Source organism: Streptomyces sp. 11x1 (genome assembly GCF_032598905.1).
Lineage (GTDB): Bacteria > Actinomycetota > Actinomycetes > Streptomycetales > Streptomycetaceae > Streptomyces.
The window spans coordinates 4,823,496-4,879,210 of record NZ_CP122458.1 but is presented as its reverse complement, the minus strand read 5'-3'; the positions used below and the strand labels follow the sequence as shown (position 1 = coordinate 4,879,210).

Genomic DNA, 55,715 nt, shown 5'->3' with positions numbered 1-55,715 from the left:
TCCTTGACGGACCGGGCGTACGCAGAAGGGGAGCCGTGGCGAGACGTACCGCGCATCCGCGCAGGTCGCTGTTGGCCGCGCACCCGGCCCGTACGGTCGTGCTGGCCTTCGCCGCCGCGATCGCCCTCGGGACCGGGCTGCTCGCGCTGCCGCTCGCCGCCGAGGACGGTACGGCCACCGGGCTGGTGACCGCGCTGTTCACGTCCACCTCGGCCGTCTGCGTGACGGGTCTGGCCGTGGTGGACACCGGCACGTACTGGAGCGGCTTCGGCGAGGGCGTGATCCTCGCGCTGATCCAGATCGGCGGCTTCGGCATCATGACCATGGCCTCCCTGCTCGCGCTGCTGGTCTCCGGGAAGCTGCGGCTGCGACTGCAGCTCACCGCGCAGGCGGAGACCAAGAGCCTGGACATCGGTGACGTGCGGCGGGTGCTGCTCGGCGTCGCGGGCACGACGCTGATCGTGGAACTCGCGGTCGGCGCGGTCCTCTCCCTGCGCTTCCGCTTCGGCTACGGCGACTCCATCGGCGAGGCCGTGTACCTGGGCTACTTCCACGCCGTGTCGGCCTTCAACAACGCCGGCTTCGGCCTGCACGCCGACAGCCTGACCCGCTATGCCCAGGACCCGTGGGTCACCCTGCCGATCGCCGTCGCCGTGATCCTCGGCGGGCTCGGCTTCCCCGTCCTCCTGGAACTGCTCCGCCACCGCAACCGCCACCGCACCACCGGACGCCGCAACTGGACCCTGCACACCAGGCTGACGCTCGTCACCACCGTCGTGCTGCTCGCCGTCGGCACCCTGCTCACCTGTCTGCTGGAGTGGACCAACCCGGCCACTCTCGGATCGCACGACTGGCCCGCGAAGCTGCTGAACGGGTTCTTCCACTCCGCGATGACCCGCACCGCCGGCTTCAACTCCCTCGACATCGGGGCCATGCACGCCTCCACACTCCTGATGACCTGCATGCTGATGTTCGTCGGCGGTGGCAGCGCGGGTACCGCGGGCGGCATCAAGGTCACCACGTTCGCGGTCCTGGCCGTCGCGATCATCGCCGAGGTGCGAGGCGAACCCAACTCCACGGTCCTGGGCCGCAGACTCGCCCCGCACAGCCTGCGCCAGGCGCTGACCGTGGTGCTGCTCGGCGTCGGCCTGGTCATGGCCGCCACGCTGGCCCTCCTCAGCATGACCTCGCTGCCCCTGGACGGAGTGCTGTTCGAGGTCGTCTCCGCCTTCGCCACGGTCGGCCTGTCCACCGGCATCACCGCCGACTTCCCCGACGCCGGACAGCTGATCCTCGTCCTGCTGATGTTCATCGGCCGCCTCGGCCCGGTCACCCTGGTCTCGGCGCTGGCCCTGCGCGAACGCGTCCGCCGCTACGAACTGCCCGAGGAGCGACCCGTCATTGGTTAACTACCTGCACTCCCTGCGCCGACGCCGCCGCAAGCGCCTGGCCCACCAGACCATCCAGCACGCCGGGGACCAGCGGGTCGCGGTCATCGGCCTCGGCCGTTTCGGCAGCTCGCTGGCGAACGAGCTGATGCACCGCGGCTGGGACGTCCTCGGCATCGACACCGACACCCGGCTCGTGCAGAAGTACAGCGACGGACTGACGCACTCGGCGGTCGCCGACTGCACCGATCCCGAGGTGCTCCGCCAGCTCGGCGTACACGACTTCACCAGCGCCGTCGTCGGCATCGGCACCGACATCGAGGCGTCCATCCTGGTCAGCTCCAACCTGCTGGAGGCCGAGGTGCCCAACATCTGGGCCAAGGCCATCAGCCGCCAGCACGGCCAGATCCTCGAACGACTCGGCGTCCACCACGTCGTCCTGCCCGAGCACGAGATGGGCGAACGCGTCGCCCACCTGGTCACCGGCCGGATGCTGGACTTCATCGAGTTCGACGACGACTACGCCCTGGTGAAGACCGTCGCCCCGGACATCGCCACCGGCGTCCCCCTCGGCCAGAGCCACGTCCGCAGCCGGTACGGCGTCACGGTCGTCGGCATCAAGCGCCCCGGTGAGGACTTCACGTACGCCACCGCCGACACGGTCGTCCAGAAGGGCGACGTCATCGTGGTCACCGGCAAGACCCACGCGGTGGAGACCTTCGCCGAGCTGAGCTGAACCGAGCTGAACCGAGCCGAGCCGAGCCGAGCTGAACCGAGCTGTGCCATCCGTCTTCTGTCACGCGCCGTCCCCGTACGCGGAAGCCAGGGCCCGCGCCACCAACGCGACGACCTCGTCGGGAGACTCGTCCAGCAGTAGGTGACCCGAGTCGTCCAAGACGTGCAACCGGGCGCCGAGGTGCCGCTGGGCGGCCGACCCGAGGCGCTGCGGTGGCAGGAAGACGTCATGGCGACCCGTGGCCACGACGCACGGCACCGACCGGCGTCGCGCCAGCAGCTCGGGCGGCAGCGGGGGAGGGGCGAGACTGCTGCGGCAGCTGCGGGCGACCAGCGTCATCCACTCCGTGAGCTCGTCCGGCACCCGCTCGTCGAAGGCCGTCATCCGACGCAGCAGTCGGGCGCTCCTCGGCAGAGTCGGCCGGGCGAGCCAGGGCACGGTGGCCGCCACCACGCCCATCGGGACCCGCAGCCGCACCAGCCCGGCACTGGAGAGCAGCAACCGCCCGGCGATGCGCGGGGAGTCGGAGGCGAGTACGACGGCGCCGCCCAGCGAATGCCCGACGAGCAGGGCCGGCCCCGGCACCGCCTGTTCCAATGCCTCGGTGAGCCAACGCCCGTACCACGCGGACCGTCCCCGGCGCGGGCGGACGTCCGCGCTCAGGCCGGGCTGGCCGGGCACGTCGAGCACGACGGTCGGCCAGCGGGCCGCGAGCGCCCCGGTCAGGTGGCGGCACACGGCACCGTTGGTGTTGGTCCCCGGCACCAGCACCACCGTCGACGAAGATGCCACCGGCTCCGCGCCGACGAGGAGCACGCTGGTGACCCCCGCCTCCGTCCTGATCTCACTGCGCCGGTGCGGCACGTCCCAGCTGCCGAGCCGTTGGAGACACCAGTCCCGTACACGTCGCCGGTCCGCCGGCCCGCGGTAGATGGAGGGCACGGTCGGCAGGGTAGACCTGAGCAACGGCCCCGGGACACCGCTGGACCCTGCGATCTTCAGCGCACGGTGCCGTCGGTCTGGATGACGACGGCGCGGTCTGGCTCGCCGCCCGTTCGCACCGGGGTCCCCCAATAGCCAGTCGAACCGGTGCTGGGCCAGTGCCGACTCACCGAGGATCCGCTCGCACAGGCCGACGACGTACGCCTCGTCACTGTCGTCTCTCGTTCCCATGGCCGCGCATCATGTCAGCCTCCGCCGACGAGAAACCCCGGTCGGACCGCGCGGATTCCGCCGGGTCTGTGTGGACACGGACCGCTCAAGCCGGTTGCGGTCCGCCCCACCTGGAGGGCCTCCAGGCGAGGTGGCCGATGTTCACCGCGGTGACCGTGGCGCCGTCGAGTCCGCCCTCGGCTTCTCCTCAGAAAAGCCTCAGAGTTCCACCAAGCCGCGATGCGGAGGCGGGCGCGACGATCGAGCGGTCCCGGTCCGTCCGGCCCTGGGGGCGAGTGGGAGCGACACGCGTCGGCAGGCCCGGTGCCGGCATCAGACCGTTGTCACTCCGCTCAGTGCCTCCGGCTGTACCGATCGGCGCAGCAGACAGGGATACCGAGATACGGAGTCGTCATGATCTTCAGGAGCAAGTACCCGGATGTCGCCGTCGTCGATCGTCCCCTCCACGAGTGGGTGCTCGGTGAAGCCTCGGGGCGCGGAACCCGGCCGGCCATGGTGGACGTGTCCAGTGGACGAACGGTGACGTACGGCGAACTGGCCGCGCTGGTCCGCGGGCTCGCGGCGGGCCTCGCCGTCGAGGGAATCGCCAAGGGGGACGTGGTCGCGCTGCACTCGCCGAACACCGTCCTGTTCCCCGTGGTCCTCTACGCGGTCACCGCCGCGGGCGGGACGGTGACCACACTGTCGCCGCTGGCCACGGCCGCCGAGATCGCCAAGCAGCTGATCGACGCCGAAGCGCGGCTGATGGTGAGCGTGTCGCCGCTGGTCGAGACGGCGCGGGCCGCGGTCGAGCTGGTCCGGCGGCAGACGGGCCGGGACATGGAGATCCTGGTCTGTGACAGTGCGGACGGTCATCGATCGGTGCTCGCGTTGCTGAACGACGGACCCGTGCCGCCGTTCTCGACCGATCCGGCCGTGGACGTCGCCGTGCTGCCCTATTCGAGTGGCACCACGGGCGTACCCAAGGGCGTGATGCTGACCCACCGTAACCTGTGCACCAATCTCGAACAGTTGAACGGGCTGCATCGGGTCGACGAGAACGACCGTGTCATCGCGATTCTGCCGTTCTTCCACATCTTCGGTCTGACCGCGCTGGTCAACAACGCGCTGCGCCGTGGCGCGACCGTGTACGTCCACGCCCGGTTCGATCTCGACGCGTTCCTGACCAGCCTGGAGCGCGACCGCATCACCCACGCCTACGTCGCCCCGCCGGTGATGCTCGCGCTGGCCAAGCACCCCGCGGTCGGGAAACTGGACCTGTCGCACCTGCGGCGCGTCATCTGCGCGGCGGCGCCGCTCGACGCGGGACTGCAGGCGGCGGTGGCCGACCGGCTGGGCATGGAGGTCGGGCAGGCGTACGGCATGACCGAGCTGTCCCCCGCCTCGCACATCCATGCCGACGGCAACCGGGACGAGCCCGTCGCGTGCGTGGGTCATCTGCTCCCGTCGACGCAGGCACGTCTGGTCGATCCCGACACCGGTCAGGACGTGGCGGAGGGCGAGCCGGGCGAGGTGTGGGTCCGAGGGCCGCAGGTCATGAAGGGCTACTTCGGACGGCCGGAGGACACCGACGCGACCGTCGACGCCGACGGCTGGCTGCACACCGGTGACATCGGCCGGGTCGACGAGGACGGGAACTGGTTCATCGTCGACCGGGTCAAGGAACTCATCAAGTACAAGGGCTACCAGGTGGCGCCGGCCGAGCTCGAAGCCATCCTGGTGCGGCACCCCGGCATAGCCGACGCGGCCGTGATCGGAGTCGACGATGAGGAGGGCAACGAGATACCGAAGGCGTTCGTGGTGCCCATGACCGGGGTGCCGATATCCGCCACCGAGGTGATGGCCCACGTCGCGGGCCAGGTCGCCCCGTACAAGAGGATCCGCCGGGTCGAGTTCATCGAGGCCGTACCGAAGGCGGCCTCCGGGAAGATCCTGCGGCGCCGACTGCGGGAACGGGAACGGGCACGTTCCTGAGCGGCGTCCGAACTCGCGGGCCCGGCGCTCGGGGGGCAGGGGTAGGCCCCCAACTCCCGAAGAATGAAGAGGCGTTGTAAAGTTTTCGTGTGGACGGCGCGGTGTATCGGTTCGGGCAGTACGCGTTGGACGCGGACCGCCGCCGACTCAGTCATGACGGACAGCGGGTCGACGTCGAGCCCCGGGCACTGGACCTTCTGTGCCACCTGGTCGAGCACCGTGGTCGCGTCGTGTCCGAAGACGAGCTGCGCGACATGATGGGGCGCGGCCACGCGGTCAGCGAGGCCGCACTCGCCGCCTTGCTGCGCACGGCCCGTCTCGCGATCGGTGACAGTGACACACGACAGCAGCTGATTCGCACCATGCGTCCGCACGGCTATCGGTTCGTGGCGCACACCACGGTGGCTTCCACCGCTCCGGCCGCCCCGCCCCCGGCCCCCGGGGGCGGGGCGGCCGCGGACCGCGAGGTCATCCGTTTCTGCCGGTCCGCCGACGGCACCCGCATCGCCTACGCGCTCACCGGCGAGGGGCCGCCCTTGGTGAAGACCGCCAACTGGCTGACCCACCTCGACCTCGACCGGACCTCCCCGATGTGGGCCCACTGGTTCGACGGTCTCACCCGCGGCCGGCAGCTCGTCCGCTACGACGAGCGGGGCTGCGGCCTCTCCTCATGGGACATGGGCAGCTTCACGCTCGACGACCTGGTCGCCGACCTCGATGCCGTGGCCGATGCCGTCGGCCTCGACCGCTTCCCTCTGCTCGGGGTGTCACAGGGCGGTGCGGTGGCGGTCGCCTACGCCGCGCTTCGCCCCGAGCGGGTCAGTCACCTGATCCTCACCTCGGCCTATGCCCGGGGGCAGTTGATCCGTGCGGGCAGTCACGCCGAGCGCGATGCCGCCGAGGTCGACCTCGACATCGCCCGCGCCGGATGGCGTTCGCAGGACAGCAGCAGCAGCTTCCTGCGCTACTTCGCTTCCCAGTTCCTCGCCGACGCCACTCCCGCGGAGTGGGACGCGTTCGCCGCGTACCAGCGTCAGACGACCTCGCCCGCCAACGGCCTGCGCTTCCTGGAGGAGTTCACCCGCATCGACGTCTCGGGCGTCGCTCACGAGGTGACCTGCCCCACGCTGATCATCCACTCCCGCGACGACGCGCGTGTCCCTGTCGCGCAGGCCCTGGAACTGGCCACGCTCATCCCCGACAGTCGGCTGGTTCTGCTCGAAGGCCGCAACCACCTGTTCACAGGCGACGACCCGGCCTGGCCCACCTTCCTCACCCACCTCTACAACTTCCTCTCCGAGTAGCCCGCCCGGCAGACGGAACGACTGCGACGACGTGAGGGCGCTGCGGGGCGCGGTGCACAGCCGTGGTGGCCGCGCAAACACACCGGCGCCGCCACAGCCGGTTCGGCTTGACCGTGGCAGCACCGGGAGGACATGGAGGACATGAGCGACGGGCGAGGGCCCACGGGCACAGCCTCGGCCGGTGGGCCCGTGACGGACGGCAGGAGTAGATGCTCCTCGTGTGTCCGGTTTCCCCCGTGATGTTCTGACCGGACGTCCGTGAAGTCGTCGGCCGACTTCACGCACGTCGATGGTCTCGGCGGGCCGACCCGCCGACCCGCCGACCCGCCGACCCGACTCCCCGCCGGCCTGCGGAAACGGTGTACGACTAGCCGATGACGATGTCGCAGTCGGCCGTCCCGCGGGCGGCGATGGTGGCGAAGTCCGCCTGGACGAAGGGGTCGTACGCCGCCGCGGTGAGGGTGCGGGTCGACTTGCGGGGCACCCACTTCGTGCCCGTCGAGTGCCTGACGTCCGACGCGTCCCACGACAGGTCACAGACCCAGTGGACGTTGCGGCCCGCGGGCCGCGGGTTGGTCGCGTTCGCGTCGATCCTCCAGTTGCCGTCCGCGTTGACGGTGAACGTGATGTTCCCCCGCACGTCGTGGCTGCTGTCGCTCGTCTTGAACTGGACGGACATGCCGTCCGCCGCGACGTGCTTGGTGGTGGCGTTGGCGTGTGCGGGAACCGTTCCCAGCAGCAGGGAGCCCAGCCCGGCCCCGGTCGCGATCAGCAGCGCCAGCCCCCGGCGAGTCCGGGCCTGACCGGACGTCCTGGTGTTGTCGAGTCGCATCTTCGTGTCCTTCTCTCGCGTTGTCCTGTGTCTGAGGTGAGTGCCGGCCTGGGGGAGATGCCTTCACAACTTCCCCTCCGCCCGGCACAGTTCAAGCATCGGGGCCGTCGGCCGCCAAGACTTGGTGGACGTCTGAGGCTCGTCTGAGGGCGTGCTGAGGAGGGGCTGAGGGTGTGGCGCTCAGTCGGTGAGCCGGGTTGATGGGGAGCGGGTGCGCACCAGGTCCGGCGGACCGGATGCAGACGGCGGCGTGCGAGGCCGGCGAGATGCGGCCGGCGAGATGAGGCCCACGGGCTGGTCGGCACATGGTGCCGCAGCCGCCCGTAGGCTGCCGACAGCCTGCCCGGGGAATCGAGCCGGGCACCTCCGGGGGGCGGCCCACGTACGGCGTGGGCAGACTCGGAAGACGCCGTCATCGGGGAAGAACGCGGCCGCCGGCTTCTCCGCCCAGCGCGCCGAGGCCGCCAGGACCGACTTCGCCGGCCCGAGTCGCTGACGACCTGGCCACGGCCGTCCCGGGTCCGGACAGCTGCCCGCCGATCCCTCGGCCCGCAGAGGGCCGGGCCGCCCCCCCCAAGCCCCGCGACTCCTCAGCTCTCGGCTGCTGAGGAGTGGTGGCTCACTCGGTCAGGAAGGCGCCGACGTGCGACAGGAACTCGTCCCAGGCCGGTTCGTACTCGGTGAGCAGGTGACTGCGGCTCTTGAGCAGGACCAGCCGGCTGTCGGGAATGAGCGCGGCCAGTTCATTGGCCTGGGAGACCGGCACCCGCTCGTCGTCGCGGGAATGGAGGATCAGCGTCGGACAGGCCACCCTGTGGGCGATGTCGGACACGTCGATCCGGGCGAACTCCTCAAGGAAACGCACCCCGTTGGACGGCGAGGTCGTCCGCCGCTGAAAAGCGCTGAACTCGTCCCAGTCCTCCGGTGTGCCATCGGGCAGGAACTGGGAGGCGAAGACCCGCAGGAATCTGGGGTCCTGATGGATCCATCCCACCCGGGCCACATCCAGGTCGAGGGCCGCCTCGGCACCTTCGGTCTCGCTTCGGGCCCGGACCTGCCGCCCCCGGGCGTAGGCCCCGGCGAGGATCAGCCGGCTGACCCGCTCCGGATGGCGCACGGCATAGGCCACCGCCACCGCACCGCCCTGCGACACCCCGAGCAGAGGGAACCTGTCGAGCCCCACGGCCTCGACCACGGTCTCCAGATCGTCGACCCAGTCCTCGAACGTGAAGCGCGGCACCACCCAGTCGGAGAGGCCGCACCCGCGCTCGTCGTAGCGGATCAGCCGGTGGTTGCGGGCGAGCCCGCGCAGCCAGTGCGACCACACCGGAGTCGTCCACTCCAGGTCGAGATGGGACATCCAGTTGGCCGCCTTGAGCAGGGGCGGTCCCGAGCCGACGGCGGCATAGGCGATGCGCGTGCCGTCACCGGCCCTGCAGAACCGGATGGTCTGACGGTCGGCACCGCTCGGCCCGTCGGCTGTCGTCCCGACTGTTTCGGTTCCCTGGTCGGTACGCGCGGACGTGGCGTCACCGACGGCTGTCACCGGCGCCACGAACTGACAGCCCCGCCGGTGCACGGTACGGATCAGCTGCTGACGGCTGCCGGTGTCGCCCACGGCCAGACGCGCGGTCCGCAGCGCCGTGGTGAGGGCGGCCTCGCTGACGAAGCGGTCACCCCACACCTCGTCGAGCAACTCGCTCTTCGGAACCACCCGGTCCCGGTGCAGGACCAAGTGGCACAGCAGGTCCAGGGCCCGAGGCTCGACGTGGACCGGCTCGCCGGCCCGACGGAGCTGCCGCCGGGAGAGGTCCAGCTCGAACTCTCCGAAGCGATACTTGTCCCCCTTCACCTTTGCAGCGTACAACTCCTTTCTGTGGGCGTACACATGAGCGATATTCGGGTGTGTCCATCACGGTGGTCGCACAGGTCGCACAGGTCGCACAGGTCGCGTCGGCAGTCGGCCGGATCGGGAAAGCCCCGCGAGGGCGCCTGGCGCGACCGCCGATGCCGCAGCCGTAAGCGTTCTGTCATCTGCTCCAGGGCCGGAGACGGTCGATCGTCGCGTTGAATGAGGTGGCGGGGCGAGGGACTCTCTGAAGGAGGTACGTGATGGGGCGGGTACGGGCCGTACTGGTCAGGCCGTGGATGGCCGGAGTCCTGGTGGTCGCTGTCGCGGCCGTCGGTTTCGGGGCGTACTGGTTCCAGCCGTGGAAACTGTGGCAGGACCAGACGGTGACGGAGGCGCTGCCCGGGGCCGTGGAGCCCTCCGCGGTGTCCTCTCTGGGGTCTGAGGCGAAGCGACCTGAAGCGACCTCGCCGACCGATTCCCCGACGCCCTCGGCGTCGGCGTCCGCCAGGCCGGAGACGTTGGCCAGTGGCGAGCTGATCAGCCACGAGCACACCACTTCCGGCGTGGTGAAGCTCGTACTGCTGGCCGACGGCTCGCACGTCGTGCGGCTGGAGAACCTCGACACCAGCAACGGGCCCGACCTTCGTGTCTGGCTCACGGACGCGCCGGTGAAGGAGGGACGTGCGGGCTGGCATGTCTTCGATGACGGGGAGTACGTCAGCCTCGGCAAGCTGAAGGGCAACAAGGGCAGTCAGAACTACCCGCTGCCCGAGGGCGTCGACCCGGCCCGGTTCGGCAGTGTCAGCATCTGGTGCGACCGGTTCGACGTCTCCTTCGGTGCAGCCGAGCTCGCCCCGGTGTGACGGGCCGTGGGGCGGAGAGACTCCGGAAGGGCCGGCGGTATGGGGTCCATAAGACGTCAGAGGGCCGGGCTGGTCATGGCCCCCGCGGCGGGCGAGGCGGGGAAGGGCGCAGTGCCTGGAGTGTTGTCGGAGGGCTGAGGCCGCAAGCCCGCTCGTCATCAGGATCGTCGGGGCGCTCATGGGCGCGGTTTCGACTTGGTCATTCGTGGGCGTCCTGACGTCATCGCTTCGTTCCCGCTCGGGTAGAGGCTCGGATGGTGGGCGAGGCGTGCCGCGACAGTCCGCGTCACGCCTCGCTTTCGGTTTGGGCTATGTGGACACCGAGCGTGCAGCCGAGCGTCGCCACGAGGGAGAAGCGGCGCCGGGTGGCGGGCCAGGCGACGGCGAACTGGGCGAGGACGAGCAGCGCGGCCGGCCGCCACGGGGTGACTCCGTCGGCCACGGCGTAGTGCCCCGACACCGCCGGCACGCTGCCGACCACGGCGAACGCCGCGGCTCGCACGCGGGTCCCTGCCCGGTCCGTCCGATGCGGAGCAAGGTGCTCACCCGGCGGCGGTACGGCGTCGGCCGCCACGCTCGTGCCTCCTTCCCCGGCGATCGGCCTGGGCCGTATGCGACCAGTACGGTGCTGTCGGTTCTGGTGTTCACCTCCGGGGCCTGCCGGCGCCGGCGGCAGGCTGAGGTTCTGCCTCATTCATCCGGGCGACGGGGTCGTGATGTCGGTGGTGGTGGCCCACCCGGTGGGGGCCTGCTCTGACTGCTGAGAGATGGAGTCGCCCGGTTCGTCGTGCGAGCTTCCAGGTGCCGTCAGGTGGGAGAAGAGGCCGAGTACCACGGTGATCGCGGCGACCGTGCCGAGGACACGGCCCGCTCGGCGTCGCCTCGCCCGGCCGTCCAGGTCGCGCCAGGGCGGGCCGGGCCACGGGTCGGCCGGTTGCCAGAGTTCACCCACCGCCTTGGCCTCGTACCGCGAGACCGATCCGCTCTGAACGCAGGGCGGTTCTGCCGTCCTCCCCGCCCCCTCGCGCGGATCGGGGAAACGACGGGGCTGCGCGAGCGCCGTTCGTTCCCGGGCGGAGGGCTCCCTGGGAGCGGTCCGCCGTACCGCGCGTTCGCTGTCGGTGAGGAATCGATGCCACACCTCGTCGTGGACGGGTGGAGTGCGATTTCCCTCGTCAGGCCGGCGGCGGATCCGCTGGCGGGGGCGTCCGGCTGCCGACGCCCTGATCCCGCATTCGGTTTCTGCCGTCGTCACTCCTGGTGCCGGGTGGCAGCCGGCTGCCGGACGGGCCCCGCTCGATCATTGCACAGTACAAAATGAGATCGCCACCGTGGTTCTTACGAGACCCTGACGTGGATGCCGAACCCCTTCAGCCACTCCTGCCCCGTCGGCAACTCTGGATTCGCCCGCCACCGTTCCGGGGTGGCGGACGGGTAGAAGGAGCACAGGGATGAGCAGGCACACCAGGCGCAGGTCCTCGTTACAGGTTCGACTGACGGTCGCCGGGGCCGGTGTCCTCGCGACCGTCGCGGCGGTGGCCACGGTGACCGTCGCGTCGGCGGGGGAGACCGGGCGCCGGTACACGGGTTCACCGGCGGCCGGTGCCGACCACGCGGTGTTCGTGCAGGGCAACGAACTCAGCGGCAACACCATTCACGCCTTCAAGCGCGGCGACGACGGCAAGCTGACCGCGGCCGGCCGTTACGCCACTGGGGGCAAGGGCGGCGACCAGGTCGACGCGCCCACCGACTCGCTCGCCTCCCAGGGCTCGCTCGTCTACGACGACGCCTCCGGCCTGCTGCTGGCGGTCAACGCGGGCAGCGGCACGGTGACCTCGTTCCGCGTTCAGGGGCAGAAGCTGACGGATCGTCGCGTGGTGGACTCGGGCGGCGACTTCCCGGCCTCCGTCGCGGTGTACGGATCGGTGGCCTATGTCATGAACGCCGGCGGGGAGGGCAGTGTCCAGGGCTTCCGGATCACCGCCAAGGGGCTCAAGCCGCTGCGTGGCTCGCAGCGCTCCCTGGGGCTGGACAACGACACGGTGCCGCTGTTCAGCAGCTCGCCCGGGCAGGTCGCGTTCACCCCCGGCGGCCGTGAACTCGTCGTCACCACCAAGTCCGCGAACACCATCGAGGTCTTCCCGATGCGGCGCGACGGACGCCCGGCCGAGCGGGCTGTCGTCAACCGGTCAGCCGGGGAGGTGCCGTTCGCGATCACCTTCGACAGGTCCGGGCGGATGCTGGTGGCCGAGGCCGCGAAGTCGACGGTCAGTGCGTACAAGGTGCGCTCCGACGGACGCCTCGAGCTGGTGCAGAAGCCGCTGCCGAACGGCCAGGACACGCTGTGCTGGCTGGAGCGTGCGGGCGACTTCTTCTACGGGGGCAACACGGGCAACTCCACCGTCACCGGATACCGCACCGGCCCTGACGGACGCCTCGCCCTCACCAATGACGTCGGCATCGCCACGCCTCCCTCGGCCAAGTCCCAGGGTGTCATCGATCTGGCGGTGACCGAGGACGAGAGGTTCCTGTACGTGCAGAACGCCGTCTCCGGCACGGTCGACGGCTTCCGCGTCGGCCGGAACGGCTCGCTCACCAAGGTCACCACCGCCACCGGACTGCCCGCCTTCGCCGAGTCCGGCATGGAGGGCATCGCCGCGGTGTAAGGAAAGCGGCCACCGCGGCGGGCGGCGCCCCCCGGAGCGACTCCGGGGGGCGCCACCGGCCGTCCGCCGCGCGGTGGTCGACGGCCGGGCCCGCCCTGCCGTCGGCGGCGTGCGGTGGCTTCCCGCCTCGGGGGACAGCACCCCCGGCGGTACCCGACCGAGGCGTCGAGACGTGCGAACGGGATGGTGCGTCCGGCCGCGAGGAATGCGGCCTCGTTGCCGTCGGAGGGCAGCCCCATGAACGCGCACGCGCGGCGGGCCGTCCGCGGATGCGGCCGGGAGCAGCCCGCCAGGATCTCCGTCCCCGGCCTCCGCTGGGAGGAATCGCGGTGCCGGCGTGATGGCGGTTGCCGAACTGGATGACCGCCGACGTCCCGCCTTGAGGGCCACGGTGGAAAGCGGCACCGGCACGGGGAACAAGCCGCCGCAGAGCGCCACCTTGCTGTCGTGGATGCCGGGTGGGGTCATGGCGGTGGTGACTGTCGTGGACATCGTGGTCGGGCCCGGGGGCGGACTGTTGCCGTTGGTGTCGCGGGGGCCTGCTTGCGCCGGGCTCGTCGGAGGCTGGCGCCGCACCGCGCTGACGGGTGTGGTGGCGCTCGTGCTGTGCGTGGGGCTCGGAATCTACGACGGGTTGTTCGACTGCTGGTACGGGACGACGGCACCGCCGACTTCCCCGAACCGCCCTCCCCTGCGCTTCCCCCGGGCCTGGGCGCGCACGGTGACGCCGGACCGCAGCCCTACCGGGTGGGGTTCGCACCGGGCGAGCAGTTGCTGCTGTACACCGACGGTGTCATCGAGGCGCGGGACGAGGACGGGCACTTCCATCCGCTCGCCCAACGGGCCGCTCTGCTCAAGGACCCTGACGCGCATGCCGCGCTCGACGCGCTGCGCCGCGATGTGCAGGGCCATGCCGAGGGACCGCCCCACGACGACGCCGCGATGCTGCTGCTCCGCTGTCGCGGCTACGGGAGGGACCGGGGAAGGCGGGCGCCGAGATGAACCATGGAAGGGTCATGGGAGTGGAAAATCTGTTCCTATGTGCAGAGTGGACGGTGCTCGCGGCGAGGTAGAAAGGCCGCATGGTGCAACGTGAGGCCCCGGCCGGGGGCATGGACGATGTCGACGTGGTGACCCGTGCGGTGCTCACGGCGTCGAGACTCTTGGTCGTCTCCGCCCGGTCGCTCGCCGAGGTGGAGGAGAGGGCGACGCTGCCCCAGTTCCGCATGCTCGTGGTGCTGTCCACGCACGGGGCCACCAAGCTGGTCACCCTCGCCGACCTTCTTCAGGTCGCGCCGTCCACGGCCATGCGCATGGTCGACCGGCTCATCGCGGCCGGGCTCGCCGACCGGCAGACCAATCCCAGCAACCGCCGTGAGACCGTGCTCCAGCTCACGGACGAGGGACGGCGCACCGTCGAGGACGTCACCGGTCGCCGTAGGACGGAGATCGCCGGGATCGCAGAGCGCCTGACGCCGGACCAGCGGTCGGCCCTCGTGGACGCGCTCACCGCCTTCAACGAGGCGGGCGACGAACCGCTCGCCCCGGCGGCGGACGACACCGAGCCGTACCCTCTGGGCTGGGTCGACCCGGTACTGCCCAGGGGCGCCTGAGCGCACCCGCGGTCTGCTCGGCCACGGTTCGGGCGGCGGGCCCGACGGGTCGGTTCCGGCCCTCGGCCGGGTGTGACCGGACTGTTCTTCCCCTCTGGCTCTTTTGCATAATGCAAGAGAGTTGTGGGGGTGTCGTGACGCCCTGGACCGTCATACCGGTGCCGCGGCTCGTGGACATCGCGCGACGACCGGGGAGGAGCAGCGGATGTGTCGGCCGCGGCTCGACGGTAGCGCTGGTGCGTCGGCCCATGTGAGGGCCTTCGTGTGGGGACCCGCGGAGTTCGTCGGCCTGCCGCCGCGGTGGCTGGTCGTCGAGGGGATCCTGGTCGGTGCCTTGGCGACGACCGCCATCATCGGAGTCGGGACCGCGGGGGTCTGGGCCGGGCATCCCGCCTTGGCGGCCGGGGAGGGCGGACTGGTGATCGCCGCCGCGCTCGCTCTCTACCTTCTGATCACCGGGGCGGGCCGCGCGCTCGTCGGCATCGCCGCCACGCTCGGCCTGTGCCTGGCGCTGCTCATGCCCCAGGCCGCCGCCTGGCTGGTGCTGACCCAGCGGGGTGAGGTACGGCCGGTGGTGGTGACCCTGGTCGAAGGCGGGCCAGGGACCGGCATCGAGGACGGTCGGTATCTGTGCTCTGTGACGAGCCGGGCCGGAGTGCCCCTCTCGGCACGGATCTGGCGCGGGTGCGGAGGGTCGACCCGGCCGGGGGACGTCCTGACGGTCGTGTACGACCCGAAGGGGGCGGTGCTGCCGCGGGGTGTGGCGCCGGGTGCGGACCGCGGCCCGCTGTTGGGGGTGGCGGCATTGGCGGTCGCGCTTGTCACCGGGTGCACGCTTGCCGTCGTGCGGTCCTTCCGGCTGATCCCGCCCTCTTGAAGGGTCTCTCTTCGTCGAACGCGAGCTCCTTCGGCCGGGCGTCGCCGGGCCCCGTCGCCCGCCTGTTCGGTCGCCAGGCGCGGGGCCGAGTCGACCCGGCACGGTGGGCGCCGGTGTCACTTCTCCCCGGTGGACGGCGACGCAGACGGGCTGGGGGGAGCGGTCGGTGCGGCGGTGTTGACGTCCAGGTCCGGGCGCGGGGTCAGGACGACCATGGGAGCGCCCGGCTGGGGCACGGGCGGGGTGGCCTGGTCCTTGGGCAGCTTCGGGGGGTTGGTCTGCTGGTAGTTGACGTTCTCGTGATTGACCAGACCGGTCTTCTCCAGCACGGTGATGTGGTCGAGCACGGTGTCGTTGGCGAGATCGGCGAGCTGGCGCACCAGGGTGTTGCGGGTACTGGCGCGGATCTTGGCGATGGCCGGGAAGATCTGGCCGTGCGTGACGCGCATGATCTGCACGGCGGTCGAGTCGAACTCCTTGCCGGTGGCCGCGTCCACGGTGGCCACGAACTGCTGCTGTTGCGGACTCGCCTGGTTGTTGAGCGTGATGCCCAGCTCCGGGGCGATCCTGCGGCACATCTCGTCGAGACCGGCGTGCCCGACGACCAGATGCTCGCCTGCCTCCTTCATCTCCGGGGTCGTACCGCGCTCCATGGCCATCTCGCCCAGCGGATACTCCCAGAGCCCCGCCGAGCGCACCTTGATCACGAAGTCACGGTCGGCCTCCGTCAACGGACCGAACGGCGTGCTGGCGATGATGCGCTCGGTCGAGGTGGCCGTCTTCTCGACACCCAGCATGGCGGGGTAGGCGAGTGCGACGACGGTCATCAGGAGGCCTCCGCTCATGAAGATGGCTCCTGGGGTACGTGGGATGCGCATGGTTCCTCCTGGCATGCGGACGCGGGACCCCCGGTCGGGGCGCGAGCGCGAGGGATCCGCCGGGGAGCGAATCTCGGTCGCCAGGAGGTACGGACGAGAGCGCCGGATGGATCATTGCGCAGAGCAAAATTGCATCAGGTGGTGTGATGCGTGTCACGCCGACGGGGTGATCGTTCGCGGGTCTTGCCGCGCGGTACATGCGGAACGGGGGAGCGGACTTCGCCGTCACTGAACCGGGCCTGCCGGACGCGCCGTTCACCCTGGACACCCTCACCACCGTCGCCCCGTATGCGCTCGCCATGGCGCTGGTCGGCCTTTTGGAGTCACTGATGACGGCCAAGCTGGTCGACGAGATCACCGACACCCGCGCCTCGAAGACCCGCGAGTCCCGTCGATCAGGGCGTCGCCGACATCGTCACCGGGTTCTTCGGCGGCATGGGCGGCTGCGCCATGATCGGCCAGACGATGATCAACGTACGGGTCTCCGGCGCCCGCACCCGGCTGTCCACGCTTCTCGCCGACGCGTTCCTGATGGTGCTGTGCATCGTCTTCGGTCCGGTCGTCTCCGACATCCCGATGGCCGTCCGGAACCCGAAGAGGCGTTCCAGGGTGGGCTTCGCCCGTCGCGTCTGGCCTCGATGACGCCCAGGCGTTGGGTCGGGACGGGGTTCTGGCACGGTGACGTCCGAGGGTGGTCAGGGGCGCGGATGGGTCTCGTACATGCGCATCGCGACGACGAGGCCGGAGACGGCGGTCAGGGCGGCGACGGCCCAGATGGCGGTGGTGAGGCCGTAGGCGTCGGCGAGGATTCCGGCGAGGAGGGCGCCGATGGCGAAGCCGCCGTCGCGCCATAGGCGGTAGACGCCGACTGCGCGGGCGCGCCAGGCGGGGTGGGCGACGTCGCCGATGACGGCGAGGAGGGTCGGGTAGACCAGCGCGGTGCCGATGCCGAGCAGGATCTGGGCGGTGGCCCAGACGGAGAAGGTTGTTCCGGCGGCGACGAGGGCGATGGCGGCGGCCTGGAGCAGCATGCCCGCGGTGATGAGGTGTTTGCGGCCGACGTGGTCGGACCACCAGCCGGTGAGCATCTGGCCCGCGCCCCATACGGCGGGGTAGACGGCGGCGAGGACGCCGATCTGGGCGATGGACAGGCCGTGCGTAGCGAAGAGCAGGGGGAAGATGCCCCAGGCGAGGGCGTCGTTGAGGTTGTTGACCATGCCGGCCTGACTGGCGGCCGACAGCGCCTTGTCGCTCAGGCTGGTGAGGCGGGCGATCTGGCCGGTGGTCAACTCGGCATCGGAGCCTGATTGTCGGGGGTGCTGGGCGGCCTCGGCGCGGGCGTGGTCGCGGGTCTCGCGGACGGCGAGGGTGGACAGGCCCAGGGCCAGGACGACATAGGCGGCGCCGAGGAGGAACGGCTCGGGGCGCAGCCCGGCGTGTTCGGCGATGGCGCCGGTGGCCATGGCGGTGGCGGCGACCGCGACGTATCCGGCTGCCTCGTTGAAGCCCATGGCCAGGCCGCGGCGTTCCGGGCCGACCAGGTCGATCTTCATGATGACGGTGGTGGACCAGGTCAGGCCCTGGTTCATGCCGAGCAGGACGTTGGCGGCGATGATCCAGCCCCAGGTCGGGCCCCAGGCGAGCATGGCCGGCACGGGCAGGGCGATCAGCCAGCCGGCGATCAGGACCGGCTTGCGGCCGTAGCGGTCGGAGAAGGTGCCGGCGAAGAAGTTGGTGATGGCCTTGGTGGCGCCGAAGGCCAGGATGTAGGTGAGCGCGGCGGTGTAGGCGGACAGGTGGAAGACGTCGTCGGCGAGCAGCGGCAGTACGGTGCGTTCCTGGCCGAGCATGCCGCCGACCAGGGCGTTGACCGCGACGAGCAGGGTGAACTGGGCGAGGTTGGCGCGCAGTCCGAGTCGTATGCCGTCGGCGGGGCCGGATGGGGGTCCGCCCTGGTCGAGCGGAGTCGAGGACTTGGGGGAGGTCACGCACCTTCCTCCAGGGGGCGGCCGGTGGCCTTGGCCCAGTCGCCCGGTCCGCCGTCCAGGACGGCGAGGTCGTCGTGTCCGGCACGCGCGAGGAGGCTGGCGGCGGTCATGGCGCGCTCGCCGTGCCCGCAGGCGACCACGGCGCCGGTCGGTGCTTCGTCGGTACGGGCGGTCAGTTCACCGAGTTCGATGCCGACAGCGCCGGGGATGTGTCCGGCGATGTGCTCGGCCCGCTGCCGGATGTCCAGGACCGGACGGCCTGCGATGTGGTCGGCGGTGAGCAGGTCGATGGTCTGCTGCTCTCCGTCGTCCGCCTGCCAGGCGGCCCACTCCAGGTGTCCGGCCAGCCGCTCGTATCCGATCTTCAGGGCCTGCCAGGTGAGTTCGGCCAGGTCCTGGCCCGGTGCGGTGACGAAGACGAGCGGGGCGTCCTCGGGCAGCAGCCAGCCCAGCCAGGGGGCGAACTGGTCGCGCAGCGGGATGGAGATCGCGCCGGGGATGTGGCCGTGGGCGAAGTCCGTGACGGGCCGTACGTCGATGATCTGGGCGCCCTGGCCCAGCACCTGGCGTGTCTCGGCCGCTGAGAGCGCGGCGAGCGTGGGGGACGTGCCGAGGACCGCGGGGCCGCGCCGGTTGATCTCGCCCAGGCGGTCGAAGTAGGCGGGGTAGGAGCCGAGGCTGCCGACCAGCTGCTGTACGAAGGTGTCCTCGTCCGGCGCGGCGAGCAGGGCGTTGGCATGCTTCTGGGCGCCGATGGTGGTGGTGCGTTCGGCGCCGGGCGGAGCGGAGCAGAAGGAGCCGGCGCCGTGCGTGGGCCACACAGCGGTCGTGTCCGGCAGCTGGGTCAGGCGCCGCAGAGAGTGGTACTGGGCTCGGGCGAGTTCGTCCGCGCGGTCGGCGCCGAGCAGGTCGGTGCGGGCGGCGGAGCCGACGATGAGGGAGCCGCCGGTGAAGACGCCCAGCTCATGGGTGCCGTCCAGGAGGAGGAAGGACAGGTGCTCGTCGGTGTGGCCGGGGGTGGCCAGGGCCCGCAGTGTCAGGCCGCCCAGGTCTGTCTCGTCGCCGTCGGTGAGCGCGGTGTGGGGGAAGGCGCGGTGTCCGGCGGCGGAGGCCAGGACGGTCGCGCCGTCGTCGGCGGCGAGCTGGAGGGCGCCGGTGAGGAAGTCGGCGTGCAGGTGGGTGTCGGCGGCGTAGGCGACGCTCAGCCCGTGCCGTGCGGCGGCGGTGCGCAGGGCGCGCAGATCACGGCTCGCGTCCACCGCCAGGGCGCGTCGGTCGCCGAGGTCGACGAGATAGGCGCTGTTGCCCAGCTCTTCGTCGACCAGCGGTATCAGGTGATCGTCGGCGAAGCCCATCGCGTCCTCCTGGTGTCACGGTGGGCGGCGGGTGGTCAGGGCGCCCGGCCACAGATACAATATTCCATGGATTTATGGAGGATGTCATGGGAGACCCCGCGCGCAAGTCGGCGCTGTACGACGCCTTCGCCCACACCGGCAAGGCGCTGAGCAGCGGGAAGCGACTGGAACTGCTCGACCTGCTGGCCCAGGGCGAGCGCACCGTCGACGCCCTCGCCAAGGCGGCCGGGCTGAACCTGACCACCGCCTCCGCGCATCTGCAGACCCTCAAGCAGGCGGGGCTGGTGTCCACCCGCCGCGACGGCGTACGCATCCACTACCGGCTGGCCGGCGACGACGTCTCCGCCCTGTACGCCCTGCTGCGCCGGGTCGCCCAGACCCACCAGGCAGGCGTCGAGGCCGCCCGCATCGCCTACCTCGGCGACGACCAGCCGGAGGAAGTCGGGCGCGAGGAGTTGCTGGCCCGTGCGCAGGCGGGCGAGGTCGTCGTCCTGGACGTGCGTCCGGCCGAGGAGTACGCCGCCGGGCACATCCCCGGTGCCCTCTCCATCCCGGTCGAGGAACTCGCCGACCGCATCGCCGAGTTGCCCGTCGGTACCGAGGTCGTCGCCTACTGCCGCGGCGAGTACTGCGTCATGGCCCACGACGCCGTGCGGCTGCTCAACACCCGCGGGCGGCGAGCTGTGCGGCTGTCCGACGGCATGCTGGAGTGGCGCCTCGCCGAGATGCCGGTAGCCATCGGCGAAGCCGCGTGATCCCCGCGCGTCTGAGGCCGCGGAGCGAGTCGGGCCATCTGCGCGCCCCGGCCCTTGACACTCACTGACCAACACGCCCGGGTCGTCCGCACGCTCCTCGCAGCGGCGGCCTGCTTCCCCGTCCCCGCCGCCCTAGCGAAAGAGCCCCCTTGACGAGCACCGACTCCGCCGCGAACGAGATATCCCCGCGCTCCCAGGCGCAGCGACGCGTCCTGACCGTCCTGTTCACCGCCCAGGTCCTCAGTGGCGCCGGCCTCGCCGCCGGCATCACCGTCGGCGCGCTGCTGGCCCAGGACATGCTCGGCTCCACCGGCCTGGCCGGCCTGCCCAGTGCCTTGTTCACCGCGGGTTCCGCCCTCGCCGCCGTCGCCGTCGGCCGCATGTCCCAGGCCCGGGGCCGCCGCTCCGGCCTCGCCGCCGGATACCTCGTCGGAGCGATCGGCGGTGCTGGTGTCGTCGCCGCAGCCGTCGCTGACAACGCCGTCCTGCTCTTCCTCGCGCTGTTCGTCTACGGCGCCGGCAGCGCCACCAACCTCCAAGCGCGCTATGCAGGCGCCGATCTCGCCGCCCCCGACCGCCGAGGACGCGCGGTCTCCACCGTCCTGGTCGCCACGACCCTGGGCGGCGTCGTCGGCCCCAACCTCACCTCACTCACCGGCGACCTCGCCCACGCCCTCGGCATCCCCCGCCTGGCCGGGCCGTTCCTCCTGGCCACCGTCGCCTACGTGGCCGCCGCCCTCGTCCTGGCGATCTGGCTGCGCCCCGACCCCCTGATCCTCGCCCGGACCCTCGACACCGAGCAGTCCCTCGGCAACGGCACCACCAGTACGGAGGAGACGGCTTCGGCCCAGGGCCGCAGCGCCGGTGTCGTCCTGGGCGCGCTGATCATGGTCCTCACTCAGCTCGTCATGGTCGCGATCATGACGATGACGCCCGTCCACATGCACGACCACGGCCACACCACCACTGCCTCGGGCCTCGTCATCGCCGTCCACGTGGCCGCGATGTTCCTGCCCTCGCCCCTGACCGGACGGCTGGCCGACCGCTACGGCCGCATCAAGGTCGCCGTCGCCTCCGGCATCACCCTTCTGGCCGCGGGTATCCTCGCCGCCACCGCACCCACCGACTCCGTCGCCCCGCTCGCCGTTGCCCTCGCCCTGCTCGGCCTGGGCTGGAACCTCGGCCTCGTGGCCGGCACCGCGATCATCACCGACACCGTGCCCCTGGCCACCCGCGCCAAGACCCAGGGCATGGTCGACGTCTCCATCGCCATCGCAGGCGCCACCGGCGGCCTGGCCTCCGGGCTCGTCGTGGCCGCCTCCGGCTACCCCGTCCTCGCCCTCACCGGCGGAATCCTCGCCCTCGCCGTCCTGCCCGCCATCGCCGCCACCGCGAGCCGCCGATGACCAACCCCACCGCCTCCGCGGTTGACATCACGGTCGACGGCACCGGCCTGCTCCGCGTCACCCTCCTGCTGAAGCTGCGTGCCTATGCCGCCGACGCCGAGCCCGGCTCGGTCGTCCACGTCATTGCCACCGACCCGGCCGCCCCGCTCGACCTGTCGGCCTGGTGGCACATGACCGGCCACACCTACCTCGGACCCGTCCCCGACCCAGACCGGGATGTGTACGCGCTCCGCCTGACCGCCGATGCTCTGCCCACCCGGCCCGACGCGCCGTGGCACCCGGGCGGCCGGCAGGACGGGACCAAAGGCTGAGCGCGGCGACGACGTCCGGCACACTCACCCCATCGCTCGCAATCGCTTCGTCGGTCAGTGTCCTGCTTCGGCGTGGTCGCCGTGGTCGCTGAGCTGTGCTTCGAACCAGTCGTGCAGGGCATCGACCAGGGTGGGCTCGTCGGTGGTGTAGGTGAGGGTGGCGCCGTCGGGCCGTTCCCGGTAGCGCACCTCGACGCGCTCGTAGCCGTCTTCCAGTTCCGCCAGGCCCGGCATGCTGTCGCCGTGGATCTGGGAGGGGTCGCCGAAGTCTCCCTGGCCGAACGCTTCGGCCTCCTGCTGGAGGTGAGTGCGGATGAGGTTGACCTGCTCGGTGTCGTCGGGTCGGTCGGCGACGACGTCCTGGACGCCGCCCGTCTCGCTGGGGGTGAAGTGGTGAGTGGTCGCTTCGAGGTCGAAGGGCATCACGGTCCGGCCGCGTTCGGCGACCGCCTCCTGCCGATCGGTCCGCCGATCGCCGCTCTCCTGCTGTGGGTCGCCGACCAGCAGGAGAGCGGCCAGCGCCGCGCCGACACCCCCTGCGGCGATGCCCGCCGTCAAGAGTCGGCGCTTGCCGTTATTCATCCAGTGCCTCCGTCAGGACTCCGAGGGCATGCAGTACGCCTGCTCGCTCGTCGGGCGGGATCGCATCGAGCAGCCGGGCGAACTTCTCCCGCCGCGCGTCGGCGAGGTGGTACGCGGCCGTCTGTCCGGAGGGTGTGAGGCGCAGGGTGACGCCGCGGCCGTCGTCGGGGGCGGGAGCGCGTTCCACCCAACCGCGGACGGTCAGCTGCCCGACGAGCCGGCTGACGGTGCTCTTCTGCAGGCGCAGCCGGCGGGCCAGTTCCACCTGCCGCAGTTCGCCCTCCTGCGCAAGCTCGCCGAGGGCGTGAGCCTCGGAGACCGGGATCGCCTGACCGCACGGAGTGCTTTCGGGCTGGTGCAGCCCGAAAGCACGGACGAAACCCCGCAGTGCGTCCTGCAACAGAGCGGGATCCGCTGCTCCACCATCTTCCGGCATGGTTCGACGCTACAACCAGATGGTTCGACGATGCAACCATCTCTCCGAGGTGTGCCTGACTGGCCGATGATGTGACGGTGCCCAAGGACGCCTGTCGGGCGAGGAATGGGCCGCGAGCCGCTGCCGGCCGGGGTGCGACAGCTGTGCCTGAGGTCGCGAGGGTGCCGGACCTGGTCGCGCCGGTTCCGAGGCGGACGCCCGAGTGGGGACGAGTTTGGGACGGTGTCGATTTCCGCCGTCGCCGGTTCCGTGTCGGCCGATCCGGACTCGCGGCTGCTTCCCGGAATCGTTTCTCGTGCTGCTCGTGCCCGGATGGCCCGTCGGCGCGTGGTGAAGCCCCACGGCTCCCTTCGATGGCGGCCTGCCCACCGGCGCCCCAGCCCGCCGCCGCAAGGTCGCCGTCGGTGACCTGCCCGTCGTCCGCCCCGGGGGCGTCGTGCCTGTGGATGTCCGCGTGGAAAGCGCCGCCGTCCTCGACGAGTCGGTGCTTCCAGGTCGAGCGGGCCCAGCGCGAAGGGGTGCGCAGTGGTGTGGTCGACGAGGGCGGCGCCTTCGAACTGCGTGCCACCGTCACCGAGCAGGACAGCACCTACGCCGGAATCGTCCGCCCCGGCAGGCCGGGGCCGAGTCCGCACCGATCGTGCGGTCGGCCGACCGCTACGCGGCCTCGTTCCTCCCTCTGTCCCTGGTGGTGGCCGGGCGGGCTCGGTCGGCTCATGAACCGAACCCGCTGCTGGAGCGGCCCGGTTCGCGGCATCTGAGCCGCTTTTGAGAGGCGTGCCCAGCCGGTGCGGAGGATCATGGGAAGGGGCGGGGCAGCCCCAGCGAACCGAGGAGGTGGCGATCATGGTGGATCCCCTGGGCGCGGACGATTCGCACTCGCCACGGACGACGCCGGACAGGGAGTGGGCCCACAAGCGGCTTGAGAAGAAGCGCAAACTCCGCGCCGACTTCGTGGCCTATGTCGTGATCAACGCATTCCTGATCGTGGTGTGGGCACTGACGGGTGCAGGGTACTTCTGGCCGGGCTGGGTCCTGGGCGGGTGGGGCGTGTTCCTGCTTCTCGACGCGTGGCAGGCGTACTTCCGGCGGCCCATCACCGAGGAGGACATCGACCGGGAGCTGCGCAGCAAGCGCTGAGGGCGCGTGCCGGTCGTGGGCCCCCTTCTCCTCCGCATGACACACCTCCGGCCCTCTGAACCGGATGTTCTCCTCACGAGAGGGTGACGAGATTCGAAACCGAGCATTCAGGGAGCCACTGCGGCCGTTTGCTCTTCCGTCGTGCCGACCCCGGCCGAGGGACGCCGTCGGCCGGCCGAGCGGCCATGGAGGCCTGGTGCACGGGAAGCGATCCCGTCGAGACGAAACGGGCAGATCGCGCATATCCTGAAGTCATCCCCAGCGCTCTCACTCTGCAGGAGGCGCCATGACATTCGTCCAGGTCATCGACTGCAGGACCAGCAGGATCGATGAGTTGAACAGGCTGATGGACAGCTGGGTCGAAGCAACCCAGGGCAAACGGACAGCCACCCATTCGATCGTCGGCCGGGACCGCACCGACTCCACGCACGTTGTGGAGATCGTGGAGTTCCCCTCGTACGAGGAGGCGATGAAGAACTCACGGCTGCCGGAGACGGACCGGATCTTCCAGGAGATGGTGGCGGCCTGCGACCAGGAGCCCACGTTCACGGACCTCGACGTCCTCCGGGACGAGCAGTTGAACAAGATCGTGGTTCGCAACTTCTTCGAGGAAGTGGCCAACAAGAGGAACTTCGACGCGGAGGACACGCTCTGCACACCCGACTACCAGGAGCACGATCCCACCCTGCCGACGGGCGTCGTCGGGCTCGAGGAGTCCAAGGCGGCGAACCGGAAGCTTCACGCCGCACTTGAACCGGTGGTCACGATCGAGAACCTGATCGCGGAGGGCGACCTGGTGAGCGCGCAGTTCTCCTTCAAGGGCCGTCATACGGGTGAGTTCCTGGGCATGGAAGCCACCGGCCGGGAGTTCTCGACCACTGGTCACGCGACGTTCCGCTGCCAGGGAGGCAGGATCGCGGAAAGCTGGTGGAACACCGACGACCTCGGTCTGCTGCGGCAGTTGGGCGCCATCGAGGCCTGAGATCCCGCCCGGGCCTCATCAAGCAACCCCAGGTCCCTGACCGGGCGTTCGCCTGGAGCGGCGACGAGGACCAAACGGACGTGCGCTCCCGGCTTCGGTAGGGGAGGCGCTGTCAAGCGCCTCCCCTGCACGCCCTGCGCTGGGCAGATCCGCTGGGTCGCTGCTGGCGTGAGGGCTTGACACACCGTTGTCGACCGTGGTTGTCCGCTCTCAGTGGACGCTAAGTCCGTTTCTGGTGGCGGCCTCGTCCGGGTTGGGCGAGGAAGCCTTGGCGGGTGAGGCGTCCGAGGCGGGCGCGGGTGACGTTGACGGCGACCTCGTCAGTGGGCATGCCGAGGAGTTCGTGCAGCTCGCGAGCTCGGAACTCCTGGTCGGGGTACTGATTGAAGGCGTTCACGATGGCCTGGTAGGCGGTATTCGTCTCGGGCGGTTCGGAGTCTTCTCTTGCCGGTGCGAGTTCGGCGATGACCTTCCGGGTGATGGCCCGGTCCGCCAGTCGTGCTTCGGTCTCGGCCAGGGTGGCGGTCAAGTGCTCGATCTGGCCGCGTAGTTCACCGGCCCGGACGGTGGTCTCATCGTGCTGTGCCTGGAGATCGGCCAGGGGCTCAGTGATGTTCATGCGGCCAGCCCGAGGGTGTCGCGCCAGGACGGACTCGGTGCGGTGAGGCGGCGAGTCATGTTCGCGATGGACGCCCGGCAGACGCGTGAGGCGGAGGGGGCGGGCCGGTGGTCGTACTCACGGGCCAGGCGCCGGTGCAGCATCAACGTGCCGTTGACCTGCTCCACGATCCACCTTTTCGGCTGCGGAGCGAAGCTTTTGTCCTGGTCGTCGGGGTTGCTGCGGACGACCTCGACGTCGATGTCCGACAACACGCCATGGATGACGACTTCGTCCTTGAAGCCCTGGTCCACCAGGGCCTTCTCCAGGCGCATCCCGCACCGTTCGGCGGCCTGGTCGAGCAGGGCGGTGCCGACGGCGTTGTCATGGGCGCAGGCGGCCGGCACCACGACACCGATGACCAGCCCCAGAACATCCACGGCCAGTCCCCGCTTGCGCCCTGACACCTTCTTGTTGACGTCCAGCCCCGTCGTGGTCTCGGGACACCGGCGGCCGCGCGCACGGACTGGGTGTCGATGATCACGAGGGACGGGTCCTCTGATCGCCGGGCTCTCTCCCGCACCTGGCAGTGCAGGAGTTCCTGAATCCGCTGGTCGAGCCCGTCCTGGCGCCACAGGCCGAAGTAGTAGAACACCGCCGACCAGGACGGCAGATCATGCGGGAGGCAGCGCCACTGGCAGCCCGTCCGGTTCTGGTAGAAGATCGCGTGCACGACCTCCCGCAGATCGCAGGATCCGGGACCCCCGGTCGCCGACCGTGCCACCTGGTCCTGTTTCCAGGCCGTGATCATCGGCTCGATCAACGACCACTGCTCGTCCGACAAGTCGCTGGGATACGTCTCTCGCCCCATGCTCGCATCTCGGCATGGGCATGCCCAGTAGGCGGCCTGCACGCCGATCAGTACCTCGATAGAGCGATCACGAACCAGGGAAGATCGGACTTGACGTCCACTCAGGCGAGGGCGCTTCGGGCCCGACCCGGGGATTCCGTCAGCTTGATCGGCTACACCACTCGGCGGGCACTCGGCGGGACGCCATCCGAGCCGGGCGCGTCACGCCGGGCCGTTCCTCGCATGACCAGGCGAGGAACGACCGGGCGAGTCGTGGCGGCGGCGGACAGCGGTAATCGCGCAGTTCCGCCGCTCGAAGGCTTCCGGATTCCGGCAGTGACGGCGGACCGCGCGTGGGGGCAGACTTCGCGCCGGAGAAGCGAGGACTGGGAGCGGGACGTGACGGTTTTCCTGTGGTGCTGGATCGGCCTGTTCACGGCGGTGCTACTGCCTCTCGGTATCGCCATGCTCCGCGGCTGGGCACCGAGGAGGGCGCGCACACGGTGGTCCCCGGCACGGACCCGGGTGCAGGGAGTCGCCGTGCTCGTGCTGTACGGGGGCGGCGTGGTGCCCGCGGTGGCCGACCTGGCGGCCATGCCGCGTGAGGCCGCCGACCTCCTGCTGTCCGCGACCTCACCCCACCTGGTGTTCCTGAGCCTGGGACTGCAGGGTGGCGCGGCCCTCTCGGACTGGTTCGGACGGCGGACCGGGCCGTGGACGGGCCCGTCCACCGCGCAGTCGCGGCAGTTCGGCTGACCCGCATCGCACTGCTGCCCGCTCCTTTGGACCCCGCAGGTTCCAGAAATTCACGTGCAACCCTCCGCCCTCCACCGCGAGTCTCTTGAGCGCCAACTGTTCGCAAAGCCCAGGGAAATTCCAGGCATATGTGGACGGTGTGTCGCTTCATCGACCGTGACACCCGCCAGCCATTCCCACCTGCCCAGGAGAACCCACATGCACAGACGCACCCGTACCGCTCTGGCCGTGGCCACGGTCGCCGCCCTCACGGGCGGACTGGCAGTGACCGCCACGGGCACGGCGTCGGCGGTCGACACCCCGGCCATCGCCCAGGCCGACTTCAACGCCGACGGCTACGGTGACGTGGCCGTCTCCGCCGGGCCCGCCTACGTGAACGGCCGGGCCGGAGCAGGAACGGTCACGGTTGTCTACGGTGGCGCCTCCGGCAACCGCTACGCCACCATCAGCCAGAACACCTCCGGCGTTCCGGGCACCGCCGAGCAGGGCGACTACTTCGGAGCGGACACCGCGTACGGCGACTTCGACGGCGACGGCTACGACGACCTGGCCGTGGGCGCCCCGGGCGAGGACGTCGGCGGGGACACCGACGGCGGCACCGCGGTGATCCTCTGGGGTTCGGCGAGCGGTCTGAAGGGCGGCACCACCCTCACCGACCCGCGTCCGACCAAGCACGACCTCGTCGGCCGCACGCTGGAGGCCGGCGACTTCGACGGCGACGGCAAGGACGACATCGCCCTCGGCTCCAGTGGCTCGACCGTCGACGTCCACCGTGGCGGCTTCGGCCGCACCAAGGGCACCACGGGCGGGCGCTACACCGCTCAGGCACCCATCTACGCCGGTGCTGCCGACGGCGGCGGCCCGCTGAACCTGCACTCCGGCGACATCGACGGCGACGGCACCGACGATCTGATCGTCAACGGTTACGCCACCGACGACGACTACAACGCCAACTACTGGCTCCCCGGCGGCGCGAACGGCGCCACCGGAAACGGCGCCCAGAGGCTGCCGGCCGGCATCATCACCGACATCGGTGACACCGACGAGGACGGCTACGGCGACATCGTCATCGGCATCCGCTGGGACGAGGGTGTCGCGGGCGCCAACAAGGGAGGCACGGCGCACATCGTGCACGGCACCGCCGACGGCCCGGCCTTCGGCGACACGCAGACGTTCACCCAGGACAGCGCGGGTGTCCCGGGCGCGAGCGAGTCCGGCGACTCCTTCGCCGACGAGATCGACCTCGGCGACGTCAACGGCGACGGCCACCTCGACCTGGTCGTCGGTGCCCCGGGCGAGAACCTCGCGGGCGTCGCCGACACCGGCGCGGTCACCGTCCTGTACGGCGCTGCCGACGGTTCCGGCATCACCGGCCAGGGCGCGAGGTTCCTCAGCCAGGACACCCCGGGCGTACCCAACTCCAACGAGACGAACGACCTCTTCGGCTCCGACGTCCGCCTCACCGACCTCGACGGCGACGGTCGCGCGGACGTGGTCGTCGGCGCGTTGGGCGAGAACGCCGGCAACGGCGCCGTCTACGCCCTGCGCTCCGGCGCCGACGGCACCCTGTCCGCCTCCAGCGGCATCTACACCTCCACCGTCGGCATCTCGGCCAGCGGGTCCCCGCAGTTCGGCCACAACTTCGCCGACTGACCCCCCTCCACTCCTCGACAGCCCGCCTGCTCACGGGCGGGCCTGTCTCCGCATCCGAAATCCGAAGGAGCCGCTCGTGCGCGCACGATCCTCCGTGCTGCTCACCGCCACTGTCGTCGTGATGGGCGCCGCGACGCTGGTGACCGCGGGCCCGGCCACCGCCACCGCGTCGACGTATCACGACGACTTCAACGGCGACGGATACCGTGACCTGGCCGTCGCCGACCCGTCCGCCACCGTCTCGGGCAAGAGCGCCGCCGGAGCCGTCGTCGTGTTCTACGGCTCGGCCGACGGAGTCAAGGCCGACAACCGGCAGGTGATCACGCAGGCGAGCACCGGCGTTCCGGGCGCGCCCGAGAACGGCGACATGTTCGCGGACACCCTCGCCGCCGCGGACCTCGACGGGGACGGCTACGCGGACCTTCTGGTCGGTGCGGAGCGCGAGGACATCGGCACCGAGAAGGACGCAGGGCTGGTGACCGTGATCTGGGGCGGTGCCTCCGGGCTCGGCTCCGGCGTGACCCTCGACCCGGGCGACCTGCCCGACACCGGCTGTGGTTTCGGCCTCGCGCTGGCCGCCGGCGACGGTGACGGCGCCGCCGACGTCACGGTGGGCTCCTACTGCGGCGCCACCCACTTCCGGGGCCCGTTCACCCGTGCCGGCGACGCCGCCGACAGCACACAGGACGGGTTGCTCGGCACCACCCGAGGTGTCCTGTTCGGGAACGTCGACGGTGACGCGGCGCTTGAGCGCATCATGCTCCCGGGCCGGTACGGCGACGACCCGGGCGGCATGGTCTACATCGACGACTGGAAGCAAGGCCGGTACGTACGCACGGAACTCGGCGGCGCCGACGGCACCACCGGTGCGACGGGCGACGTCGACGGCGACGGGTACGGCGACCTCGTCCTCGGCGACACCGACACCCCGACCGCCGAGAAGCCGGGTGGTCACGTCGGGGGTGAGGTCTCGGTCTGGTACGGGGGCCCAGCAGGGATCGACCCCGGGCAGCGGCCCACCCGTATCAACCAGGACACCGCCGCAGTGCCGGGAGCCGGCGAGGACGGCGACGAGTTCGGGTCCGCGCTCAGCGCGGGTGACGTCAACGGCGACGGCCGCGCCGACATCGCCGTGGGCGTCCCCGGCGAGGCGCTGTCCGGCCGGGACCTGGCCGGCGCCGTCACCGTGCTGTTCGGCTCCGCGAACGGCCTCACCGGCAGTGGCGCGCGCTCCTACCACCAGGACAGTGAGGGGGTGTCCGGTGTCGCCGAGAACGCCGACGCCTGGGGCACCGCCGTGCACCTGACCGACCACGACCGCGACGGCCGCGCCGATCTCACCGTCGGTGTCCCGGGCGAGAACGGCTGGGGCTGCACCTGGAACGCGCGCGGCGCCGCCGCGGGCATCACGGTCACCGGCGCCTTCCACGTCTGTGCGGACAAGCTGAACCTCACCGGTGGCCACCGCGGCCTGGGCTCCACGATCGCCGACTGAACCCCCGGCCCGGGAAACCGCCGGAAGGAACGCAGGAAACCCGCTGGCAGCGGGGCAGGGGCGCCCAGCTCGATCAGCCGCTGCCTCGGCGCGTCGCGCCGCTGCCGCTCGATCGCCTGCGGCGCCGGATCAGCAGCGCGGTGAGGAGCAGAAGTACGAAGAGCACGGCGACCGTGGCGGGTCCGGCCGCGTCCAGGGAGTCGGCGACAGCTCGCTGGACGCTCGCCGCCGTGTCGATGACCGGGTCGGTGGTGGCAGGGTTGCGCAGGGCGCGGATCTCGTACCAGCCGTAGTAGGCGACGTAAGCCCCGACCTGGAGGCATCCGCGTCCTCGGCGGACGCGGAGCCGTCGTCCGAGCCGCATCCGGTCAGAGTGAGGAGAACGGAGGCAAGGGCGGCCGGGAGGAGGATACGGGCACGCAAGGAGGACTCCTGAAGGATCGGGTCCGCCCGTCAGAGTAGTGGCGGCGGCTCAGGCAGGCAGCGGAGCGGAGCCCTACGGATCGGTGACGTCAGTATGCGGCGTTCCTGAGCCGTTCGCCTTACCCCGGGAAGACGGAGACGCGTGGAGCCTGCGTCAGGTCAGCGCGACGAGCAGACCGGCAGTCGCTGCGCCGATGATCAGGGCGGCGGCCGCGGCGGCTGGGCCTCGTAGGTCGGCGGGAAGGCGGGGGAAGAGCCGCGAGAGCGCGCCGAGGATCGCGAGTGGGGGTGCGGCGCGCCAGACGTCGTGACCGGTCCTGCTACCGGCGGCGGTGACGATGCCCGGGAGGTGTCCGACGGCGCGGAGCAGCGGCCCTGCCATGGCCCGGCTGCGTCCGAGGACGGTGTTCCCGGATGCCGCCTGCTCCAGGGACCGACGCAGGGCCGCTTCGTCGTTGGCCCAGTGCGAGCGGAAGGTGATGGTGCCGGTCGTGTCGATGAGGTAGGCGGAGTTCGGTTTGGGGGTGAAGGCGCGGTGCAGGGTGCCGTCGATGTCGTCGACCGCGACCTCGAACGGGATGTCGTGATGATGGCGCAACCGCTCTGCGTGCCGGTACTTTTCCGCGGCGGTGGCCGGCTGGCCGATCGTCTGACCCGGGTGCGCCTCCCGGGTGTTGACCAGCACGAAGCGGACCCGCTCGCCGAATCGCGTGTGGAGTCGCTTGAGTACGGGCACGGCGCTCTCGGTGACGGGGCAGGTCCGGGATCCGAAGACCATGAGCACCGGCCGTCGGCCGAGTGTGTGGGAGGTGAAACGGCCGCCGTCGAGGGTGGGCAGGTCGAACTCCGGCAGACGGCTGCCTGGGCCGAGGGCGTTGCGGCCGAACGTCATGTCGTCGATCAGGAGCCGTGTCCGGAAGCGTTCGAAGCGGTAGTCCGAACCGGAGGGGCGTGCGGGAAGGTGCGAGTCCATGTGTGCTCCTTGAGAGGGGACGTCCGTTGACTTGACCGTTCGGTCAAGTCAACGGACAGGGGAACCGGCGCGGCGCCCCGTGCGGGGGCGGCCGCCGTCCGGCCGGATCGCGAACCGGCCGGACGGGGACAGGGTCAGGAGGCGGGGGCCTGGATCAGCATCCGGATCGCCGTCCTGGCCTCGGCGACGAGCGTCGGCCTGTCGTACGCCTTGGCCATGAGGGTGATGCCCTGGAGGTAGGCCAGAGCGCGCAGGGCTGCCGTGTCGGGTTCGACTCCCGCCGGGACGTGCCCTCTGAGCACGGCCTCGGCGACGGCGTCGCGGAAGTACCGCTGCCACGCGGTCAGGATCTCGGCGATCCTGACCGATGCCTCTCCGGGGCGTCCGGCGAGTTCGAGGGCGAGGTTGCCGATGGGGCAGCCCGGCACGGCGCCCATCCGGTCCCGGGCCGCGGTCAGCATGCCGGCGAATCCGCCGATGAAGGCGTCGATGCGCTCCAGCGGTGGCGCCTCGCTGTCGAACGACTCGTCCAGGACCGCCTTGAGGAGTTCCCAGTTCGCGTCGATCACGGCGAGGCCGACGGCCTCCTTGGAGGGAAAGAAGTGGTACAGACTGCCGCGGTGCACTCCCGCCTCACGGCACAGGTCCCCGATGCCGACCTCGGCGAACGATGAGCCGTGGATCAGCGCGCGCGCTGTCCGTACGAGGCGGGTGCGGGTGTCGTCCGTCATCGACCCTCCACTTGACTGATCGGTCAACCGTAGGCCCCCTTGACCGACCGGTCAAGGGGTAGTCCTCTCGCGGTTGAGCCCAGTCCGGCGGGTTCGGGCGCTGTCGCCTTCACGCACTTGATGGAGGTGTTCCCGCCGGTCGGGGAATGGGGGGCGGCAGGGGTGCGGTAGGGGTGCGGCACCGACGCGCTCTCCGCTCGGGAAGCGACGGCGCTTGGGTGGCCCGTATGTCTCTGCCGTGCACAGGCGCTCGTTGCCGAGGTGGTTGTGGCAGTCGCACCGCTGGTGACCAAGGCTTTCCGCTCTTACAGGCACGCCGTGGGCACGGGCACCACCAGCGGGTGATGCGCGCGGGTGACGCATGCGTGGCCTGACTGTCCTCCATGAGGATGCCGACTACCGTGCTGGAGATGGCGGAGCATCACCTCGGTGCCGCGGGTCCGTCCGTGCCCACCGCGGCGCACTCGTTGAAGTCCTGTCTCCTCGGCAGGAGTTGGGCAACCAATGGTCCTGCGGCGCCCGCAAGCGCCATCCGTCTCTCCGAGGGGACGGGCAGGCTGAGGGCTCACACGTGTGACCGATGTGCTTGACGCAGCGAAACCGCAGGTCACATGCACCGTTCGAGGCCAGGGTCGGGAAGCCTGGGGACGCAAGCGGCCCGTCCCCTCCTGCACGAGGGACGGGCCGCGTGTGTCAGGGGCGCCAGCCGTCGGCGACGCGACCCTGCTGCACCTGGTAGGTGCCGCTGCACTTCCCGTTGTCGGGGTCGCCCCAGATCTTGATGGCGTCGACGTCGTTCGCCCAGGTGCCGCCGTTGGGGTGGGCGTAGTTGCCGAGGTTGGCGGCGGTGTTCCGCGGGATGCAGAGGTACGCGTCGGGGGAGGCGCCCTGGTCGATCAGCCAGACGGAGTCGTCGTTACGGGTGTTGACGACCGCGTCCGCCCGGTTCCCTCCGCCGATGACGGCCTGGTAGGAGGTGTCCTGGTACCAGCTGAAGATGCTGCCGTTTTGGTATGAGCCGTCGTACAGACACACACGCGGGTACGTGCAGCCGTGCATGCTGGCGGCCGAGGCGGGCGAGGCTGCCAGCGGGGTCAAGGTCGCGGCCAGTCCGGCGGTGAGCAGGGTCGCCGACAGCTTTCTGTTCAGCTTCATGGGATCACTCCTGGTGAGGCGGTATGGGCAGAGCCGACCGCACTGGCCGGCTCCGCAACGAGACTGCGGGCTCGGCGCGGTGCTCGGCCACAGCTGACGCAGAAGTGACCTCATCCCGGGACGTCCCGCCCACTGACCTGCAGAGATGTCACCCGTCATGTCCCTGCGGCGAGACTATGGCGAGAGGGAATGGCTGGTTCCGCGCCAGGGCTGAGCCGCACCAGGGCGGCGTGGCCGCTGGGTGATCCCGGTGACAGCTGATGCAGAATGAGCCCGGGACACGGAGGGCTGGGCCTGCGGTCCCGAACGCGAGTTGGGGGGTAAGCGTGTCGCGCTGGAAAGAGCTGCCCGCAGAACTGCATCCACACGTCCACCAGTTGATCGTGCGACTGCGCAGACTGAAGGACCACAGCGACCTGAGCACCCGTCAACTCGCCGCGAGGACCGGGTACAGCGCGAAGTCGTGGCAGCGATATCTGAACGGCAGGTCTCTGCCGCCCCGGGAGGCTGTCGAGGCGATGGCCCGCGTCGGCGGTGACGATCCGCACCGGCTGCTGGTGATGCACGAGATCGCCGCCCAACGGTGGGCGGAGGGTAGGGCGGTCACCACCAACACCCCCGAGGACTCCTCCGCGACGCCGGAACACACCCCCACCGAGCAGCAGCCATACGGGCGTCACCTGCGCGCCGCGGTCACGGCGGCAGCCGTGGTCACGGCGCTGTCCGTCACCGCGGCGCTCCTGCTGGCCGTGCGGCTCACCGAGGCCCGTGCCCAGCTCGCGCACGAGCGCAGCGATGCTGTCGCGACGGCCCTGGCCACCGTGTCGGAGTCCACGGTGCCGGTCATCTACACCTGCAAGCTGGAGCAGCGTGACGGCCGCTGGTACGCGGGCCTGAGCCGGACCACCGACATCCTTCTGTCCAACACCCACGTCGGGCTCGAAGTGGCCGAGGCGCAGTGCCTGCTGCACCGGGCGGGAACCGAGCCAGGGGACATCGACGGCGTCTTCGGACCGAAGACGCGGCGAGCGGTCGAGCGCATGCAGAAGCAGAACGGGCTGATCGTGAACGGAGTCATCGACCCGCCCACCTGGCAGGCCCTGCGGTCGGCGGATCCGAAGTGACCGCGGAACACGCCCGGTTGGCCGCGGCGCTGCGGGAGCTGCGGGCCGGTGCGGGGCTGAGCCTGGCGGCGCTGGCGGAGCGGACTGCGTACAGCAAGTCCTCGTGGGAGCGTTACCTCAACGGCAAGAGCCTGCCTCCTCGCCAGGCCGTCAAGGAACTGTGCCGGCTCGCGAACGAACCGGACGGGCGGCTGCTGGCCCTGTGGGAGATCGCCGAGTCGCACTGGAGCGGACGCGCGGTGGCCCCCGCATCCGACCCTCCCGCGGACGAGTCGCCGCAGCCACAACCTCAGCAGTCGCCGACGCCCGCCGGGACCGAGCGGCGGCGACTTGGCAGAGGCAGGCTCCTACTGGCGCTGGTGTCGGCGTACACCGTGATCGTCGGCGGTGCCGCGGCCCTGCTGTTCCTCCTTCTGCCGGACTCGGAGGCGCAGGAGGACGAACCGCCACCGGCCTCCATCCCGTTCTCCCTCGCTCCCCAATGCCACGGAGCCGCCTGCGAGGGCCGGGACCCGATGCGCCTGATCTGCGGCCTCGGCCCCGACACCCTCGCCTCGCACCGCACGGCCACCGGCGCCCACGTCGAGCTGCGTTACAGCAAGAAGTGCGGTGCAAGCTGGGCCCGGACCTGGGGGACCGAGATCGGAGACCGGCTGGACGTCACGGCAGGCGGCCCGACCCACGGCGTGCGCATCGAGAACAAGGACGACGCGGCAACCTTCATCTACACGGAGATGACCGAGGTCCGTCCCGGCAGCACCGTCCGGGCCTGCTTCCGGCCCGCCTCGGCCGACGGCGAACGGGAGTGCTTCGAGGCCCGCTTGGGCGGGGCCGCCACCACGACCCCGCCGCCCTCACGTCCAGTGGCGTCAGGCTCTCGCGACTAGCGTCAGGCTCTCGGACGAGGTCGACGCCTTTCACGCCGCGAGCGTCGGCCGACTCATCGGCCGGCTGTATGCGATGACAGGCGACCTCGCCGAGGCGCAGTGTGGTCCAGGAGGCCTTCGTCCGGACCTGGGAACGCCGGGCCGAACCGGACTTGGACGGCGTCGGAGGTCGTCGCACAGAAGACCATGCGTACCGCGGTCAGGGTCGCCCCCGCCGCCCCAAGTCCGACGAGGCACCACAGGCCGCGCTTCCGGAGCGGAGCGCGGCAGGTCACTTCCCGGCCGTCGGTCACGCGCGGAATCGTGCCATCGGCCGGGCTGCACCCGCTTGTGCGGCAGCATTCCGGCCCGCGACACTGCCGGATCGGGTACGTCGTGAAGCCCGATTCGCCGAGTGCCGCGCGTGTTACGAAACTCGGTCCACTGGGTTGCCGGTGCGCGGCTCGGCTGCTGGATCAAGCGGCTGACCAGGGATTTCATCGTTCTGGATAGGTATACGGTGCAAGTTGTACATCCTGATCCTGGTGTTCATGTCCTGAGGTCCGGTCCACTTTTCTCCACCTTGGCGCTCGAACCCCCCAGATAGGCAGGATCGGCGGATGACGGACAACAACGGCGGATTCCTCAGAGTGCTCGGCAGAGGAGACGTTCTGGCATTGGCCTTCGGGGCCATGATCGGTTTCGGGTGGATCGTTCTCACCTCAGGTTTCATCAGTGACGCGGGGCCGGTGGGCGCGGCGATCGCCATCACCATCGGCGGCGTGGTCGTCACGCTCGTCGGGCTGACGTACGCGGAGCTGGTCTCGGCGATGCCGCATGCGGGCGGCGAGCACCACTACGCGTTGCGGGCACTCGGTGGCCGGGGTGCCTTCCTGGCCTCCTGGGCCATGGTTCTCGGCTATGTGTCGGTCGCCGCGTTCGAGGCCGTCGCACTGCCGCACAGCATGGTCAACCTCTTCCCCGACATGCTCGTGGGCCACATGTGGACGATCGCGGACTACGACGTCTACGCGAGCTGGGTCGCCGTCGGCGTGATCGCCGCGATCGCGATCACGGCTGTGAACTACATCGGTATACGTCCCGCAGCGGTGTTCCAGACCATCGCGGTGCTGTTCCTGCTCTGCGCGGGCGCCGCGCTGCTCGTCGGAGCCCTCAAGGGTGGTTCCGCCGACAACATGGAGCCGATGGTCAGCGGGGGCATGGACGGGATCTTCACGGTGCTGGTCGCCGTGCCGTTCCTCTTCGTGGGTTTCGACGTGATTCCGCAGTCGGCCGGTGAGATCAAGCTCCCGTACCGCCAGGTGGGCAGGCTCCTGGTGATCTCCGTGCTCTGCGCGACCGCGTGGTACGTCATGATCATGCTGACCGTGGGCTCCGGTCTCAGCGCCTCAGCCCTCGCCGAGTCCAACCTCGCCGCAGCCGACGCCATGACCGCCCTGTGGAACAGCCAGGCCATGGGCAACGTCCTGGTCATCGGTGGCATCGCGGGCATCCTGACGAGCTGGAACGCCTTCCTCATCGGCGGCAGCCGACTGCTGTACGCCATGGCCGAGTCCCGCATGATCCCCGCCTGGTTCGGCACGATGCACCCGAAGTACCGCACCCCTGCCAACGCGGTGGTCTTCATCGGCGCCCTCTCGGTGCTGGCCCCGCTCTTCGGGCGGCCGATGCTGGTGTGGCTGGTCGACGCGGGCGGCATCAACATCGTCATCGCCTACGTCGTCGTGGTGTTGTCCTTCCTGGTGCTGCGCCGCCGGGAGCCTGGCATGGAGCGCCCGTTCCGTACCCCGGCCGGACCGGCTGTCGGTGTCGCCGCGCTGGTGCTCAGTCTGGGGCTCGGCGTGCTCTACCTGCCCGGTATGCCCGCGGCCCTCATCTGGCCCTCGGAGTGGGCGATCGTCGGCGTGTGGTGGCTGGTCGGCGCGTTCTTCATGTGGCGGCTGCCCAAGGTCGCGGCGGGCGAGGACGCCGAACAGCGTCTCATCGCCGCCGCCTCCCGCTGATCGGGACTCCCTTTCGCGCCCGGTGACGGCCGGGTGCGAAAGGGAACTCGTGAGCATGCAGGACGAGGGCAGCGTCACCGAGTACTTCCGCGGCACCTCCGCGGACAGCGAGAGCTGACACGCCAGTGACGTTTCTTCCCCGAGGGCATGCTGGAGGCCCCTCTGCAGTACCGTCCCGGCCGCGTCGACCTCGGCAAGGTCGCCCGCCTGCACAGACGTCGATGGAGTCTCAATGACCCGGTCGACCAGCCCGTGGTGTTGCGGTCGGTGGACAGACCGCCAGTTCGGAAGATCGTGAACGTGGGTCCTGCCAACCTGCCACGTGCCTGCTGAGGGAACGCGGCTTTAGTCGTGACGCACCGTGGCCCCGGCCTCCCGCCTGAACGGGCACGCAACGGGTACGGCACACTGGGCGATGTCGGCAGCGGCGCGTGATTCCGGCAGGGGGCAACGTGGACAAGGGGTGGCCAGAGCGCTGGTGGACCACGGCTCTCCTGGCTGTGGTGCTGACCGGCATCGCGGCCTACGACGTCTGGTGGGCCGTGGAGGTGCTTGCGAAGCCGGTGGTGGACTGGTGGGGCCTTCTCGGGCCGTGCCTGGGGGGAACCTGGCTCGCACTCATGGCGATGCACGCTGCCCGCCGGGCGATCACCCTCCGCAGCAGGACACGAGCCGCAATTGGTGACACTCAGGCCGGCCACTGACCCGTTCGCCCGGCTCCTGCGACCGGGCTGTGGCGAGCTGGGTTCTTCGCTGGTCAGGGCAGCTTCCCCGGGCGCCTGAGCGGTTGTCATCAGTCGTCGTTGGCCGCACCACCGCCTTCGCCACCTTCACCTTCGGCCCCGCCACAACCGCTCGGGCGGCGGCCGGTGCCGCTGCGGCTGACTCCACCCCGACGATGACCCCGCACTCGGTACACCTCTGTATCCCGACCGCCACGACTACCGCGCCGCTGCCCTCTGGAATGTGCACGCGGGAGCTCTGTGGGCTCGCTTCACCACTCACCTGCGGCAGCAACTCGCCTCCCGCGTGGGCCTCACTCGCTTGGAACTCCGCGACAGCCTCAAGGGTTCGGTCGTCGCCCAAGAAGGGCTGGCCGACAGGAACGGCAGACGTCGCCGTTTCGGGGCCGTGCGGCCAGTACCGGTCCGGGCAGTGGACGGCGTCCTACCTTGCTCCCGACAACGAGCGGATGCGTGCACCCGAGAATTTTGAGACGAAGGAGGACGCTGAGATCTGGCTCTCCCAGGTCGAGGCGGATCTCAGCCGGGGGCGACGCTCCCGACGCGGGCGCCGTGAACTTCCGTCAGTACGCGCAGAAGTGGGTCGAGAAGCGGGAGTTGGCCGTACGGACGGTGGACCTGTGCCAACACCTTCTTGCCTCTACATCCTCCCGACCTTCGGCACGCTCGACCTGGACGAGATACCGCTCCGCCCGTCCGTGAACGGCGGGCGGAGCGGCTGCGGGCGACGAGCGCCAAGACAACCGTCGCCAAGGCATACCGCCTGCTCAAAGGCACCATGGAAACGGCCGTCGCGGCAGCGCGAGCTGGCGGCCGGCCTCGACGAGATGGTGCGCGCCGAGCGTGCGAAGAACCACACGGGCGACTCCGCGCACCACAAGGAGGAGGCCACCGGGACGTAACCGGGCCCTTATGGTGCGGTTGGGGTGCGCCACCCGCGCACTGGTCTAGACAACAAAGAACCGCCGGTCACTGACCTGGGGGTTTCACATGGAGCGGGTGACGAGAATCGAACTCGCGCTCTCAGCTTGGGAAGCCATGACGCTCAGGGGAAGGCAGGGGGCCTGACCTGCTCATTCGCGGTCCGGGTGGGACGGCGACAGCCCGGATCGTACCGCTGTGGACCGTGGTTCTCCGCTCTTACGGGCACGCCGAGGGCACGGCGTGCCAGCCGACGGGATCGGGCAGGGTGGTGGCTCTCCGCCCGCCTATCGGCACTGCGTGCCGGGCACCTTTCGCCCCCGTGTTCGCTGACGCGTATCCGGCGCACCGTCCGGGGCGGGTCTGGAACGTCGCCCGTCCGCGCTCACTCCGACGGCAGCCGCAGGGCGAGGAGGGCCACGTCGTCGGTGCTGCCGGGCGGCATACGGGCCAGCAACTGGTCGCACAGTGTGTCCAGGGACGCGTGCGCGAGCCCCAGGGCGTGGCGGCGCAGGCGGGTCAGGCCGGTGTCGAGGTCGCTGCCGGGGATCTCGATCAGGCCGTCGGTGTAGAGCAGCAGCGTGGAACCCGGCGGCAGGGGTTCCGTGGCGTTCGGTCTGCCGTCGCTGTCGCCGTCGCCCAGGTGGGCGCCGAGGAGCAGTCCCTGCCCGGCTTCGAGGTACCGCGCGTGCCCGCCGGGGGTGAGGAGGAGCGGCGGCGGATGTCCGGCGCTGGTCCACCGCAGGGTCCATGGACCGTCGTGCGGATGGCCTTCGACTCGCGCGAGGACGAGGGTGGCCATGGGGACGGTGGTGATCGCGGGCATGGCGTCGTCGAGGCGGTCGACGACACCCCCGGGCATCCCCACGTGGTCCCAGGCCAGGGAGCGGAGGATGCCGTGCAGTTGGGACATGCCGGCCGCCGCGGTCAGGTCGTGGCCCACGACGTCGCCGATGACCAGCGCGAGCGTGCCGTCCTTCAGTTCGAACGCGTCGTACCAGTCACCGCCGACCTGGGACCCGACGGGGGCGGGCTGGTAGCGGGCGGCCAGTCGAAGCCGGCCAGGCTGGGGCAGCGGGCCGAGCAGGTTGCGCTGCATGGCCTCGGCGACGGCACGCTGGCGGCCGTACCGCCGCGCGTTGTCGACGACCAGACCGACCCGGCGGCCGATGTCGCCCACCACCTCCAGGTCGGCGGCGTCGAAGGGGTGTGCGGGGTCGGTGCGGACCAGCGTCAGGGCGCCGGTGATCTGCGGTCCCGAGGCCAGCGGCACCGTGACGACGGATGTCGCGCCCACCGTGCGCAGGAAGTCGCTGTGGCGGACGGCCAGGGGGGAGCCGGGTGGTACGGCCGCCCCCACCCCGTCCCACAGCACGGGATCACCGCCGTTCAGCACCCGGACGAGGGGCGACGGGTCCGCCTCTCCCGCCTCGGGGAGGCGCTCGTGCCCGCCCTCCAGTGCCGTGTGGCGGCCCGCGGGACCTGTCACAGCCACTCGGTGGACCTGCCCGGAACCTGTCCGGAGGTCCACCGCGGTCCAGTCGGCGAGGCGGGGTACCAGCAGGCGGCCCAGCCGGGCGAGGGCCTCGTCGGCGTCCAGGGTCTGGCCCAGTACGTCGGTGATGTCCGCGACCAGCGTCAGCCGCTCGGTGAGGTCTTCCAGAGCACTCGTGTAGGCAGCCCGTTCCGCCCGCTCCCGGCGCGTGCCGTGGTCGCCCGTGGCGTCGGTGAACAGCACGGCCATGCCCTTGAAGGTGCCGGGGTCCGTCAGAGGAGAGGCGGACCAGGCGATGGTGATCAGGCGGCCGTCACCGCGCAGGTAACTGTCGCCGTCCCCGACTGCTGCGGTCCTCTCGGACAGCGCCCGGATCAGCGGGCAACGCTCGCGGACCAGAGCGCCGCCGCCCGCGTCCCGGTGCAGCAGTTCGTGCGCGTCCCTTCCGCGCATCGCGTCGGCGGTACGGCCCAGCAGCCGCTCGGCGGCCGGGTTGACAGCGAGGATCCGTGCGGCCGGATCGACCACCATCAGGGCGGTGCCCAGCTGCTCGACCACCTGCCGCCAGAAGTCCGGCTCGGCCGCCGGCCACGACCGTCCCTCTTCTCCCGCGCCGGGCGCCGCACCCTCCACCATGCCGCACTCCTGTCATGGGGGCCTCGACCGAGGTCCGCGGGCGCGTCGGGAACCACATTCCGGGCAGGGAACCGACCCACCGATGATCCGGGTCCCCCGCTACCGATGGTTCCCCTGCTACCGATGGTCCCCCGGCGGACACCCGCGCGCACGCCCGACAAGGCGTTTCGTCGCCCACCGCCCTGCCCGAGCGCTCGCGAACGGCGGGGGCACGACGCCGTACACGGTGTCGGCCCCGGCGTCAGCGGACGGGACGCCGCCTGGCACGCCGGGACACCAGCACCGTGAAGGAGATCACGGCTGCGGCGAAGACCACGATGCCGATGGCCAGGAGAAAGCCGAGGCCCTCCGCCGCCACACCGATGATCCCCAGTACGACGGCCACCAGGAGCACCAGAAGGAAGAGCGCCATCACCGCGGACCATCTCCTCCGTGCCGTGCGCGCGTGATCACCGGCGTGCGAGCTGACGTTCGCCGGCCGCCCCCGGCCGGTACGTCATGCCGTAGTGCTGGAAGACCTCTTCCTCCCGCTCGGCCGGCAGGACGTCGTCCGTCCCGATCGACGGGGCCTTCCGTACCTGCCCCTTGGTGTAGGGGACCCGGACGTAGTCCGGTCCGAGGACCGCGTCGTCGAGGGGGACGAAGACCAGCCGGTGGCGGGTGGGCAGTCCGGTCCGGACGGTGGCCATGGCCGGTTCGTCGGTGGCGGTGTCGACATAGACCGCTTCGAGCATGCCGATCCTGCGCTGCTTCTCGTCGACCACGTCCTGGTTGCGCCACTCGCGGATGTCGGCTGGACGGATCATGGCCTGCTCCCTGTCTGCACGCTCTGCCGGGTGATAGGTACGAATACCCCGGCTTCCGTGTCCCAAGGCGCACTCGCGGGGTCAGCCGCGGTTCTCCTCGTCGGCCTCCATGAGCCGTATCCCCTGATGCGTCAGCACGACCGTCGCGGGCACCTCTCCATGGGCCCAGCGGACCGTGACCAGTCCCTCACCCACCAGATAGGTGCAGGCCGCGGCCAGATCGTGCTCCGGGATCTCCAACTCGTCACGCAGCCTGGCCCCGGAGACGTCTGGAAGGCCACTTCCTTCCATGTCTTCGTAGAGGGTCTTCATGATCGCTTCGCGGTGGGTTTTCCGCTGGTGCAGTGTCGCCATGGTCGCCGCCACTCGTCTGGGCTCTCGAACCGGCTCTCCGTGTTCACTCTACTCCGGGCCGTACGCCGGTACCGGCCCACGGCCAGCGGTTTTGCCGGGCAGCACACGGGCAGCACACGGGCAGCGCACGGGCGGCGCGGTGGTGCGGCGAGGCCATGCCGGGCGATGCGTCCGCGTGCGGTACGTCGCACAGCCGGACCGTGCGCGTGGTCGCGAGGTCGCTGAACGCTACCGCCGGTGGCTGTCTCCCGTGGACCGGCTGGTCTCCAGCCACGACCGAGCGGGTTCCGCCGCGTGGGTGGTGTCCACGGTGAGGTCGAGGCGGGTGCCGCCGTCGGGGCCGGCGGGGTAGCTGCGCTGCTCGGTGGAGTCGAAGCAGCGGCGGAGAACCTCCGCGACCCGACGGGCGACTTCGGGCGAGGGGGCGACGACACGGACCTCGGCGTGGCTGGCCGAGGGGGTTTCCACGGACCGCATGGCGACCTCGGAGTTCGACGTGCCCGTAAGGGACGGGCCGGGTTCACCACCTTACTCCGGCAGTCGCCGCAGCTCCCGAGGGCGACCGGCGACCTCCCGGCCTGCTGTCGGAACGCGGAGTACCGTGAGAACGAGGAAGCCACCCGGTCTCCTCGGTCCAGGTAGGCAGGCGAGTGCCATGGTCGACTCCGGTTCCGACTCCCCGCGGATGACGAGACTCCTGCCGGACGCCGTGCACCGGGCCGTGCGGCCCGGGACGGCTCTCGTGCGGCTGGAGACGACACATGACCGGCAGGGCGTGCTCGACGGGGTGTGGTGGCCTCGCTCCCGCGACATCGCCGCCGAACTCCCCAGCCTGATCGGCGCACTGACCGAGCACCTCGGGCCCATCACACGCGTCGGTCTCGACACCGGGGCGTGGGACGAACTGCCGACGCGGATGACCGTCGACGACCGTGTCGTCCGCATCGACTCCTTCCCGGTCGGCGACGACACGGTTCTCATCACCCGGGGCGAGCAGGATCTCTTCTCCCTCCTCGTGGTCCCGCCGCACGCGACGCCCGACGCCGCGCGCGCCGCCATGGCCGAGGCCGTCCGCGCCGGCAGCGGGAGGCGGGCCGAGCAGATCCTCATCGACACGGGCACCGGACGAGCGGACCCGAGCACTGCACAGGCCCACGGGGGCGTGGTGAAGAGCCCCGGTGAACCGTCCGTGGGTGAACAGCCCGGCGGTGAATAGCCGGGCAGGTGCCGCCAGCCGCTCGCGGGGTGTCTTCGCTGTGTTCGTGGCCCCAGGGACAGTCGTTCGGGGGATTCGGGGGGTGGCTTACGGGACCGGGTCTCCCGTACGGGACCGGGTCTGAGTCGAGCGGTGGCCTGCGGGGCCCGTTCGAGGAGTACGCTCGAAGACACCGAGGATATCTCGCACACCGGCTTTCAGGCTCGTGTCGTTTTCGGCGAACGAATACACCGGGCCGGTCGTGGTCGGCCCGGGGCAGGGTTCGCGTCATGACCGTGACCATTCCCCACCCGCCGGCAGCCGAAGCGGCTGACCGTTTCTCCTCGTCCTCACTCCGTCTGTCGCTGGCTCCCGTCGGCCCCGCGCCGGCTCTGCTGGACGGTGCCTGGTGGCCCCGCTCCCGCGATCTCGCGGCGGAACTGCCTTCCCTGACGGCCGTACTGGACCCGCTGTGGGGCCGGATCACCCGCGTGACGGTGAATCCCGTCCACTGGCCGGTCGTTCCGCGCAAGGTGCCCGTCGCGGGACACGTGGTGAAAGTGGGCTGGTTCCGGTCGGAGCAGGACCCGCACGAACTGTTGTTGCTCTCCTACCATGCGGGCCGGTGGAACCTCCTGGTGATCCCACCGCAGACGCCCGCCGCATCGGCAGCCCGGCTGATGGCCGCCGCGAGCGACCTCCTGGGCACGTCGACCGCGAGCCGGTTGATGGAGGAGGAGGCGCGCCTGCGGACCGTGGCGGAGACCGACCGGGCCGGTGAGGCGGTCTGGGACTCCGAAGGGGGACGTGAGGCCGGCGCCCGGACCGTACGGCCGGGCATCCCGACCACCACCGCCACGACCGCAGCGATGCCGCATGAGCTGACGGGAAGGTGAGAACCGTGGAGACATTCCTGACCCTGATCGTGATCATCGCGGTGATCGTCTTCGGCTCGCTCCTCATCCATCGGCTCAACTCGCAGCACGGCGACCGTATCGCCGCCTTCCACTACGGTCGCTCCAGGACGCCTGACGCGGGACCGCGACCGTCTGCTCCGCGCAAGGCCCGTGTCCGGGCGGGGACGACCGGCACGGGCCGTCGGCGTGACGCCGGAAGTGGACGCCTCCGCCTCCGGCGCCGCACCCGTGAGGGCGCTGTGAGCACCCGCTCGGACAGGGTGCGCCCATAGGCCGCAGGGCCACATCAGAACTGGCCGAACTGGCCGAAACGGCCGAACCGGCCGATGTGGCCGTCGTGGTGCGTGCCCCCGGACTCCCCGGCATGGCACCGCGGTTGACAAGCCGACGGCTTCCCGTGTCCCGAGGTGCCCGGCCCCGATGGCCGGGGGCCGGCCCCGGCCGGGGCAGAGCCGACCGGGGGCGGGGGACGACGAAAAGTTCGTCACCACTGTCCGTGTGCCCGGGACGGAACCCCTCCAGGTCACGATGCCCACCGGGAGCACACCCCCGGTTCGGCCGTTCCACGGGGCATCCCGCGCCGTCCGATGCGTCGGCGCGCCCGCCAACCGGCCTGAACGGACCGGTCATTCGCGCGTCACCGTACCCACCGCCCATATCGGCGGCACACCGTGAGTGGCCGGGCCCCTGATCCTGCCGCGCGGGACCACCGACAGATGTCGAGAACCGAGGGAACCATGCCCCTGACCCAGTTGACCGTCCACCGGCACGACCGCACCACCCGCGCGCTCGTCACCCTCTCGGGAGAGATCGACCTGGCCACCGCCCCGCTCGTGTACGCCGAACTGGCCGGATGTCTGCGCGACGGCATGCGTACCATCGACGTCGATCTCATGGCGGTCACCTTCTGCGACGCCAGCGGACTCAACGCTTTCCTCACCACATTCCGGCTCGGCGCCGGTGCCGGAACGATCCTCCGACTGCACTATCCGCCTCCGGCCATGGCCCGCGTCATCGAGTTGACCGGCTCCGGCTTCCTCCTCGACGAACACCACACGGACCGGCCGGCCCGACCCCAGGTGCCGACCGTCGCGGGCGGCGCGCTGTGACCGCCCCGGACCGCCGGGAACCGCAGCAGGGTCCGGCGGGAACGGCGGCTCCCGCGCACGCGGTACGTCTGCGCCGGCTGAACCGCTGGCAGGCAGAGACTCTGCGGGAGGACCTGGCGGATCTGTCCGTGGAGTCGTCCCCCGCGGGGGCGGGCCGCCGGTACCGGGGCCGGGAGGCCTTTCTGCGGCGTCTCACCGGCGACATCAGGCGGCCCGGATTCGCCCTGCTGATCGCGGAGGACACGGCCTTCGCCGGATGCGCCTACGGATTTCCCGTACCGCGCGAAGGGACCTGGTGGAGGGGGTTCCACGGGAACCTCCCCCAGGGCGTTGAACAACTCACCGCGTCCGGACAGGTCTTCGCGATCACCGAGATCGTGGTGCACCCCCACAGCGGCGACGAGGACCTCGCCCGCCGGCTTCAGCGACGCCTGCTCGGCGACCACCACGCCTCGCTCGGGGCGACACTGGTCGACCCCGCCGACGCTCCGGCCCGCGACGCCTTCCTGTCGTGGGGATGGCAGGACATCGGGGCGGTACGTAGGCCATCGGATCCCACCGTCCATCGGCCCTCGGCCCCTGTTCTGCTGAGGGCCCTGGTGCTTCCCCTCGGACCCCGCTCAACCACCCACCCGGACGGCCTCACCCACGAGAACCGCACCCAACGCCCCGACTGACGACCGCCGCTCGGCCCGGCCGCGGCCGTGGGTGGTGCGCCACGGCGTGCGATGACGTCAGGACGGTCCGGACGGACACACCACGGTCCCCAGGCCATCGGCCTGGGGACCGCGTACAGCGGCAGCGGTGGCTTGTGCGGGATGCGCGTCCCGTATCAGGGATGTGGGTTCCGCGTCCGGCCACTGTCCCAGCCCCGCGGAGAAGAGCACGCACCGGACGCCGCTCCTTGAGGGCCTAGGCAGGGACGCGTGCGTGCCGGAGCGGTGCTCCCGCCCGGTGGAGACTGGCGAGGGCCAGTCGGTAGGAGGTGAGCAGCCCGGTCTCCACGTAGTCGACGTCCAGTTCCCGGCAGTGGCGCCGCACGATGGCCCGGGCCTGGCGCAGGTTGGGGCTGGGCATGCTGGGGAACAGGTGGTGCTCGATCTGATGGTTCAGCCCGCCCAGGGCGATGTCGGTGAACAGGCCGCCGCGTACGTTGCGTGAGGTGAGGACCTGGCGGCGGAGGAAGTCCGGGCGGTCCTGGCCGGTCAGTATCGGCATGCCCTTGTGGTTGGGCGCGAAGAGGGAGCCCAGGTAGACGCCGAACAGGGCCTGGTGCACGGCGATGAAGGCGATCGCCATCGTGGGCGGCAGCAGCCAGAGCAGGACGGTCACATAGACCGCGAAGTGTACGAACAGCAGGGCGCCGTCGAGGGTTCGGTGCCTGAGCGAGCGATTGGCCAGCGCCCGCACGCTCGACACGTGCAGGCTGAAGCCCTCCAGTGTGAGCAGAGGGAAGAACAGGAACGCCTGCCAGCGGCCGATCAGACGGGGGAGTCCTTTGGCTGCCCTGGCCTGGTCCTGGGACCAGACCAGCAGGTCGGGGTCGAGGTCGGGGTCGAGTTCCTCGTGGTTGGGGTTCGCGTGGTGGCGGGTGTGCTTGTCCTGCCACCATCCGTAGCCCATGCCGATTCCGGTACCGGCGATCCGTCCGGACACCTCGCTGGCCCTGCGTCGGCGGAACACCTGGCGATGGGCCGCGTCATGGGCGAGCAGGGCGACCTGGCCGAAGACCACGGCCAGGAATGCGGCGACCGCCAGGGTCCACCAACTGTCGCCGACGAGTGCGACGGCGGCCCACCCCATGACGTAGAGCGCGGCCACCGCGGTGATCCGCAGCGCGTAGTAGCCGGGGCGGCGTTCCATCAGGCCGGCATCGGCGATCTTTCGCGACAATCGGGCGAAGTCACTGCCGGACGTCCTCGGGGGCGGGAGGCAGGCCGTCGTATTGCTGCTCATGATGATGAAGCTCTTCTCCGAAGGAGGCAGATGGCTCGGTGCCGCCTTGGGAGCCGCTGAGACCGGGCCGCTGGGAGGAAGGCGCTTCTCCACGGCGGGACGCGCGTCGCGCGACCGCGGAGAGAGGACGACGTCTGCTTCGCCGGCCGCAGCCGCGCAGACCTCCTGTCCGAAGGCGGGTTCCCTGCCAGGCAGGTCTCACACCGTGCACAGGGCAGAACTCCTGGAGCGATCCGCGCGCTTCCGCGGCGGACGACGGCGACCAGTGGCGCGCGCCATGGGGCCCGTGCGGGGCGTCCTCCGGTCGACCTGGACTCATGTCTCCGTGATGAGGACGGCGACGGTGACCGGGCCCGTCGTGTCTCCGGCGGCCGCGGCGGCCACGGCCTTCCGGACGGCGCGGGCGACGTGCAGGGGATGGTGTCCGGGGGCGACCGCGAAGTGGATCTCGACGTGCCGGCCGGGCGGATCGACCTGGTCATACAGCCTGACCGGACGGCTTCCCAGCACGGCGGTGAGGCGGGCGACGCCGGGAACCCCCGCCGCGACATCCGCGATCCCCCCGACGGGCCCCTGCCCGGACCCCTTTCCTGCCACCGGGTGCGAGGCGCGTGCGGCTGGGCCTTCCGGCGCCGGCCTCATGTCCCTCGTCGCGGCCCGCGATGTCACCTCAGTCTTCGGGCCTTCGTCCGGGCCCTCATGGAGATCCGAAATCCGCAGGTCGGCTGTCGCGGTGGCCAGGCCGAGCCGTTCGGCGGCCGCGTGAAGCAGGGCGCTCCGCAACTGGTCGGCGGCCTCGGGCAGCGGCTGTCCGAGGGATGCCGTGAAGGCGGCCTCGATCCTGAGCGGGCCAGGCGGTAGCGCGCTGGCAGGCGCAGGGACGGCCGGTTCGGACACGGACTCCAGCGGTACCGGCCCGATGCGCAGGGTCCCCAGCCGGACACCGGGAATCTCAGCGGCCGCGCGCCCGAGGGCCCGTACGGCGGCCTGCTCGGTGATCCACGCCCCGTCCTCGCGCCCGCCGAGCGGCAGGAGCCGGCCCAGGGCGAGCTGGTTCCGTACTGCCTGCGTCCACGCGTCGGTTCTCACCGTTGTCTCACCCTCCTTCTTCCGGGGCATTGCTCATTTCCTGCTTGCTCATTTCCTGCTTGCTCAGGCCGCTCGTCCGATCGTCCGGCTATTTCGCCATATTATTCGCAAAAAATGGCAAGTCCTATTAAAGCGAATATACTTGCATCTATGAGTGCTGTGTGAGCCTCACGAGGGAGGAATATCCCGATGACTGAGAACACCGGCGTAGGACACGGTGGTGCGCCCGGTTCTCGCGGTCGGACATCCATCGCCGACGTGGTCGTGGAGAAGATCGCCGGAACGGCGGCACGGGACGTGCCCGGTGTCCATGCCCTGGGCAGCGGCTTCGCGCGCTCGATGGGGTCCATGCGGGAGCGGATGCCTGGTGCCGGCAGTGGCAAGTCCGTCACCCGCGGGGTCGAGGTCGAGGTCGGCGAGCAACAGGCGGCCGTCGACCTGGAGATCGTCGTCGACTACGGCGTCTCGATCACGGATGTCGCCGGTGACGTGCGGGAGAACGTGATCTCCGCGGTGGAGCGGATGGCGGGTCGGGAAGTCGTGGAAGTCAACATCACGGTCAGCGACGTGAAGCTGCCGGACGAGGAGGACGAAGAAGCAGAGCGGCAGCGGGTCCAGTAGCCGGAGCGGAGCTCGCACCGGGGCGGCGTAGCCCGCTTGAATGAAGGAGCGCGTGATGAGCAGGGCCGTGGTGGGGTTGATTGCCGGTATGGCGCTTGGTTTCGCCGCGTATTTCGGTGACTTCTGGGCTTTCCTGCTGGTCCTGGGGCTGGGCGTCGTCGGTCTCGTGGTCGGGCGGTTCATGGAAGGCGATCTGGAACCGGGCGACTTCGTCCGCCGCCGGGACCGCCAGGAGCGGATCAGCGATGACCGGCGACGGGCTCGGGAAGACTGGCGACGGTGACCGGTGAGGCAGGCCCGCGTCCAGGCGTCCCCCGCAGGGAGCGCGGCGCGATCACCGTCGCCGACCGGGTCGTGGCGAAGACCGCTGCCCGGGTCGCGCGCGAGGCGCTGAGCCGGTTCACCGAGTCGACCGGCCACGTACCACCCGACCGCCGGACACCGCACGTGACCGCATACGTGCGACGGGCCCCGGAGCGGGACACCGGGGGGCGGGACATGGAACCCGCTGCCGGACGGCAGGCGGCGCTCGGCGGGGCACAGGTGCACATCACCGTCGAACTCGGCTATCCGTCCGACATCGGGGCACAGTGCGCCGCGGTGCGCCGGGAGGTCACCGAACGGCTCAGGACCTGGGCCGGCATGGAGGTGTCCGGCCTGGTGGTGTCGGTCGAGAGGCTGCACTCGGTGCATGCGCGGCACTCGGGCCTGGAGAGGGTGAGATGAGCGCGAACACCTGGCGGCAGCCGACCGGCGACAGCGGCCCTCCCTCCGATTCCGGACCACCCGCTCCGCCTGCCGACGGATCGACGGCTCCGTCCGCCGACGGCAGTCCGGGGCCGGACGAGAAGACGGGCGCGGACATGACGGCGGCGGGGGACGGAGCAGTCGCGGATGGGACGGCTGCGGGGGACGGGGCAGGGCGCCGGCCGCCGCGCCGCTTCTGGTCGACGCGGCGGCTCCCCGCCGCCCTGGTGGCCCTGGTGTCCGCCGCGGCCGTCGGGCTGCTCCTGTACGACGTGGTCGCGGTGCGGGCGGGCCGGACCGCGATGAGCTGGCGACGGCGCCTCGCCGACGAGCTGGCCACCCGGCCCCTGGACGACACCTGGATGATCGTCGGGGCCGCCGTGGCGATGGCCCTCGGCCTGTGGCTCTTCCTCCTGGCGGTGACGCCGGGGCTGCGCAGGCTGCTGCCCATGCGCAGGCCCACCGGTATCCCTCGGACGGAGGAGATCCGCGCCGGACTCGACCGACGCGCGGCCGCCCTGATTCTGCGTGACCGGGCCATGCGGGTAGCCGGTGTCCGGTCGGTGCAGGTCGCTGTCGGCCGCCGCAAGGTCAAGGCCCGGGCGCGGGCACATTTCCGTGAACTCGGGGAGGTCCGCAGAGACCTGGAAGCCACCCTCGGGGAAACCATGACGTCCTTGCGTCTCGCCCGGCGCCCCGTGCTGACCGTGCGCGTCCGGCGCCCGAAGAAGGACTGAGGCGATCCTGATGCTCAAGACGGTGAACCGGGTGCTGCTGGGGCTTCTCGGCCTCGGACTGTTCGCCCTGGGCGGCGGCGTACTGCTGGGCGGCCTTGACCTGCAGCGCCACTGGGACTTCGGGATGCCGGGCTGGTGGCCCTTCCGCGGGCCGGCCGACGTGGTGCTGGGCGTCGAGGGACGCACCCGGTGGCGGGAGGAGGGCTGGTGGTGGCCGACCGTCATCGCGGTGCTCGCCGTGCTGCTGGTCCTGCTGCTGTGGTGGCTCCTCGCGCAACGCGGACAACGCCTGGGCCAGGTCCTCGTCGCCAGCGAGGACGGCGAGGTGTCCCGGCTCAACGGCCGCACCCTGGAGGATGTCATCGAGGAGGAGGCGCAAGCCCTGGACGGGGTCTCGCGGGCCCAGGTACGGCTGGCGGGCCGACGCACCGCTCCCACCGCGCGCGTACGGCTGATGCTGGAGCCCCAGGCCGATCCAGCGCTGACCCTGGGGCGACTGAGCCGGGAAACGCTCGCAGACGCACGGGACGCGGCCGGCCTGGACCGCCTCCCCTCGAAGGTCCGACTCCGGGAAGTCCGCCACCGCGCCCGACGCGCTGCCTGAGTACCGCCCCCTGGGCCGAGAGTCGCACGGGGCCGTCGGCGGCGAGGCGTCCAGGACTCCCGGAGCCGAACGCCCTGGCATGCGGCGGACCGAACGAATCGCACGCTGCCTGGCGCAGTCGCCTCGCGATCGGCGTGCTCGCGCGGCGCCGGCCATCTTTCGTCGTGACCATCACCGATGTGCCCCACCGATCCCAGGGTTCTCAGGTCCCTCCGTAGCCGGGAGACCGCGCAGATCCCGTGGTTCCGCCCAGGAGGCGTCCCGTCATGGTCCTCTTCCCGACCCTGCTCATCGCCGGATCGCTCTGGTCGTCATCGGCGCGACCATCGACGGTGCGCTCTACCTGATGTCCGTCGGCGTACTGCTTCTCGTCGCCGATCTGGTCTACCTGGTGGCCCGCTCCATCCGGCGCTCCCCCCGGCATACGGCACGCTGACCGGCTCCGGTCCCCGGCCGCCCAGGACCCGTCCGGGCCCGACCCGCTCGGCACGTCATGGCGGACCCCGAACGGTGCGGCGACCACGAAGTCCCGCTCGGCCATGAAGCGCCAACGACCCCGGCGTATGCACACCGGGGTCGCCCTTCCGGGCCGGTCGCACGTGAGTTGTGCCGACCCGCTTTCATGCTACATCTGGAGCGCATTTCGGGCATTCGGCGTTTCGCGGCGATCGCTTCCGGCTCGTACGGGGAGGGCCACCACCGGACGGCCACGCCGCACGACAGAGCGCCGCCGAGGGTTCTGGTGACGTGTGTGACGGCTTCTTCGATCCGGGGGGCCGTTGCCCGTGGGCGGGCGGAGGCGCAGCCCCTCCTGCCGCTCCAGTGGGCGAGCGTTTCGTCCGCTGACTGATCACGGAGCGCCGCGTCCGGCACGCCAAACTCGGCTGCCCAATAGGCAAACCCCAGGCCGCCGACCTGGGGTTTCATCGTGGAGCGGGCGACGAGAACCGAACTCGCGCTCTCAGCTTGGGAAGCTCGGGTGTTCGAGAGGCGACTGCCCGTCTGGCCTGGGGCGAGGTGGCTTCAGCACCGGGCTCGTCGTCCACCGGCTCCCCGACGTTCCCCGTGGTTCCCCGCTGGATCTGGCACGGATCTGGCACGAGGGAGCCGTGGGCAGGGGCATCCTGAGGCCCAACAGTTGTGCCTACGGGGGGGCGGGCAGGTACGCCTTCTTGGCGTCTCTGTTGGCGGTCCGGCTACGGGCCATCGCAAGGGTGTGGCGGACCATCACGTCGCCAGGGGCTGACCCATACCTGCGTCAGCAGACGGCACTTTAGTCAGCGCCTTGAGAGGTGGTACATAGTGGTCGGAACAATCACGGGCCTTATCGGTACGGCCGTAAGCCTTATTGCATTGGTGATCACGCTTGTGGACCGGCGCAAGGTTGATCAGCTACGCCGGAGAGAGGACGCTCACGGCATCACCGTGCATCTGCAAGAGTTGCGTGAAGAAATCCACGACTTCAGCTGGTCACATCTTGGCGACCAGATTGTGGTGAGGAATGACAGTACGCGGCCTATCGAAATACTTTCAGTCCACTTAGTATTCGGAACTCGCTACATCGTTGACCGATCCCGACCGACGTACCTTAGCCTCATCGGGGTGCCACCCGGACGTCTTACCCAGTTTCTCACTCCCGGGGCGACAATGTCCGTCCCCGCTCCCATCCAAGAGGATGTTGAGTCCCTCGGTGGCTCGTGGCCTGCGGGCAGTGAAGCCCTTGGACCTGGGGTCATATTCCGAGATGGCGACGGCCGTGAGTGGCAACGCAACCAATTGATGCTGCGGCAGGTGAACCGTGCCAGCAGCACCAGAGCGATCAGGCGCGGTATCTGGTTCGAACAGCATCGGTGGTTCACAGCGCTCGATGACTGGTTCTACCGACGCGCCGTGCGGAAGGCCCGCCGTCATCCGGCTCGGCTTCCGTGGGAAGTTCGCTTCGCCGGCATTTTGTGGGGTTGGCGCGCCGGCATGCAGAGTGACTCCACGTTGCCGCCCGGTGCCCCCCCTACGTGGCGGTACAACGAACTCCTTCCCCATGGATAATTCGGCACGTTCCCGTGATGCTGACTACGGGCGAGGTGGTCGCAAGAGTCCGCCGGGCTTCGCCAGGGTGCCTGCGGTCTGTGATGACTGACTGCGGTCGCGGTGGTTGCTGTACTTCGCTGCTGTGCAGCAGCGCACCCTCTTCATGCCAGTTCTCCGGGCTTCGGCATAACTCACCCAGTGTCGCAGATCAACTCGGGGAGCCCAGGCCAGAGGGGGGGTGGGGGTGGTCACCCGTGGGTGCCGACTGTCAGCGTTGGTCGGCCTCGCACGGCCCAGAGACGGCCCACGAGGCTGCGCCGCCGATCGAGCACGCTGCCCGCGGCACACGATCGGTGCACATCTTGATCAGTTCATGGGACTAGCCGTTCAACAGCCGTTAGTCTCACGGCCATGGCGACACCCGAAGAGATCGAAGCCCTCCTGCGCCAACCCGAGGGAGTTGATCTTGAGTTCAAGAATGCCAGAGTGCATCCTCGCATACTCGGCAGAATTATCGCCGCATTCGCCAATACGCGCGGTGGCACGATCATTGTTGGCATTGACGATCGACCTAATCCAACGGCGGGCAGACTAACCGGCGTCGATCCGCACGCATTTGAACGCCTCGTAAATTACGCGCGCAGACACCTGGATCCCCAACCCGAGATACGAGCCTTTTGCGTTACAGCACAAGGCAAACAGTTCGGCGTAATCCGCGTAGAAGCGTCCCAAAACACGCCTGTATCCAGTGATGGCCAAGTGGCAATACGAGTGGGATCGAGCATTACGACGATACCCGCATCGAATTTCACTCCTCGTTCATTCAGCACCCCTGATTCGAATCAAATAGTTCCCGAAGTTCGAGCGGCTTCGCTAAATCTACGCCGACCGTTCCGGCGTCGCAACGTCCTGATTATAGCGACCGCAGCCCTCGTTCTGCCTGGCGCGCTTTTTCTGGTCCGGTTCCTACAAGGAAATGATCCTGCATCTCTTACGCCCGGAGCAGCCCTACTAGGCTTCTCAATTCTTTTCGCTGGGCTAATGGTGGAACTCGTAGGGTGGAGGCCCAAGGACGAAGACGTCGCCCAAACGCGAGAGAGGGTGCGGCAGGCTGAAGCCGAACTGGAAGAGGAACTCCGCTCCCCCCATGCCGATGCTTCGCAGTCACAAGCGGAGGATGAGGAGCAGGCACGCCTGACGCTTTCCGCCCTCTGGACAGTGACCCATCGCCGATTGGACCACTACCATGGCATTGCACTAGAACAAGCAGCCAAATCGTTCCGCAACGCCCAGATCGCCATGACTGTCGGCTTCATCTTGCTAGTTGCGTTCGCCGCTGTGGCCTTCTTCGCCAGCACGACAGCTGGCGCCGTCGTAGCTGGCGCACTCGGCGCAGTCTCCGCTGCTCTCGCTGGATATGTGAGCAGAACCTTCGTTAAATCACAGGAAACTGCTGCCGAGCATTTGCGTGCCTACTTTGATCAGCCACTTGAGTTCTCCCGCTATCTAGCTGCTGAACGGCTGATTACTGACGCCCGTCTCGAAACACAGCAGCGAGCGGAAATCCTGAGTTCTTTGGTACAAGCGATGATCGCAGGGCCACCTTCAGATCGTGGTGCTCAGGATATTTCGCAATCCGGCCAAGGCAGGTAGGCGCCACAACCTCAGCTCCCATCCCGTCTGCCGTCGACCCACACACCGTGGCTGCTCGGCTCTGCCTGGGTCGACGGCAGACGGGATGGGAGCTCCCCGCGCACGCCACCAACGGCCGGCACTCGCGAACGGCGCCCCCGCCATCTCGGAGCCTGAGCGCCCCCGCCGGAGGCATGTCCTTGACCCGCGGGTGAATTCCTCGCTTCTGCCCGCATGCACGTAGCGCGCCGCCGGGCGCGGCCAGCCGGGGCGCAGACAGGAGGCAGGCCGCGCCGCAGAGGCGGCGCGCGCCCGCGCCGTGCGCGGGCTCTTGAACCCGTGAAGAAGGTTGTTACTCAGCAGTGG

53 protein-coding genes and 6 pseudogenes (1 of these 59 only partly in view) are annotated in these 55,715 nt (G+C 70.2%); 35 read left to right on the top strand and 24 right to left on the bottom strand.

The window, feature by feature from the left end; translation table 11 throughout:
• Positions 1 to 35: 35 nt before the first annotated feature.
• Complete coding sequence (locus tag P8T65_RS21360) at positions 36 to 1,409, top strand: potassium transporter TrkG (RefSeq protein WP_316726899.1); 1,374 nt, start codon at positions 36 to 38, stop codon at positions 1,407 to 1,409.
• On the top strand, positions 1,402 to 2,124 hold the full coding sequence (locus tag P8T65_RS21355; RefSeq protein ID WP_316726898.1) for a TrkA family potassium uptake protein: 723 nt from the start codon (positions 1,402 to 1,404) through the stop codon (positions 2,122 to 2,124). The genes P8T65_RS21360 and P8T65_RS21355 overlap by 8 nt, the downstream gene beginning before the upstream one ends.
• 60 nt (positions 2,125 to 2,184) lie before the next feature.
• Here P8T65_RS21355 and P8T65_RS21350 read toward each other — a convergent pair whose 3' ends face one another.
• The gene (locus P8T65_RS21350; RefSeq protein ID WP_316726897.1) at positions 2,185 to 3,297 is read right to left on the bottom strand and encodes an alpha/beta hydrolase; all 1,113 of its coding nucleotides are present in this window, start codon (positions 3,295 to 3,297) and stop codon (positions 2,185 to 2,187) included.
• Positions 3,298 to 3,690: 393 nt separating this feature from the next.
• On the opposite strand from P8T65_RS21350, the gene P8T65_RS21345 reads away from it, so the two are divergent.
• Both P8T65_RS21345 and P8T65_RS21340 read left to right on the top strand, forming a co-directional pair.
• Positions 3,691 to 5,271 carry an AMP-binding protein gene (locus P8T65_RS21345; protein ID WP_316726896.1) on the top strand — a complete coding sequence of 527 codons (1,581 nt, stop codon included), beginning with the start codon at positions 3,691 to 3,693 and terminating at the stop codon, positions 5,269 to 5,271.
• 89 nt (positions 5,272 to 5,360) lie between these two features.
• Entirely contained in the window at positions 5,361 to 6,575 is a 1,215-nt protein-coding gene (locus P8T65_RS21340; RefSeq protein WP_316726895.1) for an alpha/beta fold hydrolase, read from the top strand.
• A 367-nt stretch (positions 6,576 to 6,942) separates the two neighbouring features.
• On the opposite strand, the gene P8T65_RS21335 is transcribed toward P8T65_RS21340, so the two are convergent.
• Positions 6,943 to 7,407: a hypothetical protein gene (locus P8T65_RS21335; RefSeq protein ID WP_316726894.1), complete on the bottom strand. Its 465-nt coding sequence runs from the start codon at positions 7,405 to 7,407 to the stop codon at positions 6,943 to 6,945.
• Between the two features lie 619 nt (positions 7,408 to 8,026).
• The gene (locus P8T65_RS21330; RefSeq protein WP_316726893.1) at positions 8,027 to 9,259 is read right to left on the bottom strand and encodes an alpha/beta fold hydrolase; all 1,233 of its coding nucleotides are present in this window, start codon (positions 9,257 to 9,259) and stop codon (positions 8,027 to 8,029) included.
• A gap of 260 nt (positions 9,260 to 9,519) precedes the next feature.
• On the opposite strand from P8T65_RS21330, the gene P8T65_RS21325 reads away from it, so the two are divergent.
• Entirely contained in the window at positions 9,520 to 10,122 is a 603-nt protein-coding gene (locus P8T65_RS21325) for a DM13 domain-containing protein (RefSeq protein ID WP_316726892.1), read from the top strand.
• Between the two features lie 286 nt (positions 10,123 to 10,408).
• Here the strand turns inward: P8T65_RS21325 and P8T65_RS21320 are convergent, their stop codons facing one another.
• A complete protein-coding gene (locus tag P8T65_RS21320; protein ID WP_316726891.1) occupies positions 10,409 to 10,696 on the bottom strand; it encodes a hypothetical protein in 288 nt (95 codons plus the stop codon).
• Positions 10,697 to 10,816: 120 nt separating this feature from the next.
• Entirely contained in the window at positions 10,817 to 11,074 is a 258-nt protein-coding gene (locus P8T65_RS21315) for a hypothetical protein (RefSeq protein WP_316726890.1), read from the bottom strand.
• A gap of 499 nt (positions 11,075 to 11,573) precedes the next feature.
• Here P8T65_RS21315 and P8T65_RS21310 point away from each other — a divergent pair, with 499 nt between their 5' ends.
• From P8T65_RS21310 to P8T65_RS21295, 4 genes and pseudogenes are all read left to right on the top strand, one after another.
• Entirely contained in the window at positions 11,574 to 12,788 is a 1,215-nt protein-coding gene (locus P8T65_RS21310; RefSeq protein WP_316726889.1) for a beta-propeller fold lactonase family protein, read from the top strand.
• A 451-nt stretch (positions 12,789 to 13,239) separates the two neighbouring features.
• Positions 13,240 to 13,790, top strand: a pseudogene (locus P8T65_RS21305) (PP2C family protein-serine/threonine phosphatase).
• A gap of 80 nt (positions 13,791 to 13,870) precedes the next feature.
• Positions 13,871 to 14,401 (top strand): MarR family transcriptional regulator, encoded by a 531-nt coding sequence (locus P8T65_RS21300; RefSeq protein WP_316726888.1) that lies wholly within the window; start codon positions 13,871 to 13,873, stop codon positions 14,399 to 14,401.
• Between the two features lie 250 nt (positions 14,402 to 14,651).
• Complete coding sequence (locus tag P8T65_RS21295; RefSeq protein WP_316726887.1) at positions 14,652 to 15,278, top strand: hypothetical protein; 627 nt, start codon at positions 14,652 to 14,654, stop codon at positions 15,276 to 15,278.
• Between the two features lie 116 nt (positions 15,279 to 15,394).
• On the opposite strand, the gene P8T65_RS21290 is transcribed toward P8T65_RS21295, so the two are convergent.
• The gene (locus P8T65_RS21290) at positions 15,395 to 16,156 is read right to left on the bottom strand and encodes a DUF4142 domain-containing protein (protein ID WP_316726886.1); all 762 of its coding nucleotides are present in this window, start codon (positions 16,154 to 16,156) and stop codon (positions 15,395 to 15,397) included.
• 230 nt (positions 16,157 to 16,386) lie between these two features.
• On the opposite strand from P8T65_RS21290, the pseudogene P8T65_RS21285 reads away from it, so the two are divergent.
• Positions 16,387 to 16,738, top strand: a pseudogene (locus P8T65_RS21285) (SulP family inorganic anion transporter); the annotation flags it as partial.
• Between the two features lie 113 nt (positions 16,739 to 16,851).
• Here the strand turns inward: P8T65_RS21285 and P8T65_RS21280 are convergent.
• Complete coding sequence (locus P8T65_RS21280; protein ID WP_316726885.1) at positions 16,852 to 18,144, bottom strand: MFS transporter; 1,293 nt, start codon at positions 18,142 to 18,144, stop codon at positions 16,852 to 16,854.
• A complete protein-coding gene (locus P8T65_RS21275) occupies positions 18,141 to 19,499 on the bottom strand; it encodes an MBL fold metallo-hydrolase (RefSeq protein ID WP_316726884.1) in 1,359 nt (452 codons plus the stop codon). Before P8T65_RS21275 ends, P8T65_RS21280 begins: the two co-directional genes overlap by 4 nt.
• A gap of 86 nt (positions 19,500 to 19,585) precedes the next feature.
• Between P8T65_RS21275 and P8T65_RS21270 the strand changes: the two genes are divergently transcribed.
• The 3 genes from P8T65_RS21270 to P8T65_RS21260 all read left to right on the top strand — a co-directional run bounded on the left by P8T65_RS21270 (position 19,586) and on the right by P8T65_RS21260 (position 21,971).
• Positions 19,586 to 20,254, top strand: a complete 669-nt coding sequence (locus P8T65_RS21270) for a metalloregulator ArsR/SmtB family transcription factor (RefSeq protein ID WP_316726883.1) — start codon at positions 19,586 to 19,588, stop codon at positions 20,252 to 20,254.
• Positions 20,255 to 20,403: 149 nt separating this feature from the next.
• On the top strand, positions 20,404 to 21,660 hold the full coding sequence (locus P8T65_RS21265; RefSeq protein WP_316726882.1) for an MFS transporter: 1,257 nt from the start codon (positions 20,404 to 20,406) through the stop codon (positions 21,658 to 21,660).
• The gene (locus P8T65_RS21260) at positions 21,657 to 21,971 is read left to right on the top strand and encodes a sulfurtransferase TusA family protein (protein WP_316726881.1); all 315 of its coding nucleotides are present in this window, start codon (positions 21,657 to 21,659) and stop codon (positions 21,969 to 21,971) included. The genes P8T65_RS21265 and P8T65_RS21260 overlap by 4 nt, the downstream gene beginning before the upstream one ends.
• Positions 21,972 to 22,025: 54 nt before the next feature.
• On the opposite strand, the gene P8T65_RS21255 is transcribed toward P8T65_RS21260, so the two are convergent.
• Positions 22,026 to 22,553, bottom strand: coding sequence for an aspartate carbamoyltransferase (locus P8T65_RS21255; protein ID WP_316726880.1), 528 nt, complete (start codon positions 22,551 to 22,553; stop codon positions 22,026 to 22,028).
• Complete coding sequence (locus tag P8T65_RS21250) at positions 22,546 to 22,989, bottom strand: MarR family winged helix-turn-helix transcriptional regulator (protein ID WP_316726879.1); 444 nt, start codon at positions 22,987 to 22,989, stop codon at positions 22,546 to 22,548. The genes P8T65_RS21255 and P8T65_RS21250 overlap by 8 nt, the downstream gene beginning before the upstream one ends.
• Before the next feature lie 391 nt (positions 22,990 to 23,380).
• Between P8T65_RS21250 and P8T65_RS21245 the strand changes: the two are divergent.
• The 3 genes and pseudogenes from P8T65_RS21245 to P8T65_RS21235 all read left to right on the top strand — a co-directional run.
• Positions 23,381 to 23,695 (top strand): annotated as a pseudogene (locus tag P8T65_RS21245) (heavy metal translocating P-type ATPase); the annotation flags it as partial.
• 140 nt (positions 23,696 to 23,835) lie between these two features.
• Positions 23,836 to 24,129, top strand: coding sequence for a 2TM domain-containing protein (locus tag P8T65_RS21240; RefSeq protein WP_316726878.1), 294 nt, complete (start codon positions 23,836 to 23,838; stop codon positions 24,127 to 24,129).
• A 286-nt stretch (positions 24,130 to 24,415) separates the two neighbouring features.
• Complete coding sequence (locus P8T65_RS21235) at positions 24,416 to 25,111, top strand: ester cyclase (RefSeq protein ID WP_316726877.1); 696 nt, start codon at positions 24,416 to 24,418, stop codon at positions 25,109 to 25,111.
• A 220-nt stretch (positions 25,112 to 25,331) separates the two neighbouring features.
• Here P8T65_RS21235 and P8T65_RS21230 read toward each other — a convergent pair whose 3' ends face one another.
• Together P8T65_RS21230 and P8T65_RS21225 are read right to left on the bottom strand one after the other, a co-directional pair.
• On the bottom strand, positions 25,332 to 25,730 hold the full coding sequence (locus P8T65_RS21230; RefSeq protein ID WP_316726876.1) for a hypothetical protein: 399 nt from the start codon (positions 25,728 to 25,730) through the stop codon (positions 25,332 to 25,334).
• Positions 25,727 to 26,580 (bottom strand): annotated as a pseudogene (locus P8T65_RS21225) (IS5 family transposase). The gene P8T65_RS21230 and the pseudogene P8T65_RS21225 overlap by 4 nt, the downstream one beginning before the upstream one ends.
• Positions 26,581 to 26,958: 378 nt before the next feature.
• Here P8T65_RS21225 and P8T65_RS21220 point away from each other — a divergent pair.
• From P8T65_RS21220 to P8T65_RS21210, 3 genes are all read left to right on the top strand, one after another.
• Positions 26,959 to 27,315 (top strand): hypothetical protein, encoded by a 357-nt coding sequence (locus tag P8T65_RS21220; RefSeq protein WP_316726875.1) that lies wholly within the window; start codon positions 26,959 to 26,961, stop codon positions 27,313 to 27,315.
• Positions 27,316 to 27,513: 198 nt separating this feature from the next.
• Positions 27,514 to 28,968, top strand: a complete 1,455-nt coding sequence (locus P8T65_RS21215) for an FG-GAP repeat protein (protein WP_316726874.1) — start codon at positions 27,514 to 27,516, stop codon at positions 28,966 to 28,968.
• Between the two features lie 76 nt (positions 28,969 to 29,044).
• Entirely contained in the window at positions 29,045 to 30,463 is a 1,419-nt protein-coding gene (locus tag P8T65_RS21210; RefSeq protein WP_316726873.1) for an FG-GAP and VCBS repeat-containing protein, read from the top strand.
• A 73-nt stretch (positions 30,464 to 30,536) separates the two neighbouring features.
• Here the strand turns inward: P8T65_RS21210 and P8T65_RS21205 are convergent, their stop codons facing one another.
• The 4 genes from P8T65_RS21205 to P8T65_RS21190 form a co-directional block, all read right to left on the bottom strand.
• Positions 30,537 to 30,827 carry a hypothetical protein gene (locus P8T65_RS21205; RefSeq protein WP_316726872.1) on the bottom strand — a complete coding sequence of 97 codons (291 nt, stop codon included), beginning with the start codon at positions 30,825 to 30,827 and terminating at the stop codon, positions 30,537 to 30,539.
• A gap of 213 nt (positions 30,828 to 31,040) precedes the next feature.
• On the bottom strand, positions 31,041 to 31,859 hold the full coding sequence (locus P8T65_RS21200) for a redoxin domain-containing protein (RefSeq protein ID WP_316726871.1): 819 nt from the start codon (positions 31,857 to 31,859) through the stop codon (positions 31,041 to 31,043).
• 134 nt (positions 31,860 to 31,993) lie between these two features.
• Positions 31,994 to 32,590 carry a TetR/AcrR family transcriptional regulator gene (locus tag P8T65_RS21195; RefSeq protein WP_316726870.1) on the bottom strand — a complete coding sequence of 199 codons (597 nt, stop codon included), beginning with the start codon at positions 32,588 to 32,590 and terminating at the stop codon, positions 31,994 to 31,996.
• Positions 32,591 to 33,283: 693 nt separating this feature from the next.
• The gene (locus tag P8T65_RS21190) at positions 33,284 to 33,745 is read right to left on the bottom strand and encodes a hypothetical protein (RefSeq protein ID WP_316726869.1); all 462 of its coding nucleotides are present in this window, start codon (positions 33,743 to 33,745) and stop codon (positions 33,284 to 33,286) included.
• Between the two features lie 326 nt (positions 33,746 to 34,071).
• Between P8T65_RS21190 and P8T65_RS21185 the strand changes: the two genes are divergently transcribed.
• The 5 genes and pseudogenes from P8T65_RS21185 to P8T65_RS21170 form a co-directional block, all read left to right on the top strand.
• A complete protein-coding gene (locus tag P8T65_RS21185; protein ID WP_316726868.1) occupies positions 34,072 to 34,869 on the top strand; it encodes a peptidoglycan-binding protein in 798 nt (265 codons plus the stop codon).
• The gene (locus tag P8T65_RS21180) at positions 34,866 to 35,756 is read left to right on the top strand and encodes a DUF2690 domain-containing protein (RefSeq protein WP_316726867.1); all 891 of its coding nucleotides are present in this window, start codon (positions 34,866 to 34,868) and stop codon (positions 35,754 to 35,756) included. Before P8T65_RS21185 ends, P8T65_RS21180 begins: the two co-directional genes overlap by 4 nt.
• A gap of 55 nt (positions 35,757 to 35,811) precedes the next feature.
• Positions 35,812 to 35,917: pseudogene (locus P8T65_RS47300) on the top strand (SigE family RNA polymerase sigma factor); the annotation flags it as partial.
• 438 nt (positions 35,918 to 36,355) lie between these two features.
• Positions 36,356 to 37,759 (top strand): APC family permease, encoded by a 1,404-nt coding sequence (locus P8T65_RS21175; protein ID WP_316726866.1) that lies wholly within the window; start codon positions 36,356 to 36,358, stop codon positions 37,757 to 37,759.
• An 817-nt stretch (positions 37,760 to 38,576) separates the two neighbouring features.
• Positions 38,577 to 38,833, top strand: a pseudogene (locus tag P8T65_RS21170) (replication initiator); the annotation flags it as partial.
• A gap of 975 nt (positions 38,834 to 39,808) precedes the next feature.
• Here the strand turns inward: P8T65_RS21170 and P8T65_RS21165 are convergent.
• From P8T65_RS21165 to P8T65_RS21145, 5 genes are all read right to left on the bottom strand, one after another.
• A complete protein-coding gene (locus tag P8T65_RS21165; RefSeq protein WP_316726865.1) occupies positions 39,809 to 41,554 on the bottom strand; it encodes a SpoIIE family protein phosphatase in 1,746 nt (581 codons plus the stop codon).
• Between the two features lie 241 nt (positions 41,555 to 41,795).
• The gene (locus P8T65_RS21160; RefSeq protein WP_316726864.1) at positions 41,796 to 41,966 is read right to left on the bottom strand and encodes a hypothetical protein; all 171 of its coding nucleotides are present in this window, start codon (positions 41,964 to 41,966) and stop codon (positions 41,796 to 41,798) included.
• Between the two features lie 37 nt (positions 41,967 to 42,003).
• Positions 42,004 to 42,360, bottom strand: a complete 357-nt coding sequence (locus P8T65_RS21155) for a PRC-barrel domain-containing protein (RefSeq protein ID WP_316726863.1) — start codon at positions 42,358 to 42,360, stop codon at positions 42,004 to 42,006.
• A gap of 81 nt (positions 42,361 to 42,441) precedes the next feature.
• Positions 42,442 to 42,714, bottom strand: coding sequence for a hypothetical protein (locus P8T65_RS21150; protein WP_316726862.1), 273 nt, complete (start codon positions 42,712 to 42,714; stop codon positions 42,442 to 42,444).
• Between the two features lie 228 nt (positions 42,715 to 42,942).
• Positions 42,943 to 43,191: a hypothetical protein gene (locus P8T65_RS21145; RefSeq protein WP_316726861.1), complete on the bottom strand. Its 249-nt coding sequence runs from the start codon at positions 43,189 to 43,191 to the stop codon at positions 42,943 to 42,945.
• Between the two features lie 208 nt (positions 43,192 to 43,399).
• Between P8T65_RS21145 and P8T65_RS21140 the strand changes: the two genes are divergently transcribed.
• The 5 genes from P8T65_RS21140 to P8T65_RS21120 all read left to right on the top strand — a co-directional run bounded on the left by P8T65_RS21140 (position 43,400) and on the right by P8T65_RS21120 (position 46,612).
• A complete protein-coding gene (locus tag P8T65_RS21140) occupies positions 43,400 to 43,930 on the top strand; it encodes a DUF5994 family protein (RefSeq protein WP_399099559.1) in 531 nt (176 codons plus the stop codon).
• A 269-nt stretch (positions 43,931 to 44,199) separates the two neighbouring features.
• The gene (locus tag P8T65_RS21135) at positions 44,200 to 44,805 is read left to right on the top strand and encodes a DUF5994 family protein (protein ID WP_316726859.1); all 606 of its coding nucleotides are present in this window, start codon (positions 44,200 to 44,202) and stop codon (positions 44,803 to 44,805) included.
• A gap of 5 nt (positions 44,806 to 44,810) precedes the next feature.
• Complete coding sequence (locus P8T65_RS21130; protein WP_316726858.1) at positions 44,811 to 45,098, top strand: hypothetical protein; 288 nt, start codon at positions 44,811 to 44,813, stop codon at positions 45,096 to 45,098.
• 444 nt (positions 45,099 to 45,542) lie between these two features.
• Complete coding sequence (locus P8T65_RS21125; RefSeq protein ID WP_316726857.1) at positions 45,543 to 45,935, top strand: STAS domain-containing protein; 393 nt, start codon at positions 45,543 to 45,545, stop codon at positions 45,933 to 45,935.
• The gene (locus P8T65_RS21120) at positions 45,932 to 46,612 is read left to right on the top strand and encodes a hypothetical protein (RefSeq protein WP_316726856.1); all 681 of its coding nucleotides are present in this window, start codon (positions 45,932 to 45,934) and stop codon (positions 46,610 to 46,612) included. The genes P8T65_RS21125 and P8T65_RS21120 overlap by 4 nt, the downstream gene beginning before the upstream one ends.
• Before the next feature lie 235 nt (positions 46,613 to 46,847).
• On the opposite strand, the gene P8T65_RS21115 is transcribed toward P8T65_RS21120, so the two are convergent.
• Together P8T65_RS21115 and P8T65_RS21110 are read right to left on the bottom strand one after the other, a co-directional pair.
• Positions 46,848 to 47,891, bottom strand: a complete 1,044-nt coding sequence (locus P8T65_RS21115; protein ID WP_316726855.1) for an acyl-CoA desaturase — start codon at positions 47,889 to 47,891, stop codon at positions 46,848 to 46,850.
• Positions 47,892 to 48,206: 315 nt separating this feature from the next.
• Complete coding sequence (locus P8T65_RS21110; RefSeq protein ID WP_316726854.1) at positions 48,207 to 48,980, bottom strand: hypothetical protein; 774 nt, start codon at positions 48,978 to 48,980, stop codon at positions 48,207 to 48,209.
• A gap of 189 nt (positions 48,981 to 49,169) precedes the next feature.
• Here P8T65_RS21110 and P8T65_RS21105 point away from each other — a divergent pair, with 189 nt between their 5' ends.
• From P8T65_RS21105 to P8T65_RS21080, 6 genes are all read left to right on the top strand, one after another.
• A complete protein-coding gene (locus P8T65_RS21105; RefSeq protein ID WP_316726853.1) occupies positions 49,170 to 49,601 on the top strand; it encodes an Asp23/Gls24 family envelope stress response protein in 432 nt (143 codons plus the stop codon).
• 55 nt (positions 49,602 to 49,656) lie between these two features.
• Positions 49,657 to 49,884: a hypothetical protein gene (locus P8T65_RS21100; RefSeq protein WP_230215084.1), complete on the top strand. Its 228-nt coding sequence runs from the start codon at positions 49,657 to 49,659 to the stop codon at positions 49,882 to 49,884.
• The gene (locus tag P8T65_RS21095) at positions 49,881 to 50,327 is read left to right on the top strand and encodes an Asp23/Gls24 family envelope stress response protein (protein ID WP_316726852.1); all 447 of its coding nucleotides are present in this window, start codon (positions 49,881 to 49,883) and stop codon (positions 50,325 to 50,327) included. Before P8T65_RS21100 ends, P8T65_RS21095 begins: the two co-directional genes overlap by 4 nt.
• Entirely contained in the window at positions 50,324 to 51,085 is a 762-nt protein-coding gene (locus P8T65_RS21090) for a DUF6286 domain-containing protein (protein ID WP_316726851.1), read from the top strand. Before P8T65_RS21095 ends, P8T65_RS21090 begins: the two co-directional genes overlap by 4 nt.
• A gap of 10 nt (positions 51,086 to 51,095) precedes the next feature.
• Entirely contained in the window at positions 51,096 to 51,689 is a 594-nt protein-coding gene (gene amaP / locus P8T65_RS21085; protein WP_316726850.1) for an alkaline shock response membrane anchor protein AmaP, read from the top strand.
• Positions 51,690 to 54,128: 2,439 nt separating this feature from the next.
• Complete coding sequence (locus tag P8T65_RS21080) at positions 54,129 to 55,370, top strand: ATP-binding protein (RefSeq protein ID WP_316726849.1); 1,242 nt, start codon at positions 54,129 to 54,131, stop codon at positions 55,368 to 55,370.
• Positions 55,371 to 55,701: 331 nt separating this feature from the next.
• Here P8T65_RS21080 and P8T65_RS21075 read toward each other — a convergent pair whose 3' ends face one another.
• Positions 55,702 to 55,715, bottom strand: the final stretch of a protein-coding gene (locus tag P8T65_RS21075) for a DUF1152 domain-containing protein (protein ID WP_316726848.1). Its footprint extends 1,084 nt past the window's final position; the window shows 14 of its 1,098 coding nt (coding positions 1,085-1,098); its start codon lies beyond the right edge, outside the window; the stop codon is at positions 55,702 to 55,704.

Coding starts and splice junctions, on each gene's coding strand:
- P8T65_RS21350 (WP_316726897.1), bottom strand. CDS start 3,297: ATGGGAACGAGAGACGACAGTGACGAGGCGTACGTCGTCGGCCTGTGC.
- P8T65_RS21345 (WP_316726896.1), top strand. CDS start 3,691: ATGATCTTCAGGAGCAAGTACCCGGATGTCGCCGTCGTCGATCGTCCC.
- P8T65_RS21335 (WP_316726894.1), bottom strand. CDS start 7,407: ATGCGACTCGACAACACCAGGACGTCCGGTCAGGCCCGGACTCGCCGG.
- P8T65_RS21325 (WP_316726892.1), top strand. CDS start 9,520: ATGGGGCGGGTACGGGCCGTACTGGTCAGGCCGTGGATGGCCGGAGTC.
- P8T65_RS21310 (WP_316726889.1), top strand. CDS start 11,574: ATGAGCAGGCACACCAGGCGCAGGTCCTCGTTACAGGTTCGACTGACG.
- P8T65_RS21300 (WP_316726888.1), top strand. CDS start 13,871: ATGGTGCAACGTGAGGCCCCGGCCGGGGGCATGGACGATGTCGACGTG.
- P8T65_RS21290 (WP_316726886.1), bottom strand. CDS start 16,156: ATGCGCATCCCACGTACCCCAGGAGCCATCTTCATGAGCGGAGGCCTC.
- P8T65_RS21275 (WP_316726884.1), bottom strand. CDS start 19,499: ATGGGCTTCGCCGACGATCACCTGATACCGCTGGTCGACGAAGAGCTG.
- P8T65_RS21270 (WP_316726883.1), top strand. CDS start 19,586: ATGGGAGACCCCGCGCGCAAGTCGGCGCTGTACGACGCCTTCGCCCAC.
- P8T65_RS21260 (WP_316726881.1), top strand. CDS start 21,657: ATGACCAACCCCACCGCCTCCGCGGTTGACATCACGGTCGACGGCACC.
- P8T65_RS21255 (WP_316726880.1), bottom strand. CDS start 22,553: ATGAATAACGGCAAGCGCCGACTCTTGACGGCGGGCATCGCCGCAGGG.
- P8T65_RS21250 (WP_316726879.1), bottom strand. CDS start 22,989: ATGCCGGAAGATGGTGGAGCAGCGGATCCCGCTCTGTTGCAGGACGCA.
- P8T65_RS21240 (WP_316726878.1), top strand. CDS start 23,836: ATGGTGGATCCCCTGGGCGCGGACGATTCGCACTCGCCACGGACGACG.
- P8T65_RS21235 (WP_316726877.1), top strand. CDS start 24,416: ATGACATTCGTCCAGGTCATCGACTGCAGGACCAGCAGGATCGATGAG.
- P8T65_RS21230 (WP_316726876.1), bottom strand. CDS start 25,730: ATGAACATCACTGAGCCCCTGGCCGATCTCCAGGCACAGCACGATGAG.
- P8T65_RS21215 (WP_316726874.1), top strand. CDS start 27,514: ATGCACAGACGCACCCGTACCGCTCTGGCCGTGGCCACGGTCGCCGCC.
- P8T65_RS21205 (WP_316726872.1), bottom strand. CDS start 30,827: ATGCGGCTCGGACGACGGCTCCGCGTCCGCCGAGGACGCGGATGCCTC.
- P8T65_RS21200 (WP_316726871.1), bottom strand. CDS start 31,859: ATGGACTCGCACCTTCCCGCACGCCCCTCCGGTTCGGACTACCGCTTC.
- P8T65_RS21195 (WP_316726870.1), bottom strand. CDS start 32,590: ATGACGGACGACACCCGCACCCGCCTCGTACGGACAGCGCGCGCGCTG.
- P8T65_RS21190 (WP_316726869.1), bottom strand. CDS start 33,745: ATGAAGCTGAACAGAAAGCTGTCGGCGACCCTGCTCACCGCCGGACTG.
- P8T65_RS21175 (WP_316726866.1), top strand. CDS start 36,356: ATGACGGACAACAACGGCGGATTCCTCAGAGTGCTCGGCAGAGGAGAC.
- P8T65_RS21165 (WP_316726865.1), bottom strand. CDS start 41,554: ATGGTGGAGGGTGCGGCGCCCGGCGCGGGAGAAGAGGGACGGTCGTGG.
- P8T65_RS21160 (WP_316726864.1), bottom strand. CDS start 41,966: ATGGCGCTCTTCCTTCTGGTGCTCCTGGTGGCCGTCGTACTGGGGATC.
- P8T65_RS21155 (WP_316726863.1), bottom strand. CDS start 42,360: ATGATCCGTCCAGCCGACATCCGCGAGTGGCGCAACCAGGACGTGGTC.
- P8T65_RS21150 (WP_316726862.1), bottom strand. CDS start 42,714: ATGGCGACACTGCACCAGCGGAAAACCCACCGCGAAGCGATCATGAAG.
- P8T65_RS21145 (WP_316726861.1), bottom strand. CDS start 43,191: ATGCGGTCCGTGGAAACCCCCTCGGCCAGCCACGCCGAGGTCCGTGTC.
- P8T65_RS21140 (WP_399099559.1), top strand. CDS start 43,400: ATGACGAGACTCCTGCCGGACGCCGTGCACCGGGCCGTGCGGCCCGGG.
- P8T65_RS21135 (WP_316726859.1), top strand. CDS start 44,200: ATGACCGTGACCATTCCCCACCCGCCGGCAGCCGAAGCGGCTGACCGT.
- P8T65_RS21125 (WP_316726857.1), top strand. CDS start 45,543: ATGTCGAGAACCGAGGGAACCATGCCCCTGACCCAGTTGACCGTCCAC.
- P8T65_RS21115 (WP_316726855.1), bottom strand. CDS start 47,891: ATGAGCAGCAATACGACGGCCTGCCTCCCGCCCCCGAGGACGTCCGGC.
- P8T65_RS21105 (WP_316726853.1), top strand. CDS start 49,170: ATGACTGAGAACACCGGCGTAGGACACGGTGGTGCGCCCGGTTCTCGC.
- P8T65_RS21100 (WP_230215084.1), top strand. CDS start 49,657: ATGAGCAGGGCCGTGGTGGGGTTGATTGCCGGTATGGCGCTTGGTTTC.
- P8T65_RS21090 (WP_316726851.1), top strand. CDS start 50,324: ATGAGCGCGAACACCTGGCGGCAGCCGACCGGCGACAGCGGCCCTCCC.
- amaP (WP_316726850.1), top strand. CDS start 51,096: ATGCTCAAGACGGTGAACCGGGTGCTGCTGGGGCTTCTCGGCCTCGGA.
- P8T65_RS21080 (WP_316726849.1), top strand. CDS start 54,129: ATGGCGACACCCGAAGAGATCGAAGCCCTCCTGCGCCAACCCGAGGGA.